The sequence below is a fragment of the Nocardia vulneris genome (assembly GCF_001613425.1).
Classification (GTDB): Bacteria; Actinomycetota; Actinomycetes; order Mycobacteriales; family Mycobacteriaceae; genus Nocardia; species Nocardia vulneris.
The window spans coordinates 115,344-164,740 of record NZ_BDCI01000048.1; the positions used below are offsets into that span (position 1 = coordinate 115,344).

Annotated in this window: 44 protein-coding genes and 1 pseudogene (1 of these 45 only partly in view); 30 read left to right on the forward strand and 15 right to left on the reverse strand. The window is 68.1% G+C overall.

Going from position 1 to position 49,397, the window contains the following annotated elements:
* The 3 genes from NVU01S_RS39220 to NVU01S_RS39230 form a co-directional block, all read left to right on the forward strand.
* Positions 1-3 carry the 3' portion of a gamma carbonic anhydrase family protein gene (locus tag NVU01S_RS39220; RefSeq protein WP_042255860.1) on the forward strand. It extends 540 nt beyond the left edge of the window, so only the last 3 of its 543 coding nucleotides appear in the window; its start codon lies off the left edge, out of view; its stop codon occupies positions 1-3.
* 169 nt (positions 4-172) lie between these two features.
* Positions 173-1,375 (forward strand): MFS transporter, encoded by a 1,203-nt coding sequence (locus NVU01S_RS39225; RefSeq protein ID WP_052281090.1) that lies wholly within the window; start codon positions 173-175, stop codon positions 1,373-1,375.
* A 37-nt stretch (positions 1,376-1,412) separates the two neighbouring features.
* On the forward strand, positions 1,413-1,832 hold the full coding sequence (locus NVU01S_RS39230; RefSeq protein ID WP_043677739.1) for a Dabb family protein: 420 nt from the start codon (positions 1,413-1,415) through the stop codon (positions 1,830-1,832).
* Between the two features lie 36 nt (positions 1,833-1,868).
* On the opposite strand, the gene NVU01S_RS39235 is transcribed toward NVU01S_RS39230, so the two are convergent.
* The 3 genes from NVU01S_RS39235 to NVU01S_RS39245 are packed head-to-tail and all read right to left on the reverse strand — an operon-like array spanning position 1,869 to position 7,031.
* Complete coding sequence (locus NVU01S_RS39235) at positions 1,869-3,329, reverse strand: SagB family peptide dehydrogenase (protein ID WP_043677741.1); 1,461 nt, start codon at positions 3,327-3,329, stop codon at positions 1,869-1,871.
* 11 nt (positions 3,330-3,340) lie between these two features.
* Positions 3,341-5,224 carry a TOMM precursor leader peptide-binding protein gene (locus tag NVU01S_RS39240; protein WP_043677743.1) on the reverse strand — a complete coding sequence of 628 codons (1,884 nt, stop codon included), beginning with the start codon at positions 5,222-5,224 and terminating at the stop codon, positions 3,341-3,343.
* Positions 5,214-7,031 (reverse strand): hypothetical protein, encoded by a 1,818-nt coding sequence (locus NVU01S_RS39245; RefSeq protein WP_043677745.1) that lies wholly within the window; start codon positions 7,029-7,031, stop codon positions 5,214-5,216. Before NVU01S_RS39245 ends, NVU01S_RS39240 begins: the two co-directional genes overlap by 11 nt.
* Before the next feature lie 217 nt (positions 7,032-7,248).
* Between NVU01S_RS39245 and NVU01S_RS39250 the strand changes: the two genes are divergently transcribed.
* Positions 7,249-7,446, forward strand: coding sequence for a hypothetical protein (locus tag NVU01S_RS39250; RefSeq protein WP_043677748.1), 198 nt, complete (start codon positions 7,249-7,251; stop codon positions 7,444-7,446).
* A 100-nt stretch (positions 7,447-7,546) separates the two neighbouring features.
* Here the strand turns inward: NVU01S_RS39250 and NVU01S_RS39255 are convergent, their stop codons facing one another.
* Together NVU01S_RS39255 and NVU01S_RS39260 are read right to left on the reverse strand one after the other, a co-directional pair.
* On the reverse strand, positions 7,547-8,983 hold the full coding sequence (locus tag NVU01S_RS39255; protein WP_156161813.1) for a hypothetical protein: 1,437 nt from the start codon (positions 8,981-8,983) through the stop codon (positions 7,547-7,549).
* 182 nt (positions 8,984-9,165) lie between these two features.
* Positions 9,166-12,759 (reverse strand): carboxypeptidase-like regulatory domain-containing protein, encoded by a 3,594-nt coding sequence (locus NVU01S_RS39260; protein ID WP_063048240.1) that lies wholly within the window; start codon positions 12,757-12,759, stop codon positions 9,166-9,168.
* Positions 12,760-13,154: 395 nt separating this feature from the next.
* Here NVU01S_RS39260 and NVU01S_RS39265 point away from each other — a divergent pair, with 395 nt between their 5' ends.
* The 12 genes from NVU01S_RS39265 (at position 13,155) to NVU01S_RS39320 (ending at position 27,950) form a co-directional block, all read left to right on the forward strand.
* Entirely contained in the window at positions 13,155-15,386 is a 2,232-nt protein-coding gene (locus tag NVU01S_RS39265; RefSeq protein ID WP_043682338.1) for a SulP family inorganic anion transporter, read from the forward strand.
* 266 nt (positions 15,387-15,652) lie between these two features.
* On the forward strand, positions 15,653-17,905 hold the full coding sequence (locus tag NVU01S_RS39270) for a SulP family inorganic anion transporter (protein ID WP_043682341.1): 2,253 nt from the start codon (positions 15,653-15,655) through the stop codon (positions 17,903-17,905).
* A 93-nt stretch (positions 17,906-17,998) separates the two neighbouring features.
* On the forward strand, positions 17,999-18,418 hold the full coding sequence (locus NVU01S_RS39275; RefSeq protein WP_043682344.1) for a TIGR02611 family protein: 420 nt from the start codon (positions 17,999-18,001) through the stop codon (positions 18,416-18,418).
* The gene (locus NVU01S_RS39280; RefSeq protein ID WP_244467558.1) at positions 18,415-19,029 is read left to right on the forward strand and encodes a (2Fe-2S)-binding protein; all 615 of its coding nucleotides are present in this window, start codon (positions 18,415-18,417) and stop codon (positions 19,027-19,029) included. Before NVU01S_RS39275 ends, NVU01S_RS39280 begins: the two co-directional genes overlap by 4 nt.
* A gap of 181 nt (positions 19,030-19,210) precedes the next feature.
* Positions 19,211-21,259 carry a threonine--tRNA ligase gene (gene thrS / locus NVU01S_RS39285; protein WP_043682350.1) on the forward strand — a complete coding sequence of 683 codons (2,049 nt, stop codon included), beginning with the start codon at positions 19,211-19,213 and terminating at the stop codon, positions 21,257-21,259.
* Entirely contained in the window at positions 21,256-21,849 is a 594-nt protein-coding gene (locus tag NVU01S_RS39290; protein ID WP_052281414.1) for an ATP adenylyltransferase, read from the forward strand. The genes thrS and NVU01S_RS39290 overlap by 4 nt, the downstream gene beginning before the upstream one ends.
* A gap of 2 nt (positions 21,850-21,851) precedes the next feature.
* A complete protein-coding gene (gene pgsA / locus NVU01S_RS39295; RefSeq protein ID WP_043682353.1) occupies positions 21,852-22,547 on the forward strand; it encodes a phosphatidylinositol phosphate synthase in 696 nt (231 codons plus the stop codon).
* A gap of 43 nt (positions 22,548-22,590) precedes the next feature.
* Positions 22,591-23,610, forward strand: a complete 1,020-nt coding sequence (locus NVU01S_RS39300; RefSeq protein WP_043682356.1) for a phosphatidylinositol mannoside acyltransferase — start codon at positions 22,591-22,593, stop codon at positions 23,608-23,610.
* The gene (locus NVU01S_RS39305) at positions 23,607-24,731 is read left to right on the forward strand and encodes a glycosyltransferase family 4 protein (RefSeq protein WP_043682359.1); all 1,125 of its coding nucleotides are present in this window, start codon (positions 23,607-23,609) and stop codon (positions 24,729-24,731) included. The genes NVU01S_RS39300 and NVU01S_RS39305 overlap by 4 nt, the downstream gene beginning before the upstream one ends.
* Complete coding sequence (locus NVU01S_RS39310) at positions 24,731-25,774, forward strand: NUDIX hydrolase (protein ID WP_043682385.1); 1,044 nt, start codon at positions 24,731-24,733, stop codon at positions 25,772-25,774. The genes NVU01S_RS39305 and NVU01S_RS39310 overlap by 1 nt, the downstream gene beginning before the upstream one ends.
* Before the next feature lie 554 nt (positions 25,775-26,328).
* Entirely contained in the window at positions 26,329-27,231 is a 903-nt protein-coding gene (gene pdxS / locus NVU01S_RS39315; protein ID WP_014986587.1) for a pyridoxal 5'-phosphate synthase lyase subunit PdxS, read from the forward strand.
* A 224-nt stretch (positions 27,232-27,455) separates the two neighbouring features.
* Positions 27,456-27,950: a WKL family lipoprotein gene (locus NVU01S_RS39320; RefSeq protein ID WP_043682366.1), complete on the forward strand. Its 495-nt coding sequence runs from the start codon at positions 27,456-27,458 to the stop codon at positions 27,948-27,950.
* A gap of 130 nt (positions 27,951-28,080) precedes the next feature.
* On the opposite strand, the gene NVU01S_RS42960 is transcribed toward NVU01S_RS39320, so the two are convergent.
* Together NVU01S_RS42960 and NVU01S_RS39325 are read right to left on the reverse strand one after the other, a co-directional pair.
* Entirely contained in the window at positions 28,081-28,458 is a 378-nt protein-coding gene (locus NVU01S_RS42960) for an HIT family protein (protein ID WP_209444909.1), read from the reverse strand.
* Between the two features lie 192 nt (positions 28,459-28,650).
* Positions 28,651-29,259, reverse strand: a complete 609-nt coding sequence (locus tag NVU01S_RS39325; RefSeq protein WP_043682388.1) for a nucleoside/nucleotide kinase family protein — start codon at positions 29,257-29,259, stop codon at positions 28,651-28,653.
* 369 nt (positions 29,260-29,628) lie between these two features.
* On the opposite strand from NVU01S_RS39325, the gene NVU01S_RS39330 reads away from it, so the two are divergent.
* Positions 29,629-30,447, forward strand: coding sequence for an acyl-CoA thioesterase (locus NVU01S_RS39330; protein ID WP_042255879.1), 819 nt, complete (start codon positions 29,629-29,631; stop codon positions 30,445-30,447).
* Between the two features lie 82 nt (positions 30,448-30,529).
* Here NVU01S_RS39330 and NVU01S_RS39335 read toward each other — a convergent pair whose 3' ends face one another.
* Positions 30,530-32,221 carry an APC family permease gene (locus NVU01S_RS39335; protein ID WP_209444910.1) on the reverse strand — a complete coding sequence of 564 codons (1,692 nt, stop codon included), beginning with the start codon at positions 32,219-32,221 and terminating at the stop codon, positions 30,530-30,532.
* Between the two features lie 220 nt (positions 32,222-32,441).
* Between NVU01S_RS39335 and pdxT the strand changes: the two genes are divergently transcribed.
* Both pdxT and NVU01S_RS39345 read left to right on the forward strand, forming a co-directional pair.
* A complete protein-coding gene (pdxT, locus tag NVU01S_RS39340; RefSeq protein ID WP_280140899.1) occupies positions 32,442-33,089 on the forward strand; it encodes a pyridoxal 5'-phosphate synthase glutaminase subunit PdxT in 648 nt (215 codons plus the stop codon).
* Between the two features lie 141 nt (positions 33,090-33,230).
* Positions 33,231-33,983, forward strand: a complete 753-nt coding sequence (locus tag NVU01S_RS39345; protein WP_043682369.1) for a YebC/PmpR family DNA-binding transcriptional regulator — start codon at positions 33,231-33,233, stop codon at positions 33,981-33,983.
* Here the strand turns inward: NVU01S_RS39345 and NVU01S_RS39350 are convergent.
* From NVU01S_RS39350 to NVU01S_RS45150, 3 genes are all read right to left on the reverse strand, one after another.
* Entirely contained in the window at positions 33,980-34,468 is a 489-nt protein-coding gene (locus tag NVU01S_RS39350) for an SRPBCC family protein (RefSeq protein WP_043682372.1), read from the reverse strand. The two genes, NVU01S_RS39345 and NVU01S_RS39350, sit on opposite strands and share 4 nt — an antisense overlap.
* Positions 34,465-34,821, reverse strand: a complete 357-nt coding sequence (locus NVU01S_RS39355; protein ID WP_043682375.1) for a metalloregulator ArsR/SmtB family transcription factor — start codon at positions 34,819-34,821, stop codon at positions 34,465-34,467. Before NVU01S_RS39355 ends, NVU01S_RS39350 begins: the two co-directional genes overlap by 4 nt.
* A 133-nt stretch (positions 34,822-34,954) precedes the next feature.
* Positions 34,955-35,332: a DUF5988 family protein gene (locus NVU01S_RS45150; RefSeq protein ID WP_244467559.1), complete on the reverse strand. Its 378-nt coding sequence runs from the start codon at positions 35,330-35,332 to the stop codon at positions 34,955-34,957.
* 28 nt (positions 35,333-35,360) lie between these two features.
* On the opposite strand from NVU01S_RS45150, the gene NVU01S_RS39365 reads away from it, so the two are divergent.
* Positions 35,361-36,323 carry a GlxA family transcriptional regulator gene (locus NVU01S_RS39365; protein WP_043682378.1) on the forward strand — a complete coding sequence of 321 codons (963 nt, stop codon included), beginning with the start codon at positions 35,361-35,363 and terminating at the stop codon, positions 36,321-36,323.
* Between the two features lie 314 nt (positions 36,324-36,637).
* On the opposite strand, the gene NVU01S_RS39370 is transcribed toward NVU01S_RS39365, so the two are convergent.
* Positions 36,638-38,113: an alpha/beta hydrolase gene (locus NVU01S_RS39370; RefSeq protein ID WP_244467560.1), complete on the reverse strand. Its 1,476-nt coding sequence runs from the start codon at positions 38,111-38,113 to the stop codon at positions 36,638-36,640.
* A gap of 468 nt (positions 38,114-38,581) precedes the next feature.
* On the opposite strand from NVU01S_RS39370, the gene NVU01S_RS39375 reads away from it, so the two are divergent.
* The 6 genes from NVU01S_RS39375 to NVU01S_RS39400 all read left to right on the forward strand — a co-directional run bounded on the left by NVU01S_RS39375 (position 38,582) and on the right by NVU01S_RS39400 (position 42,933).
* Positions 38,582-39,013: an acyl-CoA thioesterase gene (locus tag NVU01S_RS39375; RefSeq protein WP_043683107.1), complete on the forward strand. Its 432-nt coding sequence runs from the start codon at positions 38,582-38,584 to the stop codon at positions 39,011-39,013.
* A gap of 147 nt (positions 39,014-39,160) precedes the next feature.
* Complete coding sequence (ruvC, locus tag NVU01S_RS39380) at positions 39,161-39,730, forward strand: crossover junction endodeoxyribonuclease RuvC (protein ID WP_014986573.1); 570 nt, start codon at positions 39,161-39,163, stop codon at positions 39,728-39,730.
* Positions 39,727-40,332 carry a Holliday junction branch migration protein RuvA gene (ruvA, locus tag NVU01S_RS39385; RefSeq protein ID WP_042255884.1) on the forward strand — a complete coding sequence of 202 codons (606 nt, stop codon included), beginning with the start codon at positions 39,727-39,729 and terminating at the stop codon, positions 40,330-40,332. The genes ruvC and ruvA overlap by 4 nt, the downstream gene beginning before the upstream one ends.
* A 6-nt stretch (positions 40,333-40,338) precedes the next feature.
* Positions 40,339-41,424 carry a Holliday junction branch migration DNA helicase RuvB gene (ruvB, locus tag NVU01S_RS39390; protein WP_043683104.1) on the forward strand — a complete coding sequence of 362 codons (1,086 nt, stop codon included), beginning with the start codon at positions 40,339-40,341 and terminating at the stop codon, positions 41,422-41,424.
* A gap of 188 nt (positions 41,425-41,612) precedes the next feature.
* Complete coding sequence (locus NVU01S_RS39395) at positions 41,613-42,188, forward strand: type IV toxin-antitoxin system AbiEi family antitoxin domain-containing protein (RefSeq protein ID WP_082032501.1); 576 nt, start codon at positions 41,613-41,615, stop codon at positions 42,186-42,188.
* The gene (locus NVU01S_RS39400; RefSeq protein ID WP_043683100.1) at positions 42,175-42,933 is read left to right on the forward strand and encodes a nucleotidyl transferase AbiEii/AbiGii toxin family protein; all 759 of its coding nucleotides are present in this window, start codon (positions 42,175-42,177) and stop codon (positions 42,931-42,933) included. Before NVU01S_RS39395 ends, NVU01S_RS39400 begins: the two co-directional genes overlap by 14 nt.
* 51 nt (positions 42,934-42,984) lie before the next feature.
* Here the strand turns inward: NVU01S_RS39400 and NVU01S_RS39405 are convergent, their stop codons facing one another.
* The gene (locus tag NVU01S_RS39405; protein WP_043683097.1) at positions 42,985-43,803 is read right to left on the reverse strand and encodes a ribosomal RNA small subunit methyltransferase A; all 819 of its coding nucleotides are present in this window, start codon (positions 43,801-43,803) and stop codon (positions 42,985-42,987) included.
* 406 nt (positions 43,804-44,209) lie between these two features.
* Between NVU01S_RS39405 and NVU01S_RS39410 the strand changes: the two genes are divergently transcribed.
* On the forward strand, positions 44,210-45,406 hold the full coding sequence (locus NVU01S_RS39410; RefSeq protein WP_209444914.1) for a pyridoxamine 5'-phosphate oxidase family protein: 1,197 nt from the start codon (positions 44,210-44,212) through the stop codon (positions 45,404-45,406).
* Here NVU01S_RS39410 and NVU01S_RS45330 read toward each other — a convergent pair.
* Positions 45,403-45,999, reverse strand: coding sequence for a DivIVA domain-containing protein (locus NVU01S_RS45330; protein ID WP_042255887.1), 597 nt, complete (start codon positions 45,997-45,999; stop codon positions 45,403-45,405). The two genes, NVU01S_RS39410 and NVU01S_RS45330, sit on opposite strands and share 4 nt — an antisense overlap.
* Before the next feature lie 148 nt (positions 46,000-46,147).
* Complete coding sequence (locus NVU01S_RS39420; protein WP_081868814.1) at positions 46,148-46,813, reverse strand: TetR/AcrR family transcriptional regulator; 666 nt, start codon at positions 46,811-46,813, stop codon at positions 46,148-46,150.
* 36 nt (positions 46,814-46,849) lie between these two features.
* Between NVU01S_RS39420 and NVU01S_RS39425 the strand changes: the two genes are divergently transcribed.
* From NVU01S_RS39425 to NVU01S_RS39435, 3 genes and pseudogenes are all read left to right on the forward strand, one after another.
* The gene (locus tag NVU01S_RS39425; protein WP_043683093.1) at positions 46,850-48,340 is read left to right on the forward strand and encodes a flavin-containing monooxygenase; all 1,491 of its coding nucleotides are present in this window, start codon (positions 46,850-46,852) and stop codon (positions 48,338-48,340) included.
* Between the two features lie 190 nt (positions 48,341-48,530).
* The gene (gene yajC / locus NVU01S_RS39430) at positions 48,531-48,884 is read left to right on the forward strand and encodes a preprotein translocase subunit YajC (protein ID WP_042255890.1); all 354 of its coding nucleotides are present in this window, start codon (positions 48,531-48,533) and stop codon (positions 48,882-48,884) included.
* A 99-nt stretch (positions 48,885-48,983) separates the two neighbouring features.
* A pseudogene (locus NVU01S_RS39435) lies at positions 48,984-49,397 on the forward strand (protein translocase subunit SecD); the annotation flags it as partial.

The window sequence follows — 49,397 nt, forward strand, 5'->3', positions numbered from 1 at the left end:
TGAGGAGATTCCTCAGGCGACCCCGATCAGCCGCGGGGCGGATCAGCCGCGCTACCTACGCCGCCACCTAGGCGGATCTAGGTGAAAATCACCGACGCGAGGGGTGGGTCGGCGGTGGAAAAGTCGATGTCAGCAAGGGAGCACGACCTGCGGGACATCGAGGAGGAACACCATGAGCGCGGCAATCGACGAGGGGGTGCAGAGGGAAGCTGCCGCACCGGGGCGCACCGCCCGGGCCACGATACTGGCCGCCGCGATGCTGACCGTGATGGCGCCGGCCGTCATCGCGCCGAGCCTGCCCGCCATGCGCGAGGTCTTCGCGGGAGTGGCCGGGGCGGACGTCCTGGTGCGGCTGGTGCTGACCATCACGTCACTGGCCATCGGCATCACGGCGCCGCTGGCGGGGATGACCGCCGACCGGATCGGACGTAAACCGCTGCTGGTCGGGAGTCTGGCACTGTTCGCGGTAGCGGGCGCGGCCGGTTTCTTCGTCGACACCCTCGGCGTGCTACTGGTGACCCGGGCACTGGTCGGCGTCGCGGTCGGCGGCATCATGACGGCGGTCAGCGCCACCATCACCGACTGGTTCGACGGCCCGAAGCGAGCCTCTTTCCTAGGGCTGCAACAGGCTTTCGCCAGTATCGGCGGCGTGGTGTTCCTGCCGCTGGCGGGGCTGCTCGCCGCCTCGAACTGGAAGTCGCCGTTCTGGATCTATGCCGCCTCGATCGCCATCCTGCCGTTCGCGCTGTTCGCCTTGCGAGAGCAGCGGCGCGACCAGGCCTCCGGGCCGGTCGGCGTGGTCGAGACGGGTCTGCCGCGGCCGGGCATCTTCCGGCCGATCGCCGGACTGTACCTGCTCGCCTTCCTGGTGACGCTCGCCTTCTACATGGCGCCCACCCAGTTGCCGTTCCTGCTGGCGGAACTGGGCACGGGACCGGCCGTGGTCGGCGCGGTGATCGCCGCGACCACCCTGAGCAGCGTCGCCGGCGCACTGGCCTTCTCGCCGCTGCGGGTGCGGTGGACGCCCAGTGTCGTCACCGCCGCCAGCGTCGCCCTGCTCGGTGCGGGGTGGGTGCTGGTCGGCACCGCGCATTCGGTGGCACAGGTGGTGGCGGGCCTGCTGGTGGGCGGCTTCGGCGTCGGTCTCGCGGTGCCCAATCTGAATCTGCGCCTGAGCGATCTCGCCCCCGCCGCCACCCGCGGCCGCATCCTCAGCGGCTTGGTCACCGGAATCTTCCTGGGCCAGTTCGTCTCCCCATTGATCCTCCAACCGCTCATCCGAGCCACCAGCATCGGCGGCGCGTTCCTCTGGACCGGCTTCGCCATGCTCGCGGGTGCCGCCCTGACGCTGCCCCTGATCCGTAAAGCCAAGTAAGACAACCGATTTCCCACCACAGAGAAAGCTGAAAGAAATGATCTACCACGGTAACCGCTTCACCCTTCGCGCCGACGCCACCCCCGAGGCGGTCGAGGAAGCCCTCGAGAGCCTGCGCAACCAGGGCCGGGTCATCCCCTCGGTGAAGTCCTTCGTCGTCGGCCCCGACTTCGGTGGCGAATACCAGTGGGGCGCGGTGTTCGTCATCGAGGACCTGGCCGGCTACTGGGAGTACCTGATCCACCCCGCCCACCGCAACACCGACCGCGTCGGCCTGCCGCTGGTCGACAAGTTCGCCTCCTTCGACATCACCGACGACGCGGATCCGGAGATGGGGAAGAAGATCGCCGAACTGCACCAGCGCCGCTACGACAGCGACCCGGAGCTGACCAAGCTGGTCTCCGATCTCGGCGAATACAGCGGTAGCGCGGCACCCGGCGCGCACGGCGAGAAGTAGTACTCGGGCCGGAGCCCCTGGCGGACATATTGTCCGTCAGGGGCTTTCGCGTTGTCCAGCCGTGTCTGCGGTGCTGCACCCGTCCGGGTGGATTCGGTGTTCCAGTGTCGAAACCGCGCGGGGGACGCCGATCAGCAGTGCGGCGAGCGCGGTCCGGGTGCCCGCGAGATCGGCCGTGAAATCAGGCGTTTCGCCGGAGTGGATGCGTGCGGCCAGACCGAGTGCGGCAGCGGCGAGTGCCCCGCGTTGCAGGACCACGCCCGCATCGGCTTGCACTGTTCGATACCAGCGTGCTCCGGTACCCGCGGGCAGGTCACCGACCGGCAGCAGGACCGCGGCGGCCTCGCCCACGATCGGGTGGCACCGGACCGAATCGGCTATGCCGGAGGTGATTTCGACGAGGGCATGGCGCGCCGGGTGGTAGCGGTACATGCCCGTTGCGATCCCGTCGACGCGGGCGACAACGCAGTACAGCGCGGCACCGCGGCCGAATCCGGCCCAGCCGTCGGCGGCCGCACCGATCAGTCCGGCCAGCCGGGTCGATTCGATGGGACGTGGACGGAACCCGTCGGCAGGGGAGGAGCGGCCCACTATGCCCGCGTCGACAGCCACTCGTAGCCGGGGCAGCGGTAGTTCGCGCCCGGCCTCCATCGGATATGGCACCGAGTCCTCGGGCAGCACACCCGGATCGGTGTGCAAGGCAGCCATGGCGGGAAGTTTGTCGGTGATCGCGGGGGTTCGTTCCGCGGCGACCGGCGGGGCCACGGTGATCAGCTCACGGTAGGTCGGGGCGTTCGCCGCCGCGGTGTCCTGGCCGACGAACATCATCGCCAGGGCGGCTTCCGCGCGCGGATCGAGATCGAGCAGTTCGTGCACCTGGTCGTCGCCGAAATGCAGGCGCGTGTCCACGGTACTGCCGAGACGCGCGGCCACCGCTGCCGCTTGGGCGGCCAGCACGCCGATTTCCTGTGTCTGCAACCGGTATCCGAACTCGCCGTATTTGAATCCGTTGCGCCAGAACCGTGCCGTGAGCACGAGCACTGCGGCGGGAAGGGGACTGGGGGCGTCGGAAACCAGTGCGGCCAAGGCTGCTCGGTGATCACCCGGCCGCAGTCGCTCGAGGCAGTGGTGTGCCGGATCATAGTGGTAGAGGCCGGGTTCGGGTGATGGCACGGCGACGTAGGCGGCCAGCGGATACAGCGCGCCGCCCGACGGCGCGGACCTGCCGTGCTGGACCTTGAACGCGCCGGGGGTGGGTACGCCGTCGTGATCGAGTACCGGGGTCCACATCAAGCGCGTGATACCGCACATGTCCAGCAGAAGGGCACCGAGCAGCGAGGTAGCGGCCGCTTCGTCGCCCCACGGCAGTTCGATGCGGGCGGCGTCGGGATAGCGTTTGTACCGTGCGGGGGCGGCGTTCCAGTCGATCGGCCCGCGGGCGGGACTGCGGCCGCGGTCCAGGAACCTGGTCAGCGCGGCACCGGTGTCGGCGTCCATGAACTGCTCCCTCACGGGAAGGGGTGCGGGTACGGATTGATCTCGTCCGCGCCGAGGTCGTGCTCGGAGTAGCCGAGCAGCCTTGGTGCCGTGCGGAGGCGCGGCAGGCCGTGGTCGCGCCGGTTCCGGTGCCCGAACGTCATCGGCACCGTGCCGGGCACGAGAACTTTGGCGCAGGCGAACCCGCCGGCCCGGTGCTCCGCCGAAGTCTGATCGACGATCAGGACATCGAGATCGCACGCGCGATACCACTCGGCCAGGTACTCGAGATCTTGTGTGAGGTCGCCGAATTCGGGCCAGTCGGCGGCCGGTATCGGCTGCCGCGGTCCGCCGAGCGGGAGGAAACCCAGGCGCGGGAAGGCATCTGGATGGCCGTAGAGGGTGCTGTGATCGTCCATGTCGCCGACCCGGTCGCTGTCGGCCACCATCTGGCCTGCCGACTCCGGATCGTAGCGGGTGACGAAGCCCTCCAGCATGGTGAGCATTTCCTGTATCCCGCTCAGCAACGCGTGCTCCGGGAACACGTGCGCGGCCGCCCCGCAGAGGGCCGTCGGCCTGTTCTTGCCAGGTTGCTGGTCGACGGCCATCAGCCAGAACGCCGGGACGCGCGTCTCGGTCGTGCAGTCGAATGCCGCCACCTCGTAGCCGAATTCGTGCGCGACCAGATCGGCGAGCAACGGAATCCGCCGATCCGTCGCGGAATCCAGGTCCACGCGCGGTACCGGCAGCCGCGCGTACCAGGTGAGCAGGAACGCGTCCCGCTCGGTGACCTCCAGCAGCCCGTGCAAAGCCGCCTCGGCGAGCGAGCTCCCGACGGCGCAGCCGTTGGACGTCTCGTAGGCGAAACGGCGGTCGTGCACGCCGTAGTACGCCAGGCACTCCGGCACCAGCACGGCTGCGGCTCGCGTGCACGAATAGGCCCACACCCAAGGGATTTCCAGGTCCGGATGGTAGCGATGGAACCAGAATCCGGGGGCGTCGTAGCGGGCGTCGGAGTACAGGCCGAAGGCGCGGGGATCGATGGCTTCGCCCGCGACGTCGGTGTACGCGGCGCGGACGGTGGTGCGCCGACCGCGTGGACGTTGTCCGCCGAGCCGCTCGAGTGCCTCGGCCACCGCGGCCGCCTTGGTCGCGTCGACACCGAAGCCGCGACCGTACCCGTGGCTGCTCGCGGGGGACTGTTCGGATTCGATGGCGGCCCTGGACATCGGGGACGTCGCGGTGGTCCAGGTGCTGAGCTCGCGGATCATCCCGGTGTCCGCGTCGACGTAGATCCGCTGCAACTCGGGCAGCGCCGCGGTGAGGTCGCGGATGCGCAGGCCGCGCCGTCCGGCATTCGGCGCGAAGAGGTTTCGCGCGATCCCGGGGTCGTCGCCGGGGAGCTTCGCGCAGTCCGGGCACAGCGGATCGGCCATGATGGGATGGGTTGTCGTGACCGCGGTTGCCAGATCCAGGCTCCACTGGACGGAGTTCGGCGCACCTGCCAGTAGCTTTTCCACTTCGGCGACCGCCAGCGCCGCCGCGGCTGCTGCGGTGCTTGCCAAGAGCAGGGGTGCGGGTCGGCGTAGCAGATCCGCGCCGAATCGCTCGGACAGTGCCGCGCGTTGCGGCGCATCGATCCGGTTGTGCTCGCGTCGCCTGTCGGCACAGGTCGGGCACCCTGGGCGGCCCGGGAGGCGACCGGGTCCGACAAGGACGCGAGTGTGGTTCAGCCGCACCGGAAACCATGGCACCGCTGACCCTGCCGTTGTCGACGCCGCAGTGTCATCGGCGACTACCAGTGCGTCGTACGGTGTTTCGTCGGTGGTGCGGACGCGGTGGCCGGTGGCCGTCACCGCCTCGCGCACCGCCGTGGCGAGCAGTCCCGTGCCGAGCACGGCGATGTCATGCGGCATCGAGCACCACCCGGACGCAGTGCACAAGGGCGAGTTCGTCGGCGAGTTCCACCGCGACAGCGGTGAATCCGGACTCGTGCAGGGCTTTGGCGAGGAGATCGGGGTTCTCGGACGTCCCCGCGGCTGCGGCGCAGGTGTCCGGATGTCCTTGCCAGGCCAGGAGAGCGCGCTCCAGCCCGCCGTGGAGGGCGTCGGGCGCGGTGGTCGCGCAACTCACGACTTCGTGACCGTGCGCCGTGCGCACCGCGTAGGCCGGGACGCCCAGGATGTCGCTCAGGTCCAGCACCGTCGTCTCGCCGCCGACCACGTCGAGCTGGTGCATGAGTCGAATCCCGTTGTCGTCGAGCGGTATTCGACCTTCCGTCAGCGGTGGCCGCGCTGTCCATTCCGCTCGACGCTCGATCAGCAGCGCCTCGCACTGCTGGCGCAGGCCCCATTCGAGGGCGTCCGATCGGGTGAGTCCGGCCGCGACACCGGTGGCCAGTGGATTCGCCCTGTCGCCCGCTGAGCGCACCGGCGGGGCGAGCGTTCGGCCGGTCACGAGATCGACGGCCGAGGTCGCCGGCGCGGTGAGCCAGGCGTGCACCGCCAGCGCGCGCAGCACCGTACGGGTGCGGGCAGTGTGCTGATCCGGACCCCACCCGGTCACGGAAGGGAGGGGATCCGAAGACGGGATCACCTGGGCCGGATCGGAGACGACCGCCCGGCAGAGCGAGAGTGGGAACTGCGGCAGATCGCCCTCACCGAAGGTCGAGAGCACACCCGTGTGCTCGTCGACGAGCATCGCGGCCCTGGTGAGCAGTTCGTCGGGAGTTGCGGCGATCGGGTTGTCCTGTCGCGTGGGCGAGTGTGAATCATGTTCGGCGACAGCGTGCGTCGGCGTGATGCGATGCACCGTCATGTCCAAGGTGCGCAAATCTATGCGGGTCGCTCGCGGTCCGCCGGGTGTGGGTGCGGGCAGGGCGGCCAACCCGGTGCGATGGCGGAAGACGCCCAGCACCAGGTGTGCCGCCAGAATTGCGGGCACCGGTCCGGTCAGCCACTGGTTCGGGCCCTGAGCGGTTTCGCCTTTACGGTTGGCCCGCAGGCGTTTCCAGCACGAGGTGCCGGCGGGCGTACCGGCCTCGGTTATCCAGGCTTCCGCGCTGCCGAGCAGCAGCTGTGCGAGCGCCACATGCTCCGGGCAGCGCTGCGCGAACGACGTCAATTCCCCTGTGGTGTCCGCGATGTGCAGTACGACATCAGTGTCCCGCAAGTCCGGATCGGGGGTCAGGAAGACGCGTTGGTGCTCGTCCCGTCGCGCGGCGTCGACGGCGCGCAGCAACTCGGCCTCCTGCCTGACCATGCCGACGCGCACATTCGCCCACCCCGATCGCACCCCGGCCGCGACGACCGCGGTGACGACGCGCTCGGTGCCCGCCGAGCCGAGCACCGTCACCCGCGCCTGCCGGTGACGTTGGAACCGGTGTTCCGGTGCATCGATCGCGCAGGCGAGAAAGGCGATCTCCCGTGCGTAGATACGCAGTTCTGCCTCGGCAAGCTGGTGCGGTAGATCGCCCTGCGCGTCGGTCACGAATCCGTGCTCGTGCAGCGCCGTCACCATGCCCTCGACCGTCGAGCGCTGTGCGGCGGGTAGCGCGGCGGTCAGCTCGTCCAGTTCGAACGCGCCGTTCAGATACGGTTCGAGACGGCTGAGCCAGTCGAAAGCCCGGGCGCCGCGCAACGTGCGCGCGCCGCGATCACCGAACAGGTACACCCCGTCGGGACAGGCCACATACCGCACGGCCGGGTGCAAGCGTGGACGCATACCGGACTCCTTTCGCCTCCTCGAGCACGATCACACGTACGCCGGTCACACCGACAGAGCACGAATTCCCGAACGGACGGGAAATCTTCCCGGCCGCACTCGACCGGAGACCCGGGAATTCTTCCCGGCCCCGCCGGGCGTGCTGCCCTGTCGGAAGGGAAAGCGCGGCAGGCATATTCGAAGTTCCTGCACAATCCATCCAGGAGAGGACCGGCACATGCCCATCACCTCGGCGAATCTCGCCCTCGAATTACTGAATCTCGAACCCGAAAATCTGACCATGGCCGACGAGCGCTCGGCCCCGACCGGCCTGATCCCGCCCTGTGACTGCTCCGCCTGTTGCACCTGCGGCTACTGCGTGTGCAGCACCTGCGGCCGCGACACGAGCAATCCCCTCGACGGGCTCGAAGCGTAACGGTCTGTCGGAACGGATCCCCCGGTAGTTATGACCGGGGGATCACGTCGATGGGGCGACTCGCCCCCTGCCTGCTGTCGTGATTCGAAGAAGGGAATGCTCAGTCCAGCGGAATGCGCCGGCCGTTGAGCAGGAGTTCGAAATTCGGAAGATCCTCGATACGGCCGGAATTGCGGGCTGCGGCGCGCGCGGCCTGCTCGAGGGCGGCGGCGGTCTCCGCCGTCACCGGACCGGGGTAGGTGATGTGCAACGTGACGCTCGCCGGGTCCTTCTTGATCACTCGTTCGTGGGTGTTCGGATCGATCGGGTCCGGGTCACGAGCCGGCTTGCGGGCTGAGCGATCGTTGGCGTCGCGCTCCATATCGCGCATGGCAGCGGTCACATGTTTGCGGACATTCGCCGGGGTGGCATCGGCCTGCTGGAGGATTCTTTTGAGGCTGATCCATCGAGCGTGCGAAACCACTTTGTTGACGACCAGGATCCAGCCATTCTTGACGCGTTCGCGAGTGATGAAGTATTCGGCGGTACCACCTTCGTACGCGTCATAGGCCCGGAAGTTCTCCGGTGCGCTGAGCGCGTTCGGATGATAAGCGCGCAGTACTGGGGCCTCGGCTTCTTTGCCCAATGAACTACCGGGCCGCACCGCCGTCGCACCGGCCGTGGCGGCCGCTGCCGTCCCGGCGCTCTGGGTTGTCGCCGCGGCTCCTGTCGAGGCCGATCCTGCGCCGATTCCGGGCCTGGGCACACCGGTTTTCCCGACCGTTGCCTCGGCGACCGCGATCTCGGTTGTCCCTTCCTCGGCGGCGATCGTCCGCGCGGCGGTCGCTGCTTCCGTCCGTATCGCCTGAGCTGTCAGCGCCTCCGACATGATCCAGACGTGTGCGGCCTGCTCACTCGCGATGGCCGGGACGGCCTGGCCCGTGCCACGCAAAGTACCCGCGATGAACACCGATCGCTGGGCGAATTGGCGCGTCGAGGCGGCCAGACGCCGCAGCATGGCCGAGGCGAGCCGTCCGCCGAGCTGGTATCCGAGCCGCCCCAGTCCCCATGCGATCGGCAGATAGTTGATAGGCCCCAATCCTTCCGAAACGATCGGGGTTTCGATCGCATCGATCCATGCGAGATCGGCGTCGTACAGCTCGATGAGTGAGGCAGATTTGACATTCACATAGCCGACGAGTGCACCGCTGTCGTCGGCTACGACGTGCCAACCCACGGTCAGCGGCTTCGGCTTCGGCTCCGGCGGGGCAAGTGCCGCAGCCTGTTCCAGCGCACGGCGGGCAGCGCTCACCCGAGTGACTCCCTCTGGCGTGACCAGGCGTGCGAGGTAGTGCTGCGCCAACACGAAGGCACCGAGCGCAGCGGACCAGCCGTCGGCGGGCACCGGTGCCTCGGTGCGCAGGATCGCCTCCATCCGGCGAACCGTCGATTGCGCTGCACGGCATCTGGTTCCGATGACGAACGGAGCTTCGCTTTCTTGCCACTGGACCGCTTTGCTGTCCACGTCCGAAACGTACTGGGTGAGCAGCCGATCCACGGCCAGCACGAGAGCGTGTGCTCTACGCCGTGCGGCGAGGGCTGCCGGTGTCGCGGCTGCAGTCGGAACACCTCCTCCCGCAAATACTTTCGCGGGATCGTCGAAGATGCCCCGGCTTTCGGTACCACGGGCACCGGTGGCCGTCGCGGCCCGTGCTCGCGTATCGCCCGACACGGCCGGACTCAGATCGTGTCGGGATCGATGGCCACCGCCGGGGCGCCCTCGATGACGATCTTCTTGTCCACTCTCGGGTCGTCGTGCTCGTCGGCGAGCAGCCTGGCTGCCATCCGTAGGTTCTCCAGCTCGCTCAGCCGGACCTCGGCCTGCGCCTTCTTCACGTCGACTGCCCGATGGGCGAGTTTGAAGTCTTCCAGCAGCGGGTGCACACCGGGCAGCGCCTCGATATACAGCGACCCGGTGGGCACGACGAGTTCGTTGTCGTCGTTGGCGCGTTCCTTGAGCCGTCGATAGGTTTCGATCAGTCCAGGCAACAGCAGTGCGAATGTGCGATCGTCGGTGTTCGCGCGCACGCAGCAGACGTATTCGGCGAACTCGTGCAGGGTCCAGGTGGCCAGTTGATCGGGATCGTGCAGGCCGGTGAACGGGTTGTAGTACGGCGTCAGCATGTAGTCGGTGAGCGCGTTTTCCCGGGTCAGCGGGAAGATCATGTAATTTCCCTTGAACCCGAGCGGATTATCGAGATCGGCCACGTCGCCGAGTGCGTCGAAGCCCAGATCCTCGGTGTCGATGTGCACCCGGGCGGTGAGTTTGTGCGGCTTGCGCCAGGTCGGCGGCAAGGGCACCGCGTCCGGATCGGTGGTGATGGTGTAGGTCTTCTTGCCGACCAGCCGGGGCACCCGCACATCGCGCAGCCTGAAGTAGCGCTGATCAGGCGGTTCGTGACTGTAGACGGCCTGCATGTAGTGCATGATGTTGGCTTTGATGTGGGTGCGCAGCCGCGAGATCTGGGTGCGCCGGTTCAGGTGATCCGACAGCTGCGCGGTGTATTTGTCGCTCAATTCGGCGACGGCGGTCGTTTCCCGCGTCAGGCGTTCCTGCAGGTCGTGTTCGCGAGTCAGGACGCGCTGGTAGGCGTCGCGGGTCGCGTCCTCGCGGGCCTTCATCGCCTCGGCGTCGGGATCGTCTCCGCCGAAGAGGAATTCGTGGCCGCTCTCCAGCAAGCCTTCGTCGCTTTCCTGCTGGATCGTGTCCGCGCGGGCGCGCAGCGAGCGCTGCAGCGCCTCGTAGCGTGAATCGAGCTGCGCGCGAACCAGGACGAGTTCTTCGCTCAACTCGTCCGCGATGCGACGCTGCTGTTGCAAGTTCTCGTAAAGTTGTTGCAGCGCATGCTCGTCGCCCACGACCTTGGTGGCCAGGTAGTTCATCGCCGGCACGAACGAGTCGTCCAGGATGACCCGGCGCAGGATCCAATCGTGGGCCACGATCCAGTCGTCGTCGATCTCATCGGGCGCGGGAAACTCCTGAGCGACCAGGATGACCGGGGTGACCTTGCGCAGCTTCTCGTCGATCCGGTACTTGCGCTGCAACTCGTAGAACAGGAACGTCACCGGCAGTTCGTCGTTGGGGTTGGACAACTCCCCGGACTCTTCCTCGGCGAACTCGTAGGTCTGGCCGACCTCGACCTCTACCCGGTTCTCGGTCTTGTACTCCGCGGCCGCTTTGAAGACCGACTCGCGGAACTCCTTCTTGGTCTCCTGGGAGAGCTGCGCGGCGTTCTGCCCGAAACTGGTGGTGCCCTTGAACGTGACGCCCAGTGAGATGCCCGCGGCCGCGCCCACTTGAAAGTTCGACTTCGTCTCTGCGCGGGCGATGATCTCGGCCTCGACCCGGGCGGTGACACTCGATTCGCTGCGCAGGGATTCGAGGCGACTGGTCGACTCCTTCTGTGCCCGGTTCTGTTTCCGCACCGTTTTGCGCGAGTATTTGCGAGTTTCCTTGGGCGCCAACGGCACCGTGCGGACAAGCTCGCCCACCTGATATGTCAGGGGAGTCCACTGCTGCCGATAGGTCTCCAGGACACCGAAATTGATGCTGCGGCCGGTGGGCCCTGCGGCGTAGACGTTGAACCGGTAGGGCTCCTTCAGCGACTTCTCCAGCGCCGTCAACAGCTCGTGCAGCTTCTCGAACTCGCGTGGGGCTTGCGCCAATTCCTTGGCGTACTTGACCACTCGCGCACCGCGGTTCTGCAGAATCCGCATCTGCCGATCGAGACTCTCGACCTCGGCCCGCATGATCTGAGTGAACAGCTCCTTGAACAAGGGCAGTGATTTCGTGAGATCCTGCAGCTCAGAGGACTTCTGCGACAGCGTGTTCAACTGGGTGCCCAGCGAGGTGAGAGTGCTGCGGTGTTGTGGGTTGAGGACCGACCATTCCCGATCGGTCAGATAAAACCACTGCGTCACCTCCGGCGGCGGGCCACCGGTCGCCGTGCTGCCGCCGTAGCCGCCGCTGTAGAGCGACTCGAGCATCGCCTGTAGCAGGTTTCCTTTCAGCCACGGCGGTACCACCGAATAGCCGCTGTGCCCGTTGTGTTCGACGAGATAGTCGTTCGGATCCAAACCCAACTCGACGAACTTGTCATAGAGCTGACGACCCGTCGCGAGTGTCTCACGATCGAAAAGCTCCTGCCACACCGATTCGAATGCGATGCGCAGGTGATGGAAGTCGTGGGTGGCAGGCACATCGGCGGGCCCGCTGCGCAGCGCGAATCCGTCCACACCGGCCTGCACGTCGCCGAGGCCGGGCCGGACACCCACCAGCACAGGCGATTCCGGTGCGGACAGGGACGCGGTCAGGCGGGTGATCAGGCCGTCGATACTGGTGTCGGCGGCAGGCTGCGGCGCGGGATCGCCGGTGCTGGGCTCGTCGGCCGGCTGGTCCGCGGCTGGGCCATCGGCCGGGTTGTCCTGCGGTTGTGGGTGGTTCGGGTCGAGCAGTGCGACGCAGTCGTTGATCGGCGTCTGGCGGCGGCAGGCCCACAGCGGATCGAACCATTGCAGCCCGATCGGCAGTACTTTCTTGCCGGCCGGGCTGATCTGGTCGACGGCGGCCGCGTCGACGTTCTTCAGATCAGGGAATTGTGCACGCAGGCTTGCGATCTCGCTCGCGGTGAAGACGCGGTGGTTGTCGAGGCCGAGCTGATGGATCGAGTTCGTGAGCCCGTCCCGCACCGCGGTCAGCACGGCTTCGGAGACGGGGGTGTCCTTGGGCGCGTACCGGCGTTCGCCCCGGCCGCCCGCGGCATCGCTCAGCCCGGTGATGAAGCGATCGAACTTCTTCTCTGTCTGCTTCCTGGCCGCACGGGCCGAGCTCAGCCCGAGGGCCAGCAACCGCCGACGGTCGGCGGCGAGCGCGGTCGCGTACGCCCTGGCGCCGGCTTCGTCGGCGATGATGCCCGCGGCCTGTGGCGCTGCGCCCGGTACCGCCAGTTCCGCGTCGACGAGTGCCGCGTCCGGAATCCGGAGCATGACCGACTCGGCGGGCGCGGGTCCGCGCCGGGGACACCGGGCCAGCACCGTGTCGTTCTCGCAGTCCCGGCCCGCGGTGGCCAGGGTGACCAGTTCCCAGTCGGGTGCGGCATCCGGTGGCTCATAGTCGATGCGGAAGCGGCCATCCTGATCGGTGAGAGTCGACCCGAGGCGTCTGTGTGCGAGCCCGTACTCGTTCTCGACCCCTTCGGCGAGCGCGGTCACGGTGACGTCGGCGACGCCGCGGCCGGATTCCATGCTGACGATTCGACCGGCGACGGTGTTCATGATTTCCTCCTGCGCGACTGCCGTCGCGAACCCCCGGTTTCGGTGCTGTTCATGTGTCCGAGGGATGGAACTCATTGTCGAGCCGATGGCCAGGCCGGACGCGAGTACTCGACTACTCGCAAACATTCGGCACCGATGCGGCCGACCGGCGGTACCTACCCGACCGAACTCTGAGAGCAGCATGTGACCACGGTCACAATTTGGTGACGGCGGGAAAGATTCCGTTGGAAACCTTTTCATATGCTTTGCGAAGTCTTTACTATTGTCCAGACCTTCGCGTCACTCGGGTTTGCCGCTCTCGGGCGGTTGAGCTTCGCCCGCTGCTCGCTTTCGATGCCAGTACATGTTCCACCGATGAACCGGGACGGCGTGCGTTCGCCCGGCGAAGGAGAAATATGTCCACCGACACCGATCCTGCACCACGGACGTTGCCGCGCACTGCCGCTTTACCTGAACGCCTGGCCACTCTCGGCCGCCACGATCTGCCCGCTTCGATCGTGGTTTTCCTTGTCGCACTGCCCCTTTCCCTCGGCGTCGCGGTCGCCTCCGGTGCGCCGGTCGCCGCCGGGCTGATCGCCGCCGTGGTCGGCGGGGTGGTCGCCGGTCTGCTCGGCGGCTCGGCGGTGCAGGTGAGCGGGCCGACGGCCAGCCTCACCGTGATCGTCGCCGAGAGCGTGCACCAATTCGGCTGGGCTGCCACGTGTTTCATTACCGTCGGCGCCGGCCTCTTGCAGATCCTGTTCGGGCTCAGTCGGATAGCGCGGGCCGCGCTGGCGATCGCGCCGGTGGTGGTGCACGCGCTGCTGGCCGGTATCGGCGTGATCATCGCGCTGCAACAGGTGCACGTGCTGCTGGGCGGCGCCTCGCTCAGCTCCTCGTTCGACAGCCTCGTGCAACTGCCGCACCAGTTGATGTCGGTGCACAGCGGCGACCTGGTGATCGGCCTGGTGGTGATCGTCATCCTGGTCGGCTGGAAGTTCCTGCCGCGTCAGGTCCGCGCGGTGCCGGGGCCGCTGGTCGCGGTGGTGGTCGCGACCGTGCTCTCGCTGGTCTTGCCCACCCAGGTGGAGCGACTGGTGCTCAACGGCTCGCTGCTGGACGCGATCGGGCTGCCCGCGGTGCCGTCGGGCACTTGGACGGCGATCGCGCTGACCATGGTGACGATCGCGCTCATCGCCAGCGTGGAGACCCTGCTCTCGGCCGTCGCCGTGGACAAACTGCGCCCCGGCAGCGCGACCAACCTCGACCGGGAACTGATCGGGCAGGGCACGGCGAACGCGGTGTCCGGCCTGCTCGGCGGCCTGCCGATCGCCGCGGTGATCGTCCGCAGCATCACCAACGCGAACGCGGGCGCGCAGACCAGGGCGGCGACCGTGCTGCACGGGATCTGGATCCTGCTGTTCGCGGTCGCGTTCGCCGGTCTGGTGCAGCAGATCCCGAAGGCGGCGCTGGCCGGGCTGCTGATCCTGATCGGCGTGCAACTGGTCAAGCTGGCGCACATCCGGCTGGCCCGGCGCACCGGTGATCTCTACGTCTACGTCGCGACGGTGCTCAGCGTGGTGTTCCTGAACCTGTTGGTGGGCATGGTGATCGGGCTGGTGCTCTCGTTCGCGCTGCTGCTGTGGCGGGTGGTTCGGGTGACGATCGCCGCCGCACCGGTGGCCGGTTCCCGCCGCTGGGTGGTCACCATCGACGGCACCTGTACCTTCCTCGCGCTGCCGAAACTCAGCGCGGAGCTGGCGAAGGTGCCTGCGGGCGCGGACGTGACCGTCGAGATGACCGTGGACTTCCTCGACCATGCCTCCTACGAGCGGATCACCGAGTGGGCCGCGCGCCGCGAATCCGAGGGCGGCGCAGTCGAATTCGTCGAGATCGGCAGCGCGCGAATGGCGACGGCGACCGCCGGGCCGCCCGAGCGCGGGCACTCCAGGAAGGTGCTCGATCAGGCGATCGGGCCGTGGCGGCGCAGCGGCAACCGGGAGGATCCGATCACGGCCGGTATCGCCGCCTACCATCGTGGGCACGCGCACCTGCTGCGGCCGCACCTGGCGGGCCTGCAGCATCGGCCCGACGCTGACTCGTTCTTCCTGACCTGCGCCGATGCGCGCGTGGTGCCGAATGTCATCACGAACAGCGGCCCCGGCGACCTGTTCACCGTCCGCAACGTGGGCAATCTGGTGCCGACCGCGGGCAGTGACGTCTCGGTGGAGGCCGCACTCATCTACGCGTTGGAGAAGCTCGACGTGCGCGCGGTCGTGGTGTGCGGGCATTCCGGCTGCGGCGCGATGGAGGCGCTGTACCGCGACGTGCGGACCGGCCCCGGCCTGGGGGACTGGCTGGCGCACGCGCGGCCCAGCCTCGACCGGTTCCGGCTCGGGCATCCGGTGGCCGAGGCGGCGGCGTTCGCCGGCTTCGGGGAGGTGGACCAGCTCGGCATGGTGAACGTCGCGGTGCAGCTGGAGACGTTGCACGCCCATCCCGCCGTCCGGCAGGGGATCGAGGAGCGCGGCGTCGCGGTCTCGGGTCTGTTCTTCGACCTGGCCACCGCCCGGGTGATCGAGGTGACCGTGGACGGCATCGCGGAGTTCGACGATGAGGGGCGCCGTGTCGCCGCGCAGCCCGTGTAATCCCCGAGACGGGCCTCGATACCGCCTTCGCAAGCTTGTGAGGCAGGCCATAGCCCTGGGAGCTGCGAATTTACGCATAGTTTGCGTGGTTCTCAGGCTTTGCTAAGTCTTTACTAATAATCTTGATTCGGTTTACATCCCGACCCGTTGCCGTGTCGGGAGAGCTACTTCACCGCGAGAATGCCGGTTCGCGGTCGCTTGCCCTGCTGGACATTTGATCGTCAACCGACCTCGGTCTCCGGACCGGGTTCGGCGAAGGAGAAGTCATGGCTATCGATAACGATTTAGCCCCACCGATGTCACCGCCAGTCCCCGCGGGCTCGGGTCGAAGTTCCGGACAGATGTCCGAACGTGTCCAATCGATTCTGCGCCATGACGTGCCCGCCTCGATTGTGGTCTTCCTGGTCGCGCTGCCGCTGTCCCTCGGCATCGCCCTCGCCTCCGGTGCGCCGGTCATGGCGGGTCTCATCGCCGCCGTCATCGGCGGCATCGTCGCCGGCCTGCTCGGCGGCTCCGTGCTCCAGGTGAGCGGCCCCGCGGCCGGTCTCACCGTCGTGGTTGCCGAGTCCATCAGCCAATTCGGCTGGAAGGTAACCGGTTTCATCGTCGTCGCGGCCGGTGTGCTGCAAATCCTGTTCGGCCTCAGCCGGATCGCGCGCGCCGCGCTGGCCGTCGCGCCGGTGGTGGTGCACGCGATGCTCGCGGGTATCGGTGTCACCATTGCGCTGCAACAGATTCACGTGCTGCTCGGCGGTTCGTCGCACAGCTCCGCGTGGAAGAACATCACCCAGCTGCCCGGGCAGCTGATGTCGCTGCACGGTGGCGACGCGTTCATCGGCGCGGTGGTCATCGCGATCATGCTGGGCTGGAAGTACATGCCCGCCAAGGTGCGTGCCGTGCCCGGACCGCTGGTCGCGGTGGTCGCGGCCACCCTGCTCGCCATGGTGCTGCCGACCGGCGCCGAGCGAATCGTGTTGAACGGCTCGCTGTTCGACGCGATCGGTCTGCCGGCACTGCCGCGCGGCGACTGGTCGGCCGTGGTGCTGATGATCATCACCATCGCTCTGATCGCCAGCGTGGAGAGCCTGCTCTCGGCTGTCGCGGTGGACAAGATGCACTCCGGTCGGCGCACCAATTTCGACCGTGAGCTGATCGGCCAGGGTTCGTCCAACGTGCTCTCGGGCCTGCTCGGCGGCCTGCCGGTGACCGGCGTGATCGTGCGCAGCGCCACCAACGTGCAGGCGGGTGCGCGCAGTCGTGCCTCCGCGGTGCTGCACGGCGTCTGGATCCTGGTGTTCTCGGTGGCCCTGGCCGCCGTGGTGCAGCAGATCCCGAAGGCGGCGCTGGCCGGTCTGTTGATCGTCATCGGTACGCAGCTGGTCAAGCTGGCGCATATCCGGCTCGCCCGGCGTACCGGTGATCTGTTCGTCTACTCCGCCACCATCGCCGGCGTGGTGTTCCTCAACCTGCTCGAGGGCGTGCTGATCGGCCTCGCGCTGGCCTTCGGGCTGCTGCTGTGGCGTGTGGTGCGGGTGGCCATAAACGCCAGGCAGATCCCGGGTTCGCAGCGCTGGATGATCACCATCGACGGCTCCTGCACGTTCCTCGCGCTGCCGAAGCTGTCCGCGGAATTCATGAAGGTGCCCGCGGACGCCGACGTCACCGTCGAGATGACCGTCGACTTCCTCGATCACGCCGCGTTCGAGGCCATCGAGGACTGGGTGCGGCAGCAGGAAAGCAACGGCGGCAGTGTCGATTTCGTGGAGATCGGCAGTGCCAGGATGGAGCACGTCACCTCGGGTCCGCCGTCGCGCAGTTTCGGCCGCGCGGTGCTGAGCGACATCCTCGGTCCGTGGCGGCGCGACGAGCACGACGACCCGATCGCGGCCGGCGTCGCGGCCTACCACCGCAGCCATGCGCACGTGGTGCGGCCGCATCTGGACGAGCTGGTGCACAGCCAGGACCCGGATTCGTTCTTCCTCACCTGTGCCGACTCGCGCATCGTGCCGAACATGATCACCAACAGCGGGCCCGGTGACCTGTTCACCGTCCGCAACGTGGGCAATCTCGTTCCGGCCGTGGGTGATCCGTCGGTGGACGCGGCGCTGGTCTTCGCGCTGGAGGAACTGAACGTGCGCTCGATCGTGGTCTGCGGCCACTCGTCGTGCGGCGCCATGAAGGCACTGCACTCAGGCGCGCAGGCGGGTCCGGAGATCGACAAGTGGCTCGCCCACGCCCGGCCCAGCCTGGACCGGATGCACCGGGGCCATCCGGTGGCGGTGGCCGCGGCGCGGGCCGGCTTCGGCGAGGTCGATCAGCTGAGCATGGTGAACGTCGCGGTGCAGTTGGAGAACCTGCAGCGGCACCCGGCCGTGCGCAGGGCGGTCGACGAGCGCGGGGTCACCGTGTCCGGCCTGTTCTTCGATATCGCCAGCGGGCGGGTCATCGAGGTGACCGAGCACGGCCTGGCGCATATCGATGACGAAGCGGGCCAGCGGGTCATGCCCGAACTGGTCTGATCGCACGCGCATCGAACCCGCCCGCTACCGCCGGGCGGGTTCGACGCGTTCGGGCCGCCCTGGCGCGGCCCGCCGACTCGTAAGCTGAGAAAGATGACCGCGGAGTTGGAAACCCGACCAACAGGCTGGCGCGCCTTCCGTGCCCGCGTCGCCGAGCGCCCTACGCTGAACCTGGTCTACCGGATCGGGGTCGCGCTGGCCGGTGTCGCGGTGCTCGCGCTCGGAATCCTGGCGATTCCGTACCCCGGACCCGGCTGGGCGATCGTCTTCGCCGGACTTGGCATCCTCGCCACCGAATTCGCCTGGGCGCGCCGGGCACTCGGCTGGCTGCGCGACAAGTACCGGCAGGGTATGGCGTGGTATTCCGAACGGGGACTCGCCATGCGGGTGTTCGCGGCGGCCGCCACCTTCGCGCTGGTCGTCGTGACGCTCTGGATATTGGGCACGTTCGGGATGGTCGGCAGCTGGATCGGAGTCGAGTGGCAATGGTTACGCAGTCCCCTGAAGTGGTGAACACCGTCCCCGGGCGCACGTTGACCGAGCCGCAGTGGCTGGCGGCGCGGATCGCGGAGATGGGGCATTCCTGGGGGACCACCTCGCCGCGGATCGCGGGCACGCTGTGGTGGTGCATGGTCGCCTCCGCGCTCGTCGAGCAGGTCGCCCGCGCCTACGCGCAGGGGCGGCCCGCGGTGGAACCGGTGCTGGACCGGTTCGACTGCGAGGTCCGGCCCGACGGCGGGGTGGAGCGCATTCATGTGCTCGCCGAGCCGGACGCCGCGACCGAGCCCGGTGCGGCGCTGCGGGAAACCCTTGCGGCCGTGATCGGTCCGGTCGCCGAGGTATCGGGCGCCGGCGTGCCTGCCCTGTGGGCGATCGTCGCCGACGCGGTCGGGAACCGGGCACTGGACGCGGGCGACGGCGCGGCGGGCGGCCGGTTGGCCGACGCGATCGGCGGCAAGCTGCCGGCACCCCGGTTCGTCGAAGTCGGCGGGCGCACATTCGTCAAACGGATCTCCTGCTGCCTCGTCTACGAGGTCCCCAGTTGTGAGATGTGCACCAGCTGCCCCAAACGGCCCGCCGCCGAGCGCACCGCCATGCTGGAGCGCCTGGCCGGGGAGAATTGACGTGCCCGCCTGATCAATTGCACGACTGTCGGTCCGCAATGCAAAGATTGGACGCGCCCAGTAACCGGCGCAAGACGTGGGAAGCCGGGCTAGCTAGCATGGTCGCGCCGGGACAACTGCTGTCCCGGCCATGATCCGCGGGAACTTCCCGCACCCGAGAAAAGCCAAGGAGAGCACTGCCGTGACCACCTCAGCCCGCAACAGCCCGGTGACTGTCGTTGTACAGGCCGGGACGACGGCGGGCGCCGCGGTACGCGAGGCCGGGCTGGCGACCAAGGGACCGGACACCATCGTCGTCGTGCGCGACGCCGAGGGCCTCAAGGACCTGTCCTGGACCCCGGACACCGACGTCGAGGTGCAGGCGATCGCCGCCGACACCGAGGACGGCCGCAGTGTCATCCGGCACTCCGCCGCCCATGTGCTCGCCCAGGCGGTGCAGCAGGAGTTCCCCGAGGCCAAGCTCGGCATCGGCCCGCCCATCAAGGACGGTTTCTACTACGACTTCCAGGTCGACAAGCCGTTCACCCCGGAGGATCTGGCCAAGCTGGAATCCCGGATGAAGAAGATCGTCAAAGGCGCGCAGCGGTTTTCGCGCCGGGTCGTGGAGGTCGAGGACGCCCGCGTCGAACTGGCCAAGGAGCCGTTCAAGCTGGAGCTGATCAGCGACAAGTCCGGGATCGACGATCCCGAGGTGATGGAGGTCGGCGGCAAAGAGCTGACCATCTACGACAACCTGGATCCGCGCACCGGGGAGCGCGTGTGGGGCGATCTGTGTCGCGGTCCGCACATTCCGACCACCAAGTTCATCCCGGCCTTCAAGCTCACCCGCAGCTCGGCCGCCTATTGGCGCGGCGATCAGGACCGGGAAGGCCTGCAGCGCATCTACGGCACCGCGTGGGAGTCGCAGGAGGCGCTCGACGAGTACCTGCACCTGCTGGCCGAGGCCGAGCGCCGCGACCACCGCAAGCTCGGCCTGGAACTCGACCTGTTCAGCTTCCCCGACGAGCTCGGTTCCGGCTTGCCGGTGTTCCATCCCAAGGGTGGCATCATCCGCAAGGAGATGGAGGAGTACTCGCGGCGCAGGCATGTCGCGGCGGGCTACGAGTTCGTCAACACCCCGCACATCACCAAGGGCCACCTGTTCGAGGTCTCCGGTCACCTGGACTGGTACCGCGACGGCATGTTCCCGGCCATGCACCTGGACGCGGAACTGAACGAGGACGGCACCGTCCGCAAGCCCGGCCAGGACTACTACGTCAAGCCGATGAACTGCCCGATGCACAACCTGATCTTCCGTGCGCGCGGCCGGTCGTATCGGGAACTTCCGTTGCGGCTCTTCGAATTCGGCTCGGTGTACCGCTACGAGAAGTCCGGCGTCATCCACGGCCTCACCCGGGTGCGCGGCATGACCCAGGACGACGCGCACATCTACTGCACCAAAGAGCAGATGCACGCCGAACTGACCAGCACACTGGAGTTCGTGCTCGGTCTGCTGAAGGACTACGGTCTCGACGACTTCTACCTCGAGCTGTCCACCAAGGACCCGAAGAAGTTCGTCGGCTCCGACGAGATCTGGGAGGAGGCCACCGAGACGCTGTCCAAGGTGGCCTCGGCCTCCGGCCTGGAGCTGGTGCCCGATCCGGGTGGCGCCGCGTTCTACGGGCCGAAGATCTCCGTGCAGGCCAAGGATGCGCTGGGCCGCACCTGGCAGATGTCGACCATCCAGCTGGACTTCAACCTGCCGGAACGGTTCAACCTGGAGTACACCGCGTCCGACGGCACCAAGCAGCGGCCGGTGATGATCCACCGCGCGCTCTTCGGTTCCATCGAACGCTTCTTCAGCGTGCTCACCGAGCACTACGCGGGTGCGTTCCCGGCCTGGCTCTCGCCGGTGCAGGTGGTCGGCATTCCGGTCGCGGAAGCCTTTGCGCCGCACCTGGATCAGGTGATCGAGCGGCTGCAGGACGCGGGCGTGCGGGCACAGGTCGACCGCAGCGACGACCGGATGCAGAAGAAGATCTTCAACAACACCGCGCAGAAGGTGCCGTTCATGCTGCTCGCGGGCGAGCGTGACGTCGCGGCCGGCGCGGTGAGCTTCCGGTTCCGCGACGGCACCCAGGTCAACGGGGTGCCGGTCGCGGACGCGGTGGCCACCATCGTGGCGTGGCTCGAGCACCGGGAGAACGCGTCACCGACCGCTGAGGGCTTCGAGATCAAGGGCGCAGGATGACCGAACGTACGGTGCCGGATGGCCTCGACGAACTGAACGACGCCGGCGAACAGGGCAGCATCGTGGATCGCGGTGCGGGCGAACCGGATCGGCTACAGCGGCTGTGGACGCCGTACCGGATGTCCTACATCGCGGAGGCCGCGGCCACCGATCCCAGCTCGACCGGGCACCCGTTCACCGACATCCCGAAGATGTCCGACGAGGACGGCCTGGTCATCGCGCGCGGTGAACTGGTGTACGCGGTGCTCAACCTCTACCCGTACAACCCCGGCCACATGATGGTGGTGCCCTACCGCAAGGTCGCCAACCTCGAGGATCTCACCGATCCCGAGAGCGCCGAGCTGATGGCGTTCACCCAGCAGGCCATCCGGGTGATGAAGCGGGTGTCGCGGCCGCACGGGTTCAACGTCGGGCTGAATCTCGGTGGCGTGGCCGGTGGTTCGCTGGCCGACCATCTGCACCAGCACATCGTGCCGCGCTGGGGTGGTGACGCCAACTTCATCACCGTGGTCGGTGGCGCGAAGGTGATGCCGCAGCTGCTGCGCGAGACGCGCGCGCTGCTGTCGGCGGCCTGGAAGGAAGTCGACTAGAAGTGCTGAGCTTCTTCGGCCGCGACACGTTCGCCAAAGCGACTGCGCCGCTGGGCAAAGCGCTGGTGAGCACTGGGCTCACCCCGGACGCGGTGACCGTCATCGGCACCACCGCCTCGATTCTCGCCGCGGTCACGCTGTTCCCCACCGGGCATCTGTTCTGGGGAACCATGGTGATCTGGTTCTTCGTCATGTTCGACATGCTCGACGGCGCCATGGCCCGAGCGCGCGGCGGCGGCACGAAATACGGTGCGGTGCTCGACGCCACCTGCGACCGCGTCGCCGACGGCGCCATCTTCGGCGGACTGGCCTGGTGGGCGGTGTATCACGAGCACCACCGGCCGCTGTTCGCCGCGACGCTCGTGGTGCTGGTGACCTCGCAGGTGATCTCGTACGCGAAGGCGCGCGCCGAAGCCAGCGGGTTGTCCGCCGACGGCGGCATCATCGAGCGCCCGGACCGGCTGATCATCGTGCTCGTCGGTGCCGGATTCACCGGAATCGGCGGATACTGGGGACTGGACTGGCTCACCTACGCGGTACACGTCGCGATGTGGATCCTGGCGGTGCTCAGCATCGTCACGGTGTTCCAGCGGGTGCTCGCGGTCCGTAGATCCCCGGGCGCGCGGGACGTGATCACGCTCGCGCGGCCGGAAAACCCCACGGCGGGAACGGCGAACGCGACGGAGCTGCCGTCGTGAGACCGCCGCCGTGTGCTGGTGGCGTGGTGTGGGAGGCAGGGGCATGACATTCGGGGAGCGGGTCGGCGACGCCGGGTACGCGGCGGGCTGGCGGCTGGTGCGGGCATTGCCCGAGCCGACGGCGCGGCGACTGTTCGACTGGGGTGCGGATCGGGTGTCGCGCAAGGCCAATCGCGCCTTCCGTGCGGGCGGTGCGCCGAACCAACTGCGCCGCAACCTTGCTCGTGTGCTCGGCGGTACCCCGGCCGAGGTGCCGGACGAGCTGATCCAGGCGAGCATGCGCTCCTACGCCCGATACTGGCGTGAAGCCTTCCGGCTGCCGTCGATGGATCACGCGGCGATCGGGGCGCTGCCGGTCGCCGGGACCGAACACCTCGAGGCGGGGCTGGCCGCCGGACGCGGGGTGATCCTGGTGCTGCCGCACTCCGGCAACTGGGACATGGCCGGGGTCTGGCTGGTGCAGAACCACGGCAAATTCGCCACGGTCGCCGAGCGGTTGAAGCCGGAGTCGCTGTTCGAGCGGTTCGTCGCCTACCGGGAGAGCCTCGGGTTCGAGGTGTTCCCGTTGACCGGCGGTGAGCAGCCGCCGTTCGTGCAGCTGGCCGCGCGGCTGGCCGAGAACAAGGTCGTCTGCCTGATGGGGGAGCGCGACCTGACCGGGCGCGGCGTGCCCGTCACCTTCTTCGGCGAGCGCACCTGGTTGCCGGCCGGCGCCGCCAAACTGGCCGCGCAGACCGGCGCGGCCATGCTGCCCGTGCACACCTGGTTCACCGCCGCCGGCGCCGAAGCGTGGGGGATGAAAGTCGAGGCGCCCGTGGATGTTTCGCAGGGGGTCGCGGCCGCCACCCAGACGCTGGCCGACCGGTTCGCCGCGAACATCGCGGCGCATCCGGCGGATTGGCATATGCTGCAACCGATGTGGGAGGGCGATCTGTCCGCAGAGCGGCTGGCCCGGATCGCGGCGGCGCAGCGCGAGCACGGCGTGCCGGCTCCCGGCGCGGCACCGGCCGAGGGTTCGGCGGCGCGCCCGGACACGACGGCGCCGACGGATGGGTCCGCATGAAAATCGGCATGGTCTGCCCGTATTCGTTCGACGTCCCCGGCGGCGTGCAGGCCCACGTGGTCGAGCTGGCCAGGGTGTTCATCGAGCGTGGCCATCGGGTGAGCGTGCTCGCGCCCGCCGCCGAGGACACGCCGCTGCCGGATTTCGTGGTGTCCGCCGGTCGCGCGGTGGCGATCCCGTACAACGGATCGGTGGCGCGACTGTCCTTCGGACCCATGGCCTACACCAGGATTCGGCGCTGGATCGACGGCAACGACTTCGACGTACTGCACATCCACGAGCCGAACGCGCCGAGCCTGTCGATGCTCGCGTTGAAGATCGCCGAGGGGCCGATCGTCGCGACCTTCCACACCTCGACCACGAAATCGTTGGTGCTCAGCACTTTTCAGGGTGTGCTGCGGCCCTACCACGAGAAGATCAGCGGCCGCATCGCCGTCTCCGAGCTGGCGCGTCGCTGGCAGGTGGAGGCGCTCGGCTCCGATGCCGTGGAGATTCCCAACGGCGTCGACGTGCCCGCGTTCGCACGGGCGCCGATGCTGCCCGGCTATCCGCGCCCCGGTCGCAGCGTGCTGTTCCTCGGCCGCTACGACGAGCCACGCAAGGGCATGGACGTGCTGCTCGGCGCGCTGCCCGCGCTGGTGCGCAAGCATTCCGACCTGGAGATCCTCATCGTCGGCCGGGGTGACGAGGAACGGCTGCGCCGCGAGGCCGGCCCGAATGCCGGACATCTGCGCTTCCTCGGGCAGGTGTCGGACGCGGAGAAGGCCTCGGCGATGCGCAGCGCCGACGTCTACGTCGCGCCCAACCTCGGCGGGGAAAGCTTCGGCATCATCCTGATCGAGGCGATGGCGGCCGCAACGGCGGTGGTGGCCAGCGAATTGGACGCCTTCCGCCGGGTGCTGCGCGACGGCGCGGCGGGAGTGCTGGTGCCCGTGGGTGATTCGGCCGCGCTGGCGAGCGCCATCGACGACATACTCACCGACGACGCACGGCGCGAGGCGCTGGTGCACACCGCCACCCAGGTGGTCGGCGAATACGACTGGCCGGTGGTCGCCGAGCAGATCCTGCGGGTCTACGAGACAGTGACCGTCGGCGACACCAGGGTGCGGGCCGCCGGATGATCACCTTCTCCGCGACCACGGTCCTCGTTCTCGCGCTGATCGCCGCGGTCGTCATCGCGATCGGACTCTGGGCGTACTCGACCGCGAACCGGCTCGACCGGCTGCACGTGCGCTCGGACCAGTCCTGGCAGGCGCTCGATGCCGCACTGTCACGGCGGGCGGTGGTGGCCAGAGCGGTGGCCTCGGCGCTCGCCGATCCGGGTTCGGATCCGGCGGCGCTCGACCGGGCCAAGCTCTTGGCGGTGCTCGCCGACCGGGCCGAGCGCGCCGGGCGCCTCGACCGGGAAGCGGTGGAAAACCAGCTCTCCGCGGCACTTTCGGCGGTCGACAGCGCACAGCTGCGGCCGCAGATGGTGGCCGAACTCGCCGATGCCGAAGCCCGCGTGCTCATCGCCCGGCGGTTCCACAACGACGCGGTCCGCGACACGCTCGCGCTGCGCACCCGCAGGCCGGTCCGCATCCTGCACCTCGGCGGCACCGCCCCGCTGCCCACGTATTTCGAGATCACCGAGCGGGCCACCCCCGCCGCCTCGACCGGGCTCGACGTCGACACGACCCGCACCACCGCCCGGATCGTGCTGTTCGACGAGAACGATCGCACCCTGCTGATGCGCGGCAACGATCCCAAGACGCCCGATACCTCGTTCTGGTTCACCGTCGGCGGCGGCGTGGAGCCGGGGGAGAGCCTGCGCGACGCGGCCGTGCGCGAGCTGTACGAGGAGACCGGGTACAAGGCAGACCCGGAAAGTCTGCGCGGACCCATCTGGCGCCGGGTCGCGGTGTTCCCGTTCGACGGCGACCTCATCCGCTCCGAAGAACTCTTCTTCGCGTTGCGCGTCCCCGGCTACGAACCGCAGGCCACGAATCTCACTGCGATAGAACGCCGTTCGATCACCGGCAACAAGTGGTGCACGGTCGCCGACATCGTCGCGCTGGACCGCTCCGGCGAAACCGTCTACCCCTACAACCTCGATGAGCTGCTCGCCGAAGCCGCCGCAGCCGCCTCGGTCACCACCGATCCGGAAGTCCGCTCCATCCGCTAGTTTTCGAGTCGGCGGGTGTGATGTGGTTCACGATCGTGCTACGGTCGCGACTGGATCGGCGCGGCATGGGTAGTGCTACTGGAACGGCACGCTCGGTGCTGCGGTCCCCGTGTCACGGCGGGGAGAACGTTGGGCTCGCGGAGGTAACCAAGTACATGTCCTACCTGTTGTTCGATTTCCTGCTGCCGATCATCGGCCCGTCCGCCGCCGAGTATTGGGCTTCGATCTTCGTGGTCGGCCCGCTCTGAGCGGCTCCCGGTAGTACGCATCGCGAGTCCCGGCCTTTCACCTCGCTTGTGGTGAAGGCCGGGACTCGTCTTGTGTGCGGATCTGTGCCCGGGCGGTCGGCGCGCTGGAAGTTAGCGAAGCAGCCGAGCGACCCGCGGAAGCGGCGATCGGACCGGTCCAGTGCGAGCCGCGGCGGACATCCTCGCTGGTAATCGACAAGGCCAGTCATCTCCGACTGGCTATCAAGTGGCCTGGGTGGCCCGCATAGAATTGGGTCGATTCGATCCCTTGCGACCCGATTGGCGCAGATGACCCAGGAGTTTGCCGTGACGACGCCCGAGACCACCCAGACCGTCGGTACCGCCCGTGTGAAGCGCGGGATGGCCGAGATGCTCAAGGGCGGGGTGATCATGGACGTCGTCACCCCCGACCAGGCCAAGATCGCCGAAGACGCGGGCGCGGTCGCAGTGATGGCGCTGGAGCGGGTGCCCGCCGACATCCGCGCGCAGGGCGGCGTGTCCCGGATGAGCGACCCCGACATGATCGACGGCATCATCGCCGCCGTCTCCATCCCGGTCATGGCGAAGGCGCGCATCGGCCACTTCGTGGAGGCGCAGATCCTGCAGAGCCTCGGTGTCGACTACATCGACGAGTCGGAGGTGCTCACCCCCGCCGACTACGCCAACCACATCGACAAGTGGAACTTCACCGTGCCGTTCGTCTGCGGCGCCACCAACCTCGGTGAGGCGCTGCGCCGAATCACCGAGGGCGCGGCCATGATTCGCTCCAAGGGCGAGGCCGGCACCGGCGACGTGTCCAACGCGACCACGCACATGCGCAAGATTCGGCAGGAGATCCGCCGGTTGTCCTCGCTGCCCGCCGACGAGCTGTTCGTCGCCGCCAAGGAGCTGCAGGCGCCGTACGAGCTGGTTCGTGAGGTCGCCGAGACCGGCAAGCTGCCCGTCGTGCTGTTCACCGCGGGCGGCATCGCCACCCCGGCCGACGCCGCGATGATGATGCAGCTCGGCGCCGAGGGCGTGTTCGTCGGCTCCGGCATCTTCAAGTCCGGCAACCCGGCCGAGCGGGCCGCCGCCATCGTCAAGGCCACCACCTTCCACGACGATCCCGACGTGCTCGCCAAGGTCTCGCGCGGACTCGGCGAGGCGATGGTCGGCATCAACGTCGAAGAGCTCCCCGTCGACCACCGGCTGGCCGAACGCGGCTGGTGAGTACTCGCCCGACGCGGGCATGACATGCGCACGAGCAGGGGCCTGCCAGGTCCCTGCTCGTGCTGCGTTTCGGCGGCGACTCTGTCCCCGGCCACAGACGGGCCTTACTGTTTCCACAATTGTGTTGACTACCTTCGCGTTTCGATGCCCGTCGGCGCCGTTGGGTGGTTGGTGCCGCAGCACTGTCGGGTGACCTGTACCAGCCGAGCGCAAAGGACGAGTAGTTGAAGCTTCGTAAGACCGGACGTATCGCGATCGCGGGCCTGGCCGTGGTGGCCGCCCTGGGTCTCGCGGCCTGTGGCAGCGACGATCCGAAAGATCCGCCCAAGCCCTCGCGCACCTCCACCAGCGCGACCGCCGCGCCGAACCTGCCCGCCGCGCCCACCGCCGACGAGCTCAACGCTCTGCTGCAGCGCGCGCTGGACCCCGCGGTGCCGAGCGCGGAGAAGCTGGAACTCGTCCAAGGCATCGAAGCCGACCCCGACCTGCCCAACCGCCTCGCCCAGGCCTACAAGGACGCGAACGCCAAGGCCGAGGTCGTCGGCGTCACCGCCTTCGGTGAATCCGTCAGCGCCCAAGCGAAATTCACCATCGGCGACCAGACCAACATGGTCGACGTCCCCTTCGTCGCCGACGGCGGCAAATGGAAGGTCCAGAAAACCTGGGCCTGCCAAGCCCTCACCACCCTCGGCCAGCAATCCCCAGCCTGCGCAGCCTGAACCGTTGCTGGACAACCGATCACCAGGTAATGGTGGCGGAGGCTACTCGCCCGTTACCGCCACCATTACCTGGTGATCAATTGACCAACACACGGCCAGGGGGTACGGCCCGGGAGCTTTCAGTTGTCCGTCAGCGAAAGTGCGTGGACAGGCGTGCGCACAAGGAGATCAGGTCTGTTGCCGTGATGCGCGGCCCGTCTGACCAGGAGTCGACGTCGTGCCAAGGGATGGTTGCCGGAGTGCCTGGGGGACGGGCGATTACGCGTTGGTGGAAGTGCGGAACCGTTCGTCCGGTGACCGTTGTGAACACGAATTCTGGTGCTAGTTCTTCTTGTAGCGCTCGGGCGGCGCGAGTTACCGCGCGGCCGACCGCAGCCGCTTCCTGATCGGTGAGCGACGCGAGGTTCGGCGTGTGCCGACGGGTTTCTATCAGCAGGTAGCCGGGGACGGGTTGCCGTGTGCCGAGCGATCTATGGGTGACGATCACCAGGTTGTCCGCGTAGATCACCGGACGTATTAGAGGGCTGAGTCCTCGGTGTTTGGTGCAGACTTGGCATTCGCTCCCCACGTCGTCACGGTACCGAGGTTCGATGCCTGGAGAGATTATCGAGATTGAACATGCTATTACCTAGATATGCGCATCTATCTATGTCTTTCGGACGTGGTGTGATCAGGTGAAAGGCGAAAAGACGCAGGGAGGTCAGTCGGGGAGGCGGAGGGCTGGGCGGGTGGGGTGGTCCCAGCGGGTGAAGAAGGTTGGGGTGGTGGGGGTTTCGTGGTGGTGGCGGAGGGCGGGGAGGGTCCAGTGGAGGTCGGGTGGGGTGGTGCGGCGCAGGGCCGGTTCGGACATGTCGAGGCGGATGGTGAGGTCGAAGGAGAGGGAGCGGCCGAGCAGCATGGGGCCCGCGACCAGTAGGACGGTGGCGGGGAGGGCGGTTCGGATGGTGGCGCGGGCGGAGCGGTCGGTGGTCTCGTCCCACAGGGCGGGCAGCCAGCGGCCGTCGGCGTGCAGCGCGTCGAGCACTTCGCGGCGCAGCGCGTCATAGTCGAACCAGGCGGTGCGGTAGGACAATTCGTCGCTGCCGAACTCCATGCGCAGGGAAGCCGGACGCACATAGTCGTGCAGCGAAACCACCTCCGCGGGCCTGCCCGTGTCGCGCAGTGCGTCGGCGATCCGCCGCGCGAACTCGACGGGCGCCGCGGCATCCGCCCCGTCCACGGCGACCACCCGATGCCCGTCCAGCTCTCGCAACCGCTCGACAACCTGCGCGACGAGAGCTTCCTGCGTGATCGAAACGAACTGCGGCACCACCCCATCCAACAGGAACCCGAAGCCCGCGGGGCGTCCAGGGTTCCCGCACTCTTTTCGTGTTCCCGCACCGTGACTCGCCGCGGGGCGCGCCGTGTTCAGCGTTGAATGGGGTGCGGAAGTTGTGCCTGAGCCGCGCACGCGGCGAATCAGGCGGAAAGCCGGGGTGCGGCACCGACGGTGTGGGTGCCGCATCGGTGTGATCGGGTGGGCCGTACGTCGTGTCTGGGCAGTGATGGGGTGGGGATCGGCTTGGCGGGATTCGGGGCATATGCGACAGGCGCGGATGGCGGGGGTGCGGCCGGGATGGGTGTGGGGGACCTGGTAGCCGGGGGTGGGCTGGGCGGCGGGGGGAGTTAATCTCAGCCCATGGCGACAATCGAAGAGGCGCTGGAGATCGAGCGGCTCGAGCGCGACATCTTCCGTGGCGCGTCCACGAAGACTCAGCTCCCGCGCACCTTCGGCGGGCAGGTTGCCGGCCAGGCGCTGGTGTCGGCGGTGCGCACGGTGGAGGAACGGTTCCAGGTGCATTCGCTGCACGGGTACTTTCTGCGTCCGGGCAACCCGGATCAGCCGACGGTGTATCTGGTGGAGCGGATCAGGGACGGTCGCTCGTTCTGCACCCGGCGGGTGACGGGCGTGCAGGACGGTGCCGCGATCTTCACCATGTCGGCCTCGTTCCACATCGGCGACGAGGGCCCGGAGCATCAGGACGAGATGCCGGCGGTGCAGGCGCCGGACGATCTGCCCGACGCGAGCATCACGATGAGCCCGGAACGCCTGTGGGCGATGCGGGAGTGGGAGCACTGGGACATCCGGACCGTTCCGCACGAGCAGGTGGCGCGCCGCGACGGTGCGGTGTCGCAGCAGCAGGTGTGGTTCCGGTACCGGCATCCGCTGCCCGACGATCCGCTGTTCCACGTCTGCACGTTGGCGTACATGAGCGATATGACGTTGCTGGGCTCGTCGAAGGTGACCCACCCGGACGAGCAGACGCAGAACGCGTCACTCGATCACGCGATGTGGTTCCTGCGCCCCTTCCGCGCCGACGAATGGTTGCTCTACGACCAGTCCTCCCCGTCCGCGGGTTTCGGCCGCGCCCTCACCGGCGGCAAGATCTTCAACCTCCGGGGCGAAATGGTCGCCGCCGTCGTCCAGGAAGGCCTGATCCGCACCCTGCGCGAGTAGGCGGCTCGCGGACGTTTGTCGACCGCGGGGTGTGGGTGTGGCCGACCCACACCACCGCGGCCGCCTGAATTCACTCAGGTTTTCAGCCCACCTGGACGCGCAGGTGGCAGACCACTGTGTCGGACATACGGCGGAGCACGCGTTCGAGTTCATCGCTGCGGTGACTGGGCAGGACCCGGTTCCAGCCGGCGGGCGGGTCGACTTCGGCGATGACGACGACCTTGCGTCTGCCCGCGAAATTCTCCCGCACGTAGCGCGCGACCGGCCCGCCGACGGTGGCGTCGCTGTCTTCGAGCAGCACCAGCCGGACCTCCGGATGCCACGCCTCCCACGCTTTGGTGAAAGCTTTCGCGGACTCGCCGGGCAGGCAGACATGCACCGCGACAATGTCTTTGCCGATCGACATGGCCGCGGACAGGGCCTCGCAACTGAGGTCGGACACTTCCGAGACCGGCACCACGATGACGGCTTCGCGGGCGCGCGGGGGCGGCGGCACCTCGTCGGAGCGCCGGCATTCGCCGATCTTGCGGTAGGCGCCGCGAATTCGCTCCATGCCGACCACCAGCGCGGGCAGGATCAGCACGATCAGCCAGGCCCCCGCGGTGAATTTCATTGCGGTGGTGACGATCGCGGCGACGAAGGTGAGCGCCGCGCCGAACCCGTTGAGCGCCAGCCGCGCCCGCCAGTGCGCCGTCCTGGCGATCCACCAGTGCCGCACCATGCCGACCTGCGCGATGGTGAAGCCGACGAACACCCCGATCGCGAACAGCGGCACCAGCGCGTTCATATTGCCGTTGGCACCGGCCAGCAGCACGCCGGCGGCGACGGCGAGGGTGAGTACGCCGTACCGGTACACCTGTCGCGGCGAGCGGACCGCGAACCGGTGCGGCAGGCAGTTGTCGTCGGCGAGGATCTTGGTGAGGGTGGGCAGCCCGCCGTAGGAGGTGTTCGCGGCCAGCGCCAGCAGCACCACGGTCGCGAATTGCACCACGTAGTAACCGAATCCGTGCCCGAGCGCGGCCTCGGTGAGCTGGGACAGCACCGTGGTCCCGTCGATCGGACGCACCTGGAACTTCTCGATCAGCACCGCGAGCCCGATCAGCATGACGCCGAGCAGCGCACCGAGGGCGACCTCGGCGCGTTGCGCGCGAACCACTTTCGGCGCTTCGAAGCTGGGTACCGCGTTCGCGATCGCCTCGACGCCGGTCAATGCGGCACACCCGCTGGAGAACGCCTTGAGCAGCAACAGAACTCCGACGGTGTGCGCGTCGAGCACGGTCGCGGTGCCCTGGCTGACGCTCGCGGGTTCGGTGCGCAGCAATCCGGCGACGATCACGGTCAGGATGCCGGCCACGAAGATCACGGTCGGCACCATGAAGGCCCGCGCGCTCTCGGTGATCCCGAGCAGGTTCAGCGCGGTGATCCCGGCCAGCACGGCCAGGCAGATCCACAGCGTGTACGGCAGGAGCGCCGGAAAGGCCGAGGTCAGCGCCGCGACACCGGCGGCGATCGAGACGGCGACGTTCAAGACATAGTCGATGATCAACGAGGCCGCGGCGGTGAGGCTGGTGCGATGCCCGAGGTGCGCTTTCGCCACCGCGTACGCCCCGCCACCGTTCGGGAACGCCGCGATGACCTGCCGATAGGACGCGACGAGGACCGCGAGCAGCGCCGCGATCGCCAGCGTCACCGGCAGGGTCAGGCCGAGCCCCGCGCCGCCCGCGGCGGCCAGGACCAGCACGATCGCCTCCGGCCCGTAGGACACCGATGCCATCGCGTCCAGGGACAGTCCGGCCAGGCCGGTCGGCACGGTGAGTCCGCGGCGGGCGGGGGCAGGACTCGCATCTCCGCGCGGTGCGGGCACTTTGCGCGGCAACACAGCAATCACACGGTCGAGTGTCATCCCGCCCACCGCCGCTCGACCCCGGCGTTGACGGAACCCTGACGGACACCGTGAGCAGGCCCACACCGTGGCGGACCGTAAACTTTTCCGGGTGAACGCTTCCCCGGTCGCCGCACCCACCGTCGCGGACTCCGTGCCGTCGCGTCCGACCGTGGGCGTGCTGGCTTTGCAGGGCGATGTCCGCGAGCACATCGCGGCGCTCGAACACTGCGGCGCGGAGCCGGTCCTGGTGCGCCGCGCGTCGGAGTTGGCCGCGGTGGACGCGCTGGTGCTGCCGGGCGGCGAATCGACCGCGATCAGCAAGCTGCTGGAGGCCTTCGAACTGCTGGAGCCGGTGCGCGCGCGACTGCGGGACGGCATGCCCGCCTTCGGTTCCTGCGCGGGCATGATCCTGCTCGCCGACGAGGTGCTCGACACCAGACCGGACGCGAAGCATCTCTCGGGTATCGATATGACGGTGCGCCGCAACGCGTTCGGGCGCCAGGTCGACTCCTTCGAGGTCGACCTGGAATTCTCCGGCCTGGACGACGGCCCGGTGCGGGCGGTGTTCATCCGCGCACCGTGGGTGGAACGCGCGGGTGACGGCGTCGAGATACTCGCGACCGTGCCCGACGGACCGTTCGCCGGGCGCATCGTGGCGGTGCGCCAAGGGAACGTGCTGGCGACGTCGTTCCATCCCGAGGTCACCGGCGATCTGCGGGTGCACCGCCTGTTCGTCGACCTGGTGCGGGCCGCGTAGTCCGCACGCTCGCCGAACTCCGCCGCGGGGCTGCGGTCGGACTCGGTCCGGTGGCGTCCACTAAGCTGGAGAAGTTGTCCTTCCGGCTCGGCCGGTACGGTACAACCACCACACGTGCCATCGACCTGAAGGAAGTAGGGAATGAGCGGCCACTCCAAATGGGCCACCACCAAGCACAAGAAGGCGGGGATCGACGCGAAGCGCGGCAAGCTCTTCGCCAAGTTGATCAAGAACATCGAGGTGGCGGCCCGCACGGGTGGTAGTGACCCCGCAGGCAACCCGACGCTCTACGACGCCATCCAGAAGGCGAAGAAATCGTCGGTGCCCAACGACAACATCGAACGCGCCCGCAAGCGCGGTGGTGGTGAAGAAGCCGGCGGCGCCGACTGGCAGACCATCATGTACGAGGGCTACGGCCCCAACGGTGTCGCCGTGCTGATCGAGTGCCTCACCGACAACCGCAACCGCGCCGCGGGCGAGGTGCGTGTCGCGATGACCCGCAACGGCGGCAACATGGCCGATCCGGGCTCGGTGTCCTACCTGTTCCACCGCAAGGGCGTGGTGACGCTCGAGAAGAACGGCCTGTCCGAGGACGACGTCCTGCTGGCCGTGCTCGACGCGGGCGCCGAGGAGGTCAACGACCTCGGTGAATCGTTCGAGATCATCAGCGAGCCGGGCGACCTGATCCCGGTGCGCAAAGCCTTGCAGGCCGCCGAAATCGATTACGACTCCGCCGAATCCGGCTTCCAGCCGTCGGTGTCGGTCGCGGTCGACGCCGACGGCGCCCGCAAGGTGTTCAAACTGGTCGACGCGCTCGAAGACAGTGACGACGTGCAGAACGTCTACACGAACGTCGACATCTCCGACGAGGTGCTGGCCGAACTAGACGACTAGAGCTCGTCGTAATACTGCTGCATCGAGGGGTAGTACTCCTCGAAATCGGGGCGGTCCGTGTTGTCGCGGGCCGCCCCGAGCGCGTCCAGGTAGTACTCCCAGCCGGGGCCGACCTGGCCGATCGGCGCTTCGGGTTCGAGATGGTGGGTGAAGACCAGTTCCGTGACGCCATTGCTCTCGGTGAGCACGACCTCCAGATGCCAGGTGCCGAAATCGTCCTCGGTGGTGAGGGCGAGGCGGCGCGGCGGTTCGCACGCGTCGATCTGCGCGTCACACCAGCCGGCGCCCTCTTCGAACAGCATCTGCACCTTGATCCGACTGCCCGCGCCCGGCGTGCCCTCCCACGGGCCGAACCAGCGTGCGGTGCGGTCGGATTCGGTGACGCTGGCCCAGACGTCGGCGATGGGCGCGCGATAGGTCCTGGTGAGGACGAGGTCGCGGCGGCCGTCGGTGCGATCGAGACGGCCGGTGGGGGTGCGGGTCATGCGGTGTTCTCCTTCGGTTCGGTCTGCTCGGCACGGTGCTCGCGGCGCGTGCGGTAGACCTCGGTGTCGAGTGCGTCGAGCCTGCGCTCCCACGCGGAAGTGGTGTCGAAGCGAGCGATCCACGCGGCGAGCTCGCCGAGCGGGGCCGGGTCGAGCAGGTAGAACCGCTGCCTGCCGACGAGTTCGGCATGGACCAGGCCGCTTTCGCGCAGGACGCGCAGGTGCCTGCTCACCGCGGGTCTGCTGATCTCGAAGTGCTGGGCGATATCCCCGGCGGTGAGCCGGGTGTCGCGCAACAGCTCGAGGATCTGCCTGCGCACCGGATCGGCGATCGCGCCTGCTATGTCGTCCACGGGACTGCTTCTTCCACGACGAAAGCGTAACCACTTGGTTACGCGTTTGTCCAGGGTGCGGGACCGGGGGAGTTCCGGGAAGGCGGGCCGGTCGCTCGACGACGACCGGCCACGCTGGTCGATTACGCCCGCATCACTCCGGGATCGGGGTGCGATCGCACCATTCGTAAACGCGCAACCGCCCCTCGGGGGTGTCCTGCTCCCGTGCGGTGACCTTGAAGTGTTCGTACGCGCCTTGGTGCTTGACCTTCAACTCGATTCCCGGCGGGGTGATGGGAACGATGCGCGCGGGCATGTCTTTCGGCCCGCCCTCGAGGACAGCCTTCACAACAGTGCTCATCATCGGATGGTAGAAGCGTGCAGGCCCCGATTTGGCGGATTCAGGCAAGCGCCGCGCGGAAAAATATTCGGTTTCAGACCGCTGCGGCCGTAAGTGTCGGGATGTTCCGACCTCGAAGTCCTCGGGGTCGGCCGCGCCTGCCGAACTGTCGGCAGCGGCGGCAGATGGCATGATTGACGACTCTCGATATGATCGAGCCATGAGGTCTGCCGCAGTGCATCGAGTGGTCGCGCTTGCCTTGGGCGGGGTCTATCCGTTCGAACTCGGCATCCCGAACCGGGTTTTCGGCAGTGCGAGCGGGCGCTACGAGATCCGCACCTGCTCGATCGACGGGCGGCCGGTGCACACCAGCGCGGACTACGCGATCGCCGTCGAGCACGACAGCGGTCTGCTCGCGACCGCGGACACGGTGGTGGTTCCCGCCTGCGATATCCGGATGACCCTCGGCGGCGCACTGCCGGCGCCGGTGCGCGCCGCGTTCGCCAGGATCCGGCCCGGTGCCAGGATCGTGGCGATCTGCACCGGCTCCTTCGTCCTCGCGGCGGCCGGACTACTCGACGGACGACCCGCGACCACGCACTGGCGCGAGGCCGAGCGGTTCCGGCGCACCTTCCCGAAGGTCCTGCTCGATCCCGAGGTGCTCTACGTAGACGACGGTGACGTGCTCACCTCCGCCGGTGCGGCAGCGGGGCTCGATGTGTGCCTGCACGTGGTGCGGCGCGATCACGGCAGCGCCGTCGCCAATGCGGTGGCGCGCCGGTGCGTGGTGCCGCCGTTCCGGGAGGGTGGTCAGGCGCAGTACATCGAACAGCCGGTGCCGCCGTCGACCTCGGCGGGCACGGCGGCCGCCCGGGAGTGGGCGCTGGCGAACCTGCACCTACCGCTGACCATCGATGAACTCGCCGTCCGGGCGCGAATGAGCAAGCGCACCTTCGCCCGTCGCTTCAGCGACGAGGTGGGGATGAGCCCGGGACGCTGGCTCATCCAGCAGCGTCTCTTCCGCGCACGGCACCTCCTGGAATCGACCGACCTGACCATCGACCGGATCGCGGGCGAGGTCGGTTTCGCGACCGGCACGTCACTGCGCCAGCACTTGAACGACGCGATCGGCGTCTCGCCCAACGCTTACCGGCGGACATTCCGGGCCGGGGCGGTGAGCTGAACACCCCGCGCCGGTGCGACTTTCAGGTGTCCGCACCGGCCTTGTGCTCATGTGCCAGGTCTGCGCTGCGGTAACAGGCGGCGCGAGCTGGCGTGAGCTGCCGCACTTCTACCGAAGCCGCCTGGGGAAACCAGGGCCGCGTGGGGAAACCGGGCGTCGGGCTTGGGAAGCCGGGGCCGCGTGGGGAAACCGGGCGTCGGGCTGGGGAAGCCGGGGCCGCGTGGGGAAGCCGCGCGTCGAGCTGGGAAACCGGGACCGTCGAGCGAACGGGGATGTCGGCCTGGGGAAGCCGCGACGTCGGGGGGTGGTGCGCTTCAGGAGGTCGGGACGGGTAGTCCGAGGCGGGCGACGATCCAGGGGAACGACGAGGTGAACGCGGCGGCCGCGAATTGCCAGGTGTGCCCGCCCTGGGTGGTGTGGATGGTGCAGTCGATCCCGACCTCTCGTCCTTGCGCACACAGCTTTTCGGCCGCGCCGACCTCGCCGGTGTCCTGGATGCCGTCGTGGCCGCCGATCCCGGCGGTGTCGTCCTCGGCCGAGGGATGCGGATCTGGGCCTGCCGCACCATGGTTGCCGTGTGCGGAGTTTCGGTTCGGCGGAGTCAGATCGTCGAAAAGCCCTGCGGTGCCGGTGTATCGGCCGTGCGCGGCCATCACCGTGAGTGGGTCGAAAGCCGCCCATTGCGCGGCGTTGCCGCCGAACAATCGCGCGACGGTCTGGTCCTTGCTCCCCGAGGTGGGCCCGAGATCGCCTGCGATATCGACGAAGGTGTGTACCAGTTCCGGATGCATCACCGCCAGATCGACCGCGCAGGTGCCGCCCATCGACCAGCCGACCACCGCCCACTGCGCCGGATCGGCCGACGCGGCGAACCGGGATTCCAGGTAGCTCGGCACATCTCGGGTCAGATGGTCGGCGGCGTCGCCGCGCGGACCGTTCACGCATTCGGTGTCGTTGTTGAAACTCCCACTGGAATCGACGAATACGAGAATCGGCGCGCGACCCCCGTCGGCCGTGGTGAACGCGTCGACGGCGGGCATGATCTGGCCGCTGCGAATCCAGTCGGCCGGGGTGTTGAACTCGCCGCCGATCATCATCACCACCGGCAGGGTCGGCGGCGTCGGACCGGCGAACCAGGCGGGCGGCAGGTAGACGTATTCGGCGCGATGCGGAAAGCCGCTGCCCGCGTCGGGAATTCGGACCGGCACGATCTTGCCGGTGCTGACGCCCGTGTTGCGTAATCCGTCCAGCGCGGCGAGATCGGTCTGCTGCGGTAGCGGTCCGGCGGTGAGCGCACCCCACGCCGACTGCACCGTCGGGTAGTAGCCGACCCATTGGTTCAGCACGACCCCGGTACTCAGCAGCGCCAGCGGAATCGCAAGTGCCGCAACGCCACGCCGCCACCAGCTCGCGCCGCGCCAACCGAGCACCAGTACGCCCAGCGCCGCGACCGTCCCGCCGACGCACGCCCACAGCAATGCGGGCGCCGGATCGGACGCCAGCCCTTGATCGGTCACATACCACCGCGCGACCAGTGCGCCCACCACCCCCAGCGCCAGACAGACCGGCACCTGGACCAGCCACCAGCGCCGCGTCCACCGCGCCACCGCGACCAGCAGGAACGCCAGCGCGACGAGTTCGATCGTCAGCGGCAGCCAGCCGTGCAACAGCGCGATCCCGTGGTGAAAAGTGTTCTGGTAGTCCGGATTCAGCTTCGCCGACGGCAACTGCGGAGCCGGCGGCGGCGCCGGGTTCGCGGGCGCGGCGATCAGCACACCAAAGGCAGACACGTACGGCATTGTCGACACCGTTCCTCGAGACTCCCTGTGAATCGACTACCAGCCCCCTGTGCGCCGCCGATCCCCGGCCCGCAGCGCAGACCGAGGACCTGCGGTGCATGGTGTGCGGATACGGTCGGCACGACACGGAAGGTTGCGGTCGCGCGCGATACGGCGACGTGAGGTATGTGGGAGGCGGCGGACGTGTCATCAGCGAGGGAGTACCTGCCGCAGCGCGATCGCGACTGATCGAACGGCGTTGCGTTGGGTTGCCGGTGCGGATGCTCTGGCGGTCGAGTTGCGGCGGCGGACGTGTCGTCAGCGAGGGAGTACCTGCCGCAGCGCGATCGCGACTGATCGAACGGCGTTGCGCTGGGTTGCCGGTGCGGATGCGCGGTGGCGGTCGAGTTGCCGGCGACGGATGGTGCGCGAGAGGCATGGTGGGGAAATGTGTCGGTGGGGGGTGGCATAGTGCCGAGCGTGTCGTTCAGTACGCGGATCGAAGTGCGGGTGTCCGATCTGGATCCGCAGTTGCATGTGACGGGTGCCGCCTATCACCAGTACGCCGACCATGCGCGGTTTGCTTGCGTGCAGGCGGCGGGTGTTTCGGTGGGGGAGTTGATCGCCGCGGGCTTCGGGCCGGTGAATCTCGAGACGACCATCAAGTTCCATCGGGAACTGCGCGGCGGTGACGCGGTCGACGTATCGTGTGTCTGGTTGTGGGGGACCGGCAAGACCTACCGCGTCGAACACCTGCTGACCCGCGCCGACGGCGTCCACGCCGCCACGGTCACCCACGTGAGCGGCCTCCTCGACCTCGCCGCCCGCAAACTCGTCACCGACCCGGCCCGCGAATGGTCCGCCCGCGCCCACACCCCGGAACTGCTCGGCTTACCGAACGCCGTGGCCTAGCCGAGCGCGGCATCCCGCTCCGCACACGGCAGTCCTCGCCGAACCGGGTGACCCGCCGCCCCGTTGGTGCCCGTGTCGCTGGGGCACCGAACCCCTTGCCTCCGCTACACTCTCGAACAGTTGTTCGTGTCTGCGAGAGGGGAATTCGTGCGGGTGATGGGTGTCGATCCCGGGCTCACCCGGTGCGGCCTCAGCATCGTCGAGGGCGGGCTGGGCCGGAAGGTGACCGCGATCGACGTCGACGTGGTCCGCACCCCCGCCGACATGGACCTCGCCCAGCGACTACTGCAGGTCGCCGACGCCGCCGAACACTGGATGGACACGCACAAACCGGGGGCCGTCGCGATCGAACGCGTCTTCGCCCAGCACAATGTCCGTACCGCGATGGGTACCGCGCAGGCGGGCGGCGTGATCGCGCTGGCGGCCGCGCGCCGCGGCATCCCGGTCATGTTCCACACGCCCAGCGAGGTGAAGGCCGCGGTCACCGGCAACGGCACCGCGGACAAGGCACAGGTCACGGCGATGGTCACTCGCATCCTCGGCTTGCAGGTCGCGCCGAAACCCGCCGACGCGGCGGATGCGCTGGCGCTGGCCATCTGCCATTGTTGGCGGGCGCCGCTGCTGGAGCGCATGGCCAAGGCCGAGGCCCGCGCGGCCGAGGCGCAGCGCAAGTACGCGGAACGGCTTGCCGAACAACGGAAGGCGGTACAGAGGTGATCGCGTCGGTTCGCGGCGAGGTGCTGGAGATCGCCCTCGACCACACGGTGATCGAGGCGGCGGGCATCGGCTACCGCCTCAACGTCACGCCCGCGACGCTGTCCACGCTGACCCGCGGCGAGGAAACCCGGCTGTACACCGCGATGATCGTCCGCGAGGACTCGATGACGCTGTACGGTTTCGCCGATACCGAGGCCCGCGACCTGTTCGGCCTGTTGCAGACGGTGTCCGGGGTCGGCCCGCGGCTGGCGATGGCGGTGCTCGCGGTGCTGGAACCCGAGGCCCTGCGCAAGGCGCTCGCGGAAAGCAATGTCGCCGCGCTCACCCGTGTGCCCGGTATCGGTAAGCGCGGCGCCGAACGGATGGTGGTCGAGCTGCGGGACAAGGTGAATCTCGTTCCGGTGCAATCGGGTCCGCCCGGCGCGACCGCGGCCGCGGTCGTCACGCCCGTGCGCGACCAGGTGGTCGAGGCGCTCACCGGTCTCGGCTTTCCCGTCAAACAGGCCGAGCAGGCGATCGACTCCGTCTTGGCCGAACAGCCTGCCGCCGGCACGTCCGCGGCGCTGCGGGCCGCGCTCAACCTGCTCGGCAAGAATCGGTAGTCGACTATGGATCACGACGAAGACGAAGCGCCCGAATCCCAGGTCACGTCCAGCTATTTGAAATCCGACGGCGAGATCGAAGCCAGCCTGCGCCCGAAGTCGCTGGACGACTTCATCGGTCAACCCCGGGTGCGCGAGCAACTGGCGCTGGTGCTGCGCGGCGCGAAACAGCGTGGTGGCACCCCGGATCACGTGCTGCTGTCCGGTCCGCCCGGGCTCGGCAAGACCAGCATGGCGATGATCATCGCGGGGGAGCTCGGCACCGCGTTGCGCATCACCTCCGGACCCGCGCTGGAACGGGCGGGTGATCTGGCCGCGATGCTCAGCAATCTGGTCGACGGCGATGTTCTGTTCATCGATGAGATCCACCGGATCGCCCGGCCCGCCGAGGAAATGCTGTATCTCGCGATGGAGGATTTCCGGGTCGACGTCGTGGTCGGCAAAGGTCCCGGCGCGACCTCGATTCCGCTGGACATCGCGCCGTTCACGCTGGTGGGTGCGACGACTCGGTCCGGCGCGCTGACCGGCCCGCTGCGGGACCGGTTCGGTTTCACCGGGCACATGGATTTCTACGAGCCCGCCGAACTGCTGCGCATTCTGCAGCGGTCGGCGCAGATCCTCGGCGTCGAGATCGACCACGACGCGGCGGCCGAGATCGCGGGCCGCTCGCGGGGCACGCCGCGCATCGCGAACCGCCTGCTGCGTCGCGTCCGCGACTATGCGGAGGTCCGCGCCGACGGAATCATCACCCAGCCGATCGCGCAGGCGGCCCTCGAGGTGTACGACGTCGACGTGCTCGGCCTGGACCGCCTGGACCGCGCAGTGCTGTCGGCACTGGTCCGCAGTTTCGGCGGCGGCCCGGTCGGTGTCTCGACGCTCGCGGTCGCCGTAGGGGAAGAAGCCGCGACCGTCGAGGAGGTCTGCGAGCCGTTCCTCGTCCGCGCGGGCATGGTCGCGCGCACCCCCCGCGGCCGGGTGGCCACCGCCGCCGCCTGGGAACACCTCGGCCTCGTCCCACCCCCCGACCTCGTCTTCGGCTCCATCGAAGTCCGCGGCCGCGACCCCCAACCCACCCTCGACCTGTTCGAATAGTGGGGACCGCGGCGCCCTAGCGCGGAAGTCTCATAGCCACAGCCCTGCTTCCAGTAGTATGCATTTCGCTGGCTGATAGCCAACTAAATGCATACTCTTGGAGGGTGGTGCTGGTGGTTGGGCGTGGCAATACCTCGTTGCCCAGTGAACTCTGGCGAACACCGCTTCGAACCCTGCGACCACAGGACATGGCGGGCATCTATGCCCAACCGCGGCCGGAGGTTGCGCGACTCGTCGATCGGGGTGTGCTGCATCGCGTCGCTCACGGCTACTACATCATCGTTCCGCCGGACTACGTCGGCCGGATCTGGCTGCCGGGGCTAGAGGCAGCTGCCGCAGGTATTGCGTCCTCGATTTACGGGCCGGAAAGGGCGATTGTCATGGGTGTCAGCGCCGCGCGCCTGTTGGGAGCCATACCGCGCGCGCTGGCGGTGGCGGTGGTCGCGGTTCCGGGACAGCACCGGCCGATCACTCTGACAGACCGTTCGGCGCAAGTTCGCTTCGTCCGTCGTGATACCGACGCACTCGATGCGGAGCGCATCGAAACGTCACTGGGCCCAGCGTTGGTCACCACTCCGGAACAGACCGTGCTCGATCTCGCTCGTCGCCCGGAGCTGGGAAATGCCGAGGCGGAGGCTCGCTCGGCGATCGTGACGCTCTATCGAGGTAGCAATTCGTCGAGACTTGCACAGCTCGCGGTAGAGCAGCGTCTGAGCGCGGCGCTTCGGCGAGCGGAGAGTTGGGCCGGGCATGAGTTCCAGTGAACGCGACAGTGTCGCAGGGCAATTCGGAGTTGCTCCGGAGCAGGCCGAACGCGACCATCTGATCTCCCATCTGCTGGCGGCCATCAGCCGCGGGTTCGGCGACCGGGTGCACTTCATCGGTGGAACCGCCCTTGCTCGTACGCATCTGGTGCGGGGCCGACTCAGCGAAGACATCGACCTGGTGGCGCTGGGCAATCGGAGGGTGCTCGCGGCTGAACTGGACGCTGCGTTACCTCGATCGGTCGCGCGGAGCTACGGCCGGTTGGAATGGGTGCCGTCGCTGAGTGATGTCCCGGATTCCGGTGCTGCCAACCTTCGTTCACCATCCGGTGTGGTCGTAAAGATCCAGTTGCTGTCGACTCGCGGCAGAGCGGTCTGGCCGACCGAACTCCGTGGTCTCGAGCAGCGATACAGCGACGCGCCACCGGCCGAGCTGCTCGTACCGACCTTGCCGGCCTTTGCGGCAGGCAAGACCTCGACGTGGCACGATCGTCGGGCATCCCGCGACCTCTGGGATCTGTGGGCGCTGAGCGAAATCGGGGCGATCGATGGTGCTGCGGGAGCGCTGTACCGCAGGCACGGTCCGACCAACCGGCTCCCCAACCCGCAATTGTTCGATCATGCGCCGGAAGAAGACGACTGGAACGCGCAACTGGCCGGGCAGACTCGTTTGACGATCAGTGCCGAGACGGCGCGATCCACGGTCCGCGCCGCATGGGAGCGTGTAGCGCAGGGTTTGGTGTAATCAGCGCCGGGATTCGGGGCCATCCCACCGTAATGGGATGGCCCCGTTCGGTTACGGGTTCAGGTGTTTGTGTAGCCGTACCCAATCCGCGGGGTGCACGGCAGCGGCGGGGGTGTCGGGGGCGATGCCCGTGACGTGTAGTGCTTCGTCCACGTCTGGATAACGTGGGCGCAGTGCGGTGGGTAATGGCACATTTGCGTTGGCGAAACCTGTATGGACCAGGGTGGCGTACGAATCTTGGTTGTGTACCAAGGGTTTCGTGCGGCGGTGGATGTGCAGGATTGTGGTGTCGATGGGGAGTGGGGGCCGGAAGTCGGTGCGGGCCAGTGGGCCGTGTAGTTGCCAGTCGAACCACGGCCAGTTCGTGGAGGTGACGGGATCCCAGTGCCCGTTCTGACCGACGTGCGCGTATTCCTGGGGGACCACCAAGGTCGCCGAGGTGAGCGTGGGCGCGGCCAGGCACCAGTCGATGATTCGCGCGGTTGCCGCGAGCGGAAGGTTTCCGACGACGGCGAACGGTTCCCGAAGCGGCTTGGCTTTGGTGAAATCGGCTCGGACCACACGTATTCCGCTGACTGCTCGGGTGCGCGCCGAAAGTTTCGCGGCCGACAGCGGATCCGGTTCGTACGCGGTGACCTGGGCACCGCACCGAGCCAGCGCTTGGGTGAGCAGTCCGTCTCCCGGATGGGGTTCGAGCACTGTTCCGCGCGGTTCGGCCACCGCCAGGATCGATGCCACGGCTTCCTGGCTCACCAGAGAATGCTGGGAATGCGCCCGTCCGGCACGGCCTTTCGACGGACGACCACCGCCGCCGTTCTTGACCTTGCCCTGGGTGTGCGAGTAGTTCCGGTATGCAAAATCTTGCGCCACAGCGCTTGCCCCTTTCGGGTCTTCGAGTCGGATGAGTCTCGAAGGGCCCTGGGCGCGCTCGCGGACGCCGAAGTAGTTCTCTCCGTGTCCGCTAGCGGGCCAGAGCCCGGGCGCTGCGGAGACGGATGAAGTACGGGGCGGCATAGCAATGCATGCGGGGCACGTTATGGACGACACCCGCGACCTCGCAACCGAATTAATCGCCACCGGCTCGGCGACAAGCCGGGTGGGGCCGCGTATCCCGCGCTCGCGAAATGTGAGCAACAGCGCCGCGGACAGCGCCGGGCCGACCGGTGCGACTGCTCGGCGAGGCCCGCGACGTGCGGCCGGGCGGCGGCCCGGTGGGCGCTTGGCGAGGCCCCGAAAGCGAGTACCGAAAACCTGAGCAATTATTCACAATAGTGTCATGACCTGCGACAACGAGTCAGTCCCCGCCGTGGGAGTCACCGACGGCACTGGCCGGATGCACCATCGCCTCACGACCGCCGAGGAACTCGAGTCGATCATCGGCCACCCCGCGCCGATGATCATGCTGAAGCAGATCAGCGCGCTGGACGAGGGCTGCCGGGCGGTGCTGGCGCACTGCCCGATCGCGGCCTTCGGCTACCGGGACGCCGACGGCGTCAGTCGAACGACTTTCGTCGGTGGTGTACCGGGATTCGCGCGGGTACGCTCGGCGACTCGGATCTCGTTCGCGCTGAGCGAGCCCGGCGACCCGCGCGGCCCGGTCTCGTTGTTCTTTCTCCTGCCCGGCGTCGGAGAGTTACTGCGTGTCAACGGGATTGCGGCCGGACGCAAGGGTGCGCAGACGATCGTCGACGTCGAGGAGGCGTATGTGCACTGCGCCCAGGCCATCCTCAGGTCGCGCCTGTGGCGCACGCCGATGCCGGCCGAGCCGATTGCCGAAGTGACCGGCGCGGGCCCGCTGGCCCGGCCCGGTGTCGCGGAATTCCTCGCCGCCGCACCGTTTCTCGCGTTGTCCACCTGGGACACCGTCGGCGGCAGCGATACCAGCCCGCGCGGGGACCGGCAGACGGTGGCCCGGATCCTGGACGACCGCACGCTGATCATCCCGGATCGCCGGGGCAACAAGCGAACCGACTCCCTGCACAACCTGCTACAGGACGATCGCCTTTCGTTCGCCGCCCTCGTCCCGGGCCGCACCGACGTCCTGCGGGTACGCGGCCGCGGCGCGATCACCGACGACAGCGCACTGCTGGACACGCTGGCCCTGCGCGGGACCGCCCCGCACGCGGCGCTGCTCATCGAGGTCGAGGACGCCGAGGTGCTGGGCAGCGACGCCGTGACGCGCTCGCGACTGTGGGATTCGGCGGCGTTCGTCGCCCGCGGTTCGGTCCCGGATCTGATGGGCGTGGGCGGCAGGCATGTCGCCGCCAATTCGACGACCGCCGCCGGCGGTCCGCCCGGGTTCGTGCTGAAGATCCTCGGTGCGGTGCCGGGAATCGATCGGTTGGTGCGGTTCGTCATCGACCGCGCCTACCGGTCGGGGCTGCGCAAGGAGGGCTACGAGGACATCGAGAAGGAGCCGGTCGAGAACAACCCGGCACCGAGTCGTGAACGCGGTAGGCCAGATCCGGACTAGTCGGCGTCGCGGTGCAAGGTCCAGCGGTGATGCTGGTGCTCGGCGTGCTCCAGGGCGGTGACCACCAGGTCGGCGAAGGCGTCCACTTCGTCGCGCTGATAGCCGCGGGTGCCCAGGCGCGCTTCGGTGAATCGCACCGCGCGCACGTCCGCGACGGTGAGACTGCCCGGCCCGCCGTGGGCCAGCGTCGCGGCGACCAGATCGAGGAACGCGTCGACTTCTTCTTCGTTGTACCCACGCCGTCCGACCGGCGCCTGGGTGAAACGCATGCGCTGCACATCATCCGGCGTGAGCATCGCCGGACCGTTGCCCGAGGGCGCCGGGCGCACCCCGCGCTGGCGCATCTCCAGTTCGATGCGCACCTGGTCCAGGTATTCGTCGACCTGATCCGCGCGATAGCCGCGCCCGCCGGGGCGCGGTGCGTCGAACGTGACGTGCCGCAGATCGTCGGCGGCCAGCGCGCCGCGGCCGGCCATGGTCGCGGCGACCAGATCGAGGAAGGCGTCCACCTCGTCTGCGTGGTAGCCACGCTGGCCGAATGGTGGTGTCGCGAAACTGATCCGGCTCACATCCTCGGGGGTCACGGGCGACATTCTGTCAGGCTCGATGCGCCCGGCCGACGGAATGTGCGGTTTTCGTACTCCCTGGTCTCTTGTGACCACGAGCGGCCCCCTGGGCGACGCGACGGAACTTTGTCCTCACCATAACGTGGGGGAGCGCGTCAGGGGGCTTGTCGTGTGCTCAATCTTTGCGGACACCATCGATCAGCAGCCGCCGGATCGCTTCGTTCAATCCGCGCAAGGTGGCTTCGTCGGTATCGCGCAGGCCGTGCACGATGCCGGCGAGCAGCATGCCGGTGACGGCGCGGGCCGTGTTGACGGTGTCCAGATCCGCTCGCAGATAACCGAGTTCGACGCCGTGCTCGAGGTAGCCGGCGGTCAGCGCGTCGGCCATGTCGAGCAGGCCGTAGAGGCGCGCGGTGAGTTCGTCGTCGATGCCGGGGGCGTGCACGAGCAGCAGCTGGGCCACCCGGCGGTCGCCCATCAGGATGTGCGTCAGCGCCTGACCGATCCGGTCGGTCTGCGCGCGGTATTCGTCGAGCGTGGTCGCGGCGTCCGGTGCGTTGTCGGTGCCGAGTGTGTCGATGATCTTCGCCGAGAGGTCGTCGATGACGTGGTCGATGATGTCGCGCTTGTTGCTGAAGTACCGGTAGAAGGTGCCGTGCCCGATGCCGAGCTGGCCGGCGATATCGGCGATGCCGGTGGCGTGATAGCCCTTCTCGGAGAAGCAGACGAAAGCGGTGTCGATGATTTCCTGCCGCAGCTCGGCTTTGCGGCGTTCAGCACGCGTCAATGGCTTCGTCACCACGCCGATGATACAGTCGTCACAAACGGAATGATGTGTCATTCCGTGAGAAGCGGTTCACATATCTGGAGGTTCGGAGTGGCGCCTCAGTACGACGCGGTCGTGGTCGGTGCGGGATTCGGTGGCATGGGCGCGGGTATCGAGCTCGATCGGCTCGGCCTGAGCAATTACGTGATCCTCGAACGTGAGGACGACCTCGGCGGGACCTGGCATGTGAACCACTACCCGGGGCTCGCGGTCGACATCGCGTCGGTCACCTACTCGTACTCGTTCGAGCCGAACCCGTACTGGACGCGGCTGTTCGCGCCGGGCGCCGAGCTGAAGAAGTACGCGGGCCACATCGCCGAGAAGTACGGTCTGCGCCGGCGCATGCGCTTCGGCACCGTGGTCGACGGCGCCCGCTGGGACGAAGAGCACCAGCAGTGGGTGGTGTCCCTCGCCGGCGGTGAAACCCTCACGGGCCGTTACCTGCTCACCGCGACCGGCTTCCTGTCCCAGCCGTACACCCCGCCGTTCCCCGGTATCGACTCCTTCGCCGGCAAGATCATCCACACCACCGCGTGGGAGGACGATTTCGACCTCACCGGCCGCAAGGCCGCGATCATCGGCACCGGTGCCACCGCCGTGCAGCTGGTGCCCGAGGTGGCCAAGAAGGCGCAGGCGCTCACGGTCTTCCAGCGCACGCCGATCTGGGTGGTGCCGAAGATCGACGCCGCGATTCCGGGTCCCGTGCAGAAGCTCTTCGAGAAGGTCCCCGCCACCCAGAAGGCGGCGCGGCTGTTCAACACCAGCCTGCTCGAGGCGCTCATGGTGGTCGGCGTGCTGCACTACAAGCAGGCCAAGCTGCTGAACAAGGGCGCGGGCGTGCTCGCCAAGGCGCACCTGCGGGCCTCGGTGCGGGACAAGGAAACCCGCAAGCAGCTCACCCCGCACTACGACTTCGGCTGCAAGCGTCCCACCTTCTCCAACAGCTACTTCCGCACGTTCAACCAGCCGAACGTGCGCCTGGAGACCAACTCGATCGAGCGCATCGAGCCGGACGGCATCGTCACCGCCGACGGGCACAAGACCGAGATCGACACGCTGATCCTGGCCACCGGTTTCAACCTGTGGGACGTGAACTTCCCCGCCATCGAGATCATCGGCCGCGACGGCGTCAACCTCGGAAAGTTCTGGCGGGACAACCGCTTCCAGGCCTACGAGGGCATCACCGTGCCGAAGTTCCCGAACTTCCTCAGCCTCAACAGCCCGTACTCCTACAGCGGCCTGTCGTACTTCACCACCATCGAGGCGCAGATGAAGCACATGGGCAGGCTCTTCGGCGAGCTGCGCCGCCGCGGCGAGCAGACCTTCGAGGTGACCGAGCAGGCCAACGCCGGGTTCCTGGACCGGGTCACCGACAAGCTCGGCTCCTCGGTGTTCTACGGCGGCGACTGCTCCACCGCGCGCAGCTACTACTTCAACCAGCACGGTGAAGCGGCGCTGTTGCGCCCCACCAGCACCCTCAACGCGCACCGGGAGGCCGTCAGCTTCCCGCTCGACGACTACGTCTACGGCAAGAGCGCCTGAAACGGGTCGCCGACGCGGGCCCCGCCGGACCTCTCCGGCGGGGCCCGTCACCGTTCGCGACGAGTTCCGCGGTCCCCAGACCGATGTCGCCGCTCCCCAGCGGGTGTGCCGGTGTGGCGGCGGCGACACGAACTGGCAGACTGTGGGTACTTACCCATCCCACCCACAAGACTAGGGACTGACTTCGACGATGGAACTTCTGTTTCCGCTGCTGCTGGTAGCCCTGCTCGTGCCGATGTTCCTCGGTGTCCGCCGTCAGAAGCGGGAAGCCGCCAAGGTCACGGAGATGCAGGACAGCCTCAAGGTCGGCGACCAGGTCATCACCACGTCGGGGCTGTACGGCACCGTCGTCGATCTCGACGACGCCACGGTCGATCTCGAGATCGCCGAGGAGGTCGTGACCACCTGGCTGCGCGCGGCCATCCGCGAGGTACGCACCGACGACGACGCGACGAGCACCGACGAGAGCCCGGTCGACGCGCCTGCGGCCGAGGCCATCGAGGAATCCGCCGAGCAGACCGAAACCCGGCTGACCAAGGATTGATCGTCGGCCTGCGCGCCGGGCACCGCTACGGTGGTGCCCGGCGCCACCGGTGTGCCCACCTGTTCCACTCTCGACTTCCCGCCTAGGAGATGACGTACTGTGCCACCTTCCCAGGGATCGGCGCATCCGCTCCGGCTGCTCGGCGTCTACGCCGCGCTGCTGGCCGTGATCTATGCGCTGGTGTTCTTCACCGGTGACTCCCCGCAACCGAAGCTCGGCATCGACCTCCAGGGCGGTACCCGGGTCACGCTGACCGCGCGAACGCCGGACGGCAACAAGCCGAGCCAGGACAGTCTGCGTAAGGCACAGACCATCATCGAGAACCGCGTCAACGGTCTCGGTGTGCTGGGTTCCGAAGTCGTCATCGACGGAGACAACCTGGTGATCACCGTGCCGGGCGACGACGGCGCGCAGGCGCGCACGATGGCGACCACGGCCAAGCTGCTCATCCGTCCGGTGCTGCAGGCGGGCCGCGCGCAGGCCGGCACACCGCAGCTGCCGCCGGGCGCGATC

Bases quoted from the DNA above. Each gene is read 5' to 3' on its own strand.
- NVU01S_RS39400 (WP_043683100.1), top strand. From the start codon at position 42,175: ATGAGTTCCAGTGAACGCGACAGTGTCGCAGGGCAATTCGGAGTTGCT.
- NVU01S_RS39260 (WP_063048240.1), bottom strand. From the start codon at position 12,759: ATGAACACCGTCGCCGGTCGAATCGTCAGCATGGAATCCGGCCGCGGC.
- NVU01S_RS39395 (WP_082032501.1), top strand. From the start codon at position 41,613: ATGGCGGGCATCTATGCCCAACCGCGGCCGGAGGTTGCGCGACTCGTC.
- NVU01S_RS39290 (WP_052281414.1), top strand. From the start codon at position 21,256: ATGACCGAACGTACGGTGCCGGATGGCCTCGACGAACTGAACGACGCC.
- NVU01S_RS39335 (WP_209444910.1), bottom strand. From the start codon at position 32,221: ATGGCATCGGTGTCCTACGGGCCGGAGGCGATCGTGCTGGTCCTGGCC.
- NVU01S_RS39350 (WP_043682372.1), bottom strand. From the start codon at position 34,468: ATGACCCGCACCCCCACCGGCCGTCTCGATCGCACCGACGGCCGCCGC.
- NVU01S_RS39345 (WP_043682369.1), top strand. From the start codon at position 33,231: ATGAGCGGCCACTCCAAATGGGCCACCACCAAGCACAAGAAGGCGGGG.
- NVU01S_RS39240 (WP_043677743.1), bottom strand. From the start codon at position 5,224: ATGCCGCATGACATCGCCGTGCTCGGCACGGGACTGCTCGCCACGGCG.
- NVU01S_RS39250 (WP_043677748.1), top strand. From the start codon at position 7,249: ATGCCCATCACCTCGGCGAATCTCGCCCTCGAATTACTGAATCTCGAA.
- NVU01S_RS39225 (WP_052281090.1), top strand. From the start codon at position 173: ATGAGCGCGGCAATCGACGAGGGGGTGCAGAGGGAAGCTGCCGCACCG.
- NVU01S_RS39365 (WP_043682378.1), top strand. From the start codon at position 35,361: ATGAGGTCTGCCGCAGTGCATCGAGTGGTCGCGCTTGCCTTGGGCGGG.
- NVU01S_RS39275 (WP_043682344.1), top strand. From the start codon at position 17,999: ATGACCGCGGAGTTGGAAACCCGACCAACAGGCTGGCGCGCCTTCCGT.
- NVU01S_RS39265 (WP_043682338.1), top strand. From the start codon at position 13,155: ATGTCCACCGACACCGATCCTGCACCACGGACGTTGCCGCGCACTGCC.
- yajC (WP_042255890.1), top strand. From the start codon at position 48,531: ATGGAACTTCTGTTTCCGCTGCTGCTGGTAGCCCTGCTCGTGCCGATG.
- NVU01S_RS39305 (WP_043682359.1), top strand. From the start codon at position 23,607: ATGAAAATCGGCATGGTCTGCCCGTATTCGTTCGACGTCCCCGGCGGC.
- NVU01S_RS39300 (WP_043682356.1), top strand. From the start codon at position 22,591: ATGACATTCGGGGAGCGGGTCGGCGACGCCGGGTACGCGGCGGGCTGG.
- NVU01S_RS45150 (WP_244467559.1), bottom strand. From the start codon at position 35,332: ATGCCATCTGCCGCCGCTGCCGACAGTTCGGCAGGCGCGGCCGACCCC.
- NVU01S_RS39420 (WP_081868814.1), bottom strand. From the start codon at position 46,813: ATGACACATCATTCCGTTTGTGACGACTGTATCATCGGCGTGGTGACG.
- NVU01S_RS45330 (WP_042255887.1), bottom strand. From the start codon at position 45,999: ATGTCGCCCGTGACCCCCGAGGATGTGAGCCGGATCAGTTTCGCGACA.
- NVU01S_RS39330 (WP_042255879.1), top strand. From the start codon at position 29,629: ATGGCGACAATCGAAGAGGCGCTGGAGATCGAGCGGCTCGAGCGCGAC.
- ruvB (WP_043683104.1), top strand. From the start codon at position 40,339: ATGGATCACGACGAAGACGAAGCGCCCGAATCCCAGGTCACGTCCAGC.
- NVU01S_RS39245 (WP_043677745.1), bottom strand. From the start codon at position 7,031: ATGCGTCCACGCTTGCACCCGGCCGTGCGGTATGTGGCCTGTCCCGAC.
- NVU01S_RS39270 (WP_043682341.1), top strand. From the start codon at position 15,653: ATGGCTATCGATAACGATTTAGCCCCACCGATGTCACCGCCAGTCCCC.
- NVU01S_RS39230 (WP_043677739.1), top strand. From the start codon at position 1,413: ATGATCTACCACGGTAACCGCTTCACCCTTCGCGCCGACGCCACCCCC.
- NVU01S_RS39235 (WP_043677741.1), bottom strand. From the start codon at position 3,329: ATGGACGCCGACACCGGTGCCGCGCTGACCAGGTTCCTGGACCGCGGC.
- NVU01S_RS39410 (WP_209444914.1), top strand. From the start codon at position 44,210: ATGACCTGCGACAACGAGTCAGTCCCCGCCGTGGGAGTCACCGACGGC.